Below are 57,671 nucleotides of genomic sequence, written 5' to 3'. Positions count from 1 at the left end.
TTTTTCATACCAGCATCAGTTAAAGGATGTTTTACCATTTGAAGTATAACATTATAAGGAATTGTTGCAATGTGTGATCCTGCCATAGCTGAATCTAAAACATGCATTGGGTTTCTAACACTTGCAGATATTATTTCAGTGTCTATTCCATGTAAAGCAAACATTTCAGCGATTTGAGTTACAATTTCAATTCCTGGATTTCCTATATCATCAAGTCTTCCTAAGAATGGACTTACGAATGATGCACCAGCTCTAGCTGCTAATAAAGCTTGTAATGGTGAGAAGATTAAAGTAACATTGGTTCTTATTCCTTCACTAGCTAATACTTTTACAGCTTTTAAACCTTCTTCACACATAGGTATTTTTATAACTATGTTTTTATGTATTTTAGCTAATTCTCTTCCTTCTCTAACCATTTCGTCGCACTCTAAAGCCATAACTTCAGCACTTATTGGTCCATCTACTATGCTACATATTTCTTCAATTACTTCTTTAATATCTCTGCCTTCTTTTGCTATTAATGAAGGATTAGTTGTTACTCCAGCTAAAACTCCTAATTTACTAGCTTTTCTTATTTCTTCTACATTGGCAGTATCGATAAATATTTTCATTTCATAATCTCCTTTTCATTACTTTAAAAATATTAATTTGAATTCCATACTTTTCTATTAATCGTTTCCACAGATAGATATTAACATTACAAAAAGAATTATTCAATGTTTTTATTTAAAGTTTACATTTTGTTAATTTATTTTTTTCTATATATTATGCTATAATATAATATTTTAGAAATTTAATGTATCATATTCAGTGATTAGAGTATTCCTTATGTAACCTTTATCATTTAAAGTATATACAAATAATACAATTAATCTTCCACTCTTTATTCTGTGTAAAAATCATAAATACTATTTAATATAAGCTAAATTAATCTTCAATTAAAAATCCCCATTCTTAAACCTATTTTCAAAATAACATCTTAAAAATAATATCTTAAAAATAATATCTTATATAATGTTTTAATATTTATCTAAAAATATATTTTAAATGTCCACTTTAAACTAACAAATTCTATTTACCACTCTCATACACCAGCTCCTTTTTGCATAATATTCATTATAAACTGCATAAAATACATGTTTTTATTTATTTTTTAAATAAATATTGCATAAATATACTTTAATATGTATAATTATTAACAAGCAATAAACAATAAATATTAAAGGTGGAATGTATATGAAAAAATTTAATAAAGTAATTTTAGCCTATTCAGGAGGATTAGATACTTCAATAATAATCCCTTGGTTAAAAGAAAATTATGGATGTGAAGTTATTGCAGTGGTAGGAAATGTTGGACAATCTGATGAATTAGTTGGATTAAAAGAAAAAGCTATAAAAACTGGGGCGTCTAAAATATATATTGAGGATCTAACTAAAGAATTTGTAGAAGATTACATCTTTCCTACCATACAAGCTGGGGCAAAATATGAAGGAAAGTATCTACTAGGCACTTCTTTTGCTAGACCTATAATAGCAAAAAGATTAGTAGAAATTGCAAAACTTGAAGGTGCAGATGCTATTTGTCATGGATGTACTGGAAAAGGAAATGACCAAGTTCGTTTTGAATTAGCAATTAAAACTTTTAATCCAGAAATGCAAATTATTGCTCCATGGAGAACTTGGGAAATTAAATCTAGAGAAGAAGAAATACAATATGCTATAGACAATGAAGTTCCTATAAATATTACTTATGAAACAAATTATAGTAAAGATAAAAATCTATGGCATTTAAGCCATGAAGGTTTAGATTTAGAGTTTCCTGAAAATGAACCTAAATATGATAAAATTCTCGAACTATGTAATACCTTAGAAAAGGCTCCTAATGAAGCTGAATATATTACTTTAGGTTTTGAAAAAGGAATTGCAACCTCATTAAATGGTGAAAAACTAGATGGAGTCACTCTTTTACAGGAACTTAATAAAATTGGTGGAAAACATGGTATTGGAGTTATAGATATGGTTGAAAATAGATTAGTTGGTATGAAATCAAGAGGAGTATATGAAACTCCTGGAGGATCTATTTTATATAAAGCTCATAAAGATTTAGAAGAATTATGTTTAGATAAGGAAACCTCCCATTATAAAGAAATAGTTTCCTTAAAATTCGCTGATTTAGTTTATAATGGTCAATGGTTTACCCCATTGAGAGAAGCCTTATCTGCCTTTATATCAAAAACTCAAGAAACTGTAACTGGCGAAATAAAATTAAAATTATATAAAGGAAACATAATAAATGCTGGAATGACATCACCATATTCTTTATACAGCGAAGAATACGCTACTTTTGGTGAAGATGGAATATATGATCAAAAGGACGCTGAAGGCTTTATTAATCTTTTTAGCTTACCATCTATCGTACAAGCTAAAATGGCCCAAAAGTTAAATTAAGGAGATAACTATGTACTTAATACATAGCTAATATTAAAATTAGAGCTAAATATTTTATGCTCTAACATACTATATAAATGAGGTGAATTTATTATGAAATTATGGGGCGGAAGATTCACTCACCAAGTTGATGATCTAGTTAACACTTTTAATTCCTCTATTTCTTTTGATTCAAGAATGTATAAAGAAGATATAATTGGAAGTATAGCTCATGTTACTATGCTTGGTGAAGAAAAAATTATTCCAAAGGAAGATAGCAAAAAAATTGCTTCTGGTTTATATGAAATATTAAATAAATTAAATCAAGGAGTATTAAAAATAGATAACTCTTCAGAAGATATACACAGTTTTATAGAAAGTACTCTTACAGATTACATTGGTGAAGAAGGAAAAAAACTACATACTGGTAGAAGTAGAAATGATCAAGTAACCTTAGACACAAAATTATATTTAAAAGGATATATTAAAATTTTAATATGTGAAATTTTAAACCTTGAAAAAACTCTATTAAATCTTTCTTCAGAAAATAAAGAAACTATTATGCCAGGATATACCCATATGCAAAAGGCTCAACCTATTACATTTGCTCATCATATTTTAGCATATAGTGAAATGTTTAAAAGAGATATATCTAGATTACTAGATTGTTATAAAAGACTTGATGAAATGCCTTTAGGCAGTGGTGCTTTAGCAACTACTACTTACCCTATAAATCGTGAAAAAGTTGCAAATCTACTAGGCTTTTCAAAAGTTACACTAAATAGTTTAGATTCTGTTTCTGATAGGGATTATGCTATTGAAACACTTTCTTGCCTCTCTTTACTTATGATGCATCTTTCTAGATTTTCAGAGGAAATAATCATCTGGTCTACTGATGAATTTAAATTTATTGAATTAGATGATAGTTATAGTACTGGAAGCAGTATTATGCCACAAAAAAAGAATCCTGATGTTGCAGAATTAGTAAGAGGAAAAACTGGACGTGTTTATGGAGATTTAATGACTCTATTAACTGTTATGAAGGGACTTCCTTTAGCTTACAATAAGGATATGCAAGAAGATAAAGAAGCTTTATTTGATGGGTTAGATACTACTCTACTTTCTATAAAAACTTTTAATGGAATGATAAAAACAATGAAAATTAATAAGAGTATTATGAAAACTTCAGCTTCTTCTGGATTTACTAACGCCACTGACGTCGCTGATTATCTAGTAAAAAAAGGTGTAGCTTTTAGAGATGCTCATGAGATTGTAGGAAATTTAATTCTTTATTGTATAGATGAAGGGAAATCTATTGATAACTTATCTTTATCTGAATTTAAAACTTTCTCAAATAAGTTCGAAAATGATATATATAAAGCTATTAATCTTTTAACTTGTATAGAAGAAAGAAAAGTAATAGGTGGACCAAGTATTTCGTCTATAAACATTCAAATTGAACATTTAAATAATTTTATACAAGAAAGTAATGAAAAACTTAATCTTCTAAAATAGCACTAAAATATAATAATTAATTTTTATAAATTATAAGATAAATTTAACAAGTAATGCTAATCTATATTTTTAAATATAGATTAAAGTAAAAAAGATGATTTCTACAAATGTAGAAATCATCTTTTATTTTAATTATTCAAAATATCTTTTTAATAATCCTTCGAAAGCTCTTCCATGTCTAGCTTCATCTTTACACATTTCATGAACTGTATCATGTATTGCATCTAAGTTTAATTGTTTAGCTAAAGTAGCTAAATCTTTTTTACCTTGACAAGCTCCGTGTTCAGCATTTACTCTTGCCATTAAGTTAGCTTTAGTATCAGCTTCTACAACTTCTCCTAACATTTCTGCAAATTTAGCAGCATGTTCTGCTTCTTCGAAAGCTATTCTTTTATAAGCTTCTGCAACTTCTGGGAATCCTTCTCTATCAGCTTGTCTTGACATAGCTAAGTACATTCCTACTTCTGTACATTCACCAGTAAAGTTAGCTTGTAATCCTTCGATTATTCTTTCATCTACACCTTTAGCAACTCCGATTCTATGTTCATCAGCGAAAGCTAAATCTCCACTTTGTTCTACGAATTTATCAGCACCTGCTCCACAGATTGGACATTTTTCTGGTGCTTTTTCTCCTTCATAAACATATCCACAAATTGTACAAACAAATTTTTTCATAATAAAATCCTCCTAATATTATGTCTCCATATTTTTCATCCATAGGTTATTAAGAAAATTATCCTACTAAATCTCTTTCTTTATAATCTATAGATTTAATCTGTTAATTTTTTCTTAACCTTTATTAATATTATATAATAATAATTTTCCATTATCAACATATTTTAAATAATTTATACTTTTAATAAAAAATAATCCTTTATCAGTTTTTTTATATTAAAATTTAAGTTCAAACTATTATTTATTGTAATAAAACTATTCATATTTTATCATTTCAATTTTTCATACAAAAAGAAGGGATTTTTATAAAAATATAATAAGAAAACTTACAAACATATTTAGAAAATTAATAGATTTTGCTTCATAATGTTTGTAAGTTTTATAAAAATTTATTTTGATATAAGCCCTTCTCTTAACAAAATAATGATTAGTCTTAAGAATAAATTTTCTAATAAATTAACAACTTCAAAGTCCTTCACTATATTAATCATTTTAAGGAAATATTTTATAATATATTTCGTTAAAAGGCATATTATCTTACCACTTTACCAAAAGGCATAAGAGATAATTTAGCCAACTTTAGTGACTGTATTGCAAAAGGTATTCCTATTATTGTAATAGCAAACATAGCTGCACTTATTAAATTTCCTAGAGCTAATGTAAATCCACCAAAAACTATCCATAATATATTAAGAATAAGATTTCCTGCTCCATCGTCAACAGTTACTACTTCTTTACCAAAAGGAGCTAATTGTAACCCTGCTAATTTAAAACATTGTAATCCAACAGGTATTCCTACTATTGTTATGCACCATATACATCCCCAAAATAACCATCCTAAAGCATTAAAAAATCCACCAAATATCATCCAAATAAGATTTCCTAAACAACTCACTATTTTTCCTCCTTGTATAATAAATATTTAATTTTTATAATAATATTTACTTTGATTATATAAAAAAAATGTTCTATTCTTTCTTAATCTTTTTAAACAAACTAATTTTATATAAAATAAAAAAATCATCTTAATATAGTAATTATTTAAAATTAACCTACCTCCAAATACCCTTTTGATTTTAAACTCCATTTTATTTATATTTAAATTTTATATAATAAAATCAAAAAGTATTTTAAATAAAATATCATCTTTTTCTTTAGAATTCAACTAATTTTTATATATTTTTTAATGATTTATAATCTTTTTAAATTTATATACTAAATTTTTTAATTTTTTTGTTGACATTTTTCTTTTATGTATATATAATAGTTATTATCAACAGGACATGCCGAAGTGGCGGAACTGGCAGACGCACAGGACTTAAAATCCTGCGGTGCTAACACACCGTACCGGTTCGATTCCGGTCTTCGGCACCAAAACTCTTAAACTTAGTTTAAGAGTTTTTTTATTTTTGACAAAACTAAAAAAGTCCAAACACAAAAGCTCTATTAGAGTATTTTTATTAGATATAGATAAAACAAACTAATTTCACTGCTGTTAGATTGTTTACCTATATCTAATATTTTTTTCTAATAAAGCCTTTTAGTTTCTATCAAATACTTTTTCTTATTAAGGAAATATTAAACCTTCTAAACACATTTTAAAGTAACTCTGTCTAAAGCTCCTTTATACTTATTAAAAAAATATTGAACCATCTAAACTTTAGATAGTTTATATTTAAATACTTAATTTTTATTGTAATTATAGTTATAAATTAAACTGTATTGTTTAAATTCTATCTAAAAATATTAAATACTAAATATATAACTTATGATTATAAATATATTCAAATTTGCTAATTTCTAATGGCTATTTAGCAGTACCTATGTCTTTTCTAAAATACATTCCCTCAAAATTAACTTTTTCTATATTTTTATATGCATTTTCTTTAGCTTCTTCTAAAGTTTTTCCTTTACCTACTACAGAAAGTACTCTTCCTCCACTGGTTACTAAGGTATCTCCTTCTTTTTTTGCTCCAGCTATAAAGTATTCTCCCTTAAGACTTTCATCTATACTTATTTCATAACCTTTTTCATAAGCCTCTGGATATCCCTTTGATGATAAAACAACATTAACGCAATATCCTTCATTCCATTTAATAGTTGTTTCATTTAATTTTTCATCTAGTGCATTTAGTATTATGTCTACTAAATCACTTTCCATTAAAGATAAAACACTTTGTGTTTCTGGATCTCCCATCCTAACATTATATTCTAAAAGTTTAGCCCCTTCTTCTGTTATCATTATTCCAAAGAAAATAACTCCTTTAAAGTCAAAACCTTCTTCTCTTATACCTATTAAAGTTTTCTCTAATATATTTTCATAAAAATCAGCTAAAACCTCTTCAGTAACATATTTATTAGGAGAAATAACTCCCATTCCTCCTGTATTCTTACCCTTATTTCCATCAAATATTTGTTTGTGATCCTTAGCAGATAAAAATGGTAATATTACTTTTCCATCTGTAACTGAAAGTATTGATGCCTCAATCCCTTGCAAAAATTCTTCTACTACTATTTTCTTTCCTGCTCCATTAAATACATCATCTATCATAAATAAATCTAGTGTTTCTATTGCTTGATTTTTATTTTCACATATTACAACACCTTTACCAGCAGCCAATCCATCAGCCTTTATGACCCTTGGATATTTGCAATTTTCTAAATAAATTTTAGCTTCTTCATAATCATAGAAAACTTCGTAATCAGCTGTCTTAACACCATACTTTTTCATAAAATCCTTAGAAAAACTTTTACTACCTTCAAGCATAGCTCCAGCTTTATCAGGCCCAAATATTTTTAATCCTTCCCCTTTAAAAGCATCAACTATACCATTAATAAGTGGCTCTTCTGGTCCTACAATAGTTAAATCAATATTATTATTTTTAGCAAATTTTAATAAATCACAAATCTTAGTAAGCTCTATATTTTCACATTTATTTTCATTAGCTGTTCCTCCATTTCCTGGAGCCACATAAATTTTTTCTACTTTAGAACTTTTTCCTAATTTCCATGCTAAAGCATGCTCTCTTCCACCAGATCCAACTAAAAGTATCTTCATATATAAAAGGTCATATAAATTAAACTTAGTTTAAATAGTTTTAACTTATATAATTAACTATTTAAAATTCAAATTAACTATATGACCTAATTCACCTCCTAAAATCTATTTATTTCTAATGTTTAAAATGTCTAACTCCTGTAAATACCATGCTTATTCCATGTTCATTACAAGCCTCTATAGACTCCTCATCTCTAATAGATCCACCTGGTTGAATTATTGCTTTTATTCCATTTTTAGCCGCTTCGTCAACACAGTCTCTAAATGGGAAGAAAGCATCTGATGCTAATACTGCTCCACCTTTTCCTCTTTCTAAAGCTTCTTTAGTAGCCCAAATTCTATTAACTTGTCCTCCACCAATACCAGTGGCAACTCCATCTTTTACAACTACTATAGCATTAGATTTTACATATTTCACAACCTTCATTCCAAAGATCATATCTCTTAATTCCATTTCTGTTGGCTCTTTTTCAGTTACAACTTTATACTCATTAGCAAGTTTATTATCTTCTCCTTGAACTAATATTCCACCATCTACTGTTACCATGTAATTTTTAGCCTGAGGAGTATTCTTACATTTTATAACTCTTAAATTCTTTTTAGTTCTTAATACTTCTAAAGCATCTTCATCAAAATCCGGTGCTGCTACCACCTCTAAGAAAATTTTAACCATTTCTTCTGCTGTAGCCTTATCTATCTTTCTATTTATAGCAACTATTCCACCAAATATTGAAACTGGATCAGCATCATAAGCCTTTAAATAAACCTCTTTAGAATTTTCTCCTACAGCTACCCCACAAGGTGTATTATGTTTTAATGCACAACAAGCTGTTTCTTCAAATTCACAAGCAACCTTCCATGCTATATCTAAATCCTTTATATTATTGTAAGATAAAGCTTTTCCATTTAAAATTTCAAAGCTATTCATAGCTCCATCAAATTCTGTTGAACTATAATAAGCAGCTCCTTGATGTGGATTTTCTCCATATCTAAGATCTTGAATTTTCTTATATGAAACTGATAGATATTCTGGATATTCCTCTTCTCCCTCTAGTAAGAAGTTAGAAATTGCAGCATCATAAGCACTCATTAAGTTAAATACTTTTCCTGCAAGAGTTTTTCTTAATTTAAATGAAACACAATTATTTTCTTTAATTTCATTCATTACTTTTTCATAATCTTTTTTATCTGAAAGAACTACCACATCTTTAAAATTCTTAGCTGCTGCTCTTAACATTGTTGGTCCACCTATATCAATAAATTCAACCTTTTCTTCAAAGCTTAAATTCTCTCTAACTTTTTCAAAGAAAGGATATAAATTTACAACTACATAATCTATAGTATTTATTTCTCTCTCTTCTAAAGTTTTCATATGCTCTTTATTATCTCTTATTGCTAATATTCCAGCATGAACTAAAGGATGTAGAGTTTTTACTCTTCCATCTAACATTTCTGGGAAGTCAGTTATTTCACTTATCTCTTTAACCTCTATGTTATTTTCTTTTAAATATTTATAAGTTCCACCACTTGATATTATTTCTACATCTCTATCTCTTAAAAATTTTGCAAGTTCTAAAACTCCATCTTTATCAAAAACACTTATTAAAGCTCTCTTTTTCATTAAAAGACCTCCCTAGTTTAATATTTTCACTTTTCCATTATGAATTTCTATTTTTTCTTCGCATAAGTACTTAACAATTCTAGGTAGCAATATATGCTCCTTCTCTAAAACCTTTTTTTGAAGACTTTCTGGAGTATCTTCAAAATTAACTTCAACTATTTCTTGTGCAATAATAGCTCCTCCATCAACCTCATCATTAACAAAGTGAACTGTACACCCAGAAAATTTCACACCCTTTTCTATAGCTGCCTTATGTACATTTATTCCATACATTTTATTTCCACAGAAAGAAGGAATAAGAGATGGATGGATATTAATTATCCTATTTCCATACTCTTCTAAAAGTTTTCCTTTTAATATTGAAAGATAGCCTGCTAGTACAATTAAATCAATATTATTTTCCTTAGCAAGTCTTAAGATTTCATCTGAAGTTTTATCTTCAAACTCTTTTTTAGAAACAACTGATGTTTTTATACCCTGTTTTTCAGCCCTTTCTAAGGCAAAAATACCCTCCTTACTTCCAATAACTAAGGAAACTTCTCCATTTATATTTCCATTGTCTATATTATCTAAAATTGATTGAAGGTTAGATCCACTGCCAGAAGCTAATACAGCTATTTTATACAAACTCCTTCACCTCCAGCATTTATATACCCAATCTCAAAAGCTTTTTCTCCTTGCTTTGAAAGTTCTTTTAAAACTTCCTCAACCTCATCTTCCTCAACACATAAAACAAACCCTATACCCATGTTGAAAGTATTATACATTTCCTCTTCTTTAACTCCAAGTTCCATAAGCTTTTTAAATATTTCTGGAATCTCATAGCTATTTTTATTTATTACTATACTAAGTCCTTCTTTACTTAACATTCTTGGAAGATTTTCATAAAATCCTCCCCCAGTTACATGAGCCATACCCTTAATATTAAATTTTTCTAAAAGACTTAATACAGGTTTAACATAAATCTTTGTAGGAGTTAATAATTCTTCCCAAATAGCTTTTCCATTAAAATCTTCATCTAAGTTTTTAAACACCTTTCTTATAAGAGAATATCCATTTGAATGAACTCCTGAAGAAGCAATTCCTATAAGCTTGTCACCACTCTTTATATCTTTACCATTTATTATTTTATCCTTGTCTACTATTCCTACTGCAAAACCAGCAATATCATAATCTCCTTCTTTATACATACCTGGCATTTCAGCAGTTTCTCCTCCAATTAAAGAGCACTGAGACTCAATACATCCTTCAGCCACTCCCTTTACTAAATCAGAAGAAACCTCAGCTTCAAGTTTTCCACAAGCTATATAATCTAAGAAGAATAATGGTTTAGCACCATGACATAAAATATCATTAACACACATTGCAACGCAGTCAATTCCAACAGTATCAAACTTTCTTTTTTTACAAGCAATATCAAGTTTTGTTCCCACTCCATCTGTTCCAGAAACTAAAACTGGTTTTTTATATCCCTCTGGAAGTTCAACCATGCCAGCAAAAGATCCTAATCCGTTTAATACATATTCACTCATTGTTTTTTTTGCATATTCTTTTATTAATTTTACTGATCTATATCCTTCTTCAATATTTACTCCTGCTTCTTTGTAAGTTAGCATTTAATTCTCCACCCTTTCAAGATTATCCTCTAAAGCTTCCATAGGCGCTGCAACTGGATAAACCCCACTAAAGCATCCTACGCAGAAATTTCTTCTACCTTCAAAACTTTCGTACATTCCTTCTAAACTTAAATATCCTAGAGAATCACAACCTATCATTTCTCTAATCTCTTCTACACTTCTACTTGCTCCAATTAACTGACTTCTGTATGGTGTATCAATGCCAAAATAACATGGATATTTAACCATTGGTGATGCAACTAGAAAATGAACTTCCTTAGCACCAGCTCTTCTTAAAGATTCAATTAAATGTTTGGAAGTTGTTCCTCTAACAATAGAATCGTCTATTAAAATAACTCTCTTTCCATTTACATTAACTTTTAAAGGATTAAGCTTTACAGCTACAGCTCTCTCCCTAATTTCTTGTGATGGTGATATAAATGTTCTTCCTATATATCTATTTTTCACAAATCCAACCTCATAAGGAATTCCTGAAGCCTTAGCATATCCCATAGCAGCTGGTATTCCTGAATCTGGTACAGCTACCACAATATCAGCATCTATTGGATATTCTTTAAATAATATTTCTCCTTGCTTAACTCTTGTCGTTTGAACATCTAAACCATCAATTACTGAATCTGGTCTTGCAAAGTATATATATTCAAAGGCACAGGTTTGACAAACAGTATTTTCTGAATATCTATAACTTTTAATCCCATCATTATCTATAACCACGATTTCTCCTGGTTTTATATCTCTCACAAACTCTGCTCCAATTGTGTCTAAAGCACAACTTTCTGAAGTTAATATATATCCTTCTTCAAATTTTCCTAAGCATAAAGGTCTAATTCCATGCGGATCTCTTATACCTATTAGCTTATCCTTAGTCATTATTACCATAGCGAAAGAACCTTTAACTGCTGATATAGCATCAATTACAGCCCTCTCAATCCCTTTTTTAGCTCCTCTAGCAACTAAGCTTGTAATTACTTCAGAATCAACACTAGTATGGAAAACTTGTCCCCCATCCTCTAAAAGACTTCTTATTACATCTGCATTAACTAAATTACCATTATGAGCAGTAGATATAGGACCAAGTTTAGTATTACTAACTAAAGGTTGTGCATTTTCAACAGTTTTAGCTCCTGCTGTAGAATATCTAACATGTCCTATTGATATATAACCATTAAATTCTCTAAGTCTCTTTAAATCTTCAGCTTCAAAGGCTTCTGTTAAAACACCTAACCCCTTATGAACTTTTATATCTTCTCCATTTGCTACTGCAATGCCAGCACTTTCTTGTCCTCTATGTTGAAGAGCATAAAGTCCATAATAATTTATAGAAGCAACATCTATTGGTTTATTTGCGAAAACTCCAAAAACTCCGCATTCATCTTTGAATTTATCATTTTGTGGATCCATAATATCAAAATTTGGCTTCACCATATTTTCTACTCCTCTTACTACCTAATTTCTTAGTCTATTTAAAACCTCTCTATAGCCATTGATTACATTACCCATATCTCTTCTAAATCTGTCTTTGTCCATTTTTTCTCCTGTTGTAGCATCCCAAAATCTACAAGTATCTGGTGAAATTTCATCAGCTAATAATATCTCTCCATTATATCTTCCAAACTCTAATTTAAAATCTATTAAGTTGATATTTTGTTTTTTGAAAGCTTCTTTTAAAATTTCATTTACTTTAGCAGTTATTTCATAAATTTTATTTAATTCTTCAAAAGTTGTAGCTCCAATTCCTACAGCATGATAGTCATTTATAAGCGGATCTCCTAAAGAATCATCCTTGTATGATAATTCAAAAACTGTAGTTTTTAATTCATATCCTTCTTCAAGACCTAATCTCTTAGCCATACTTCCTGCTGCCACATTTCTAACTATTACTTCTAAAGGAACTATTTCAACTTTCTTACATAATTGATCTCTATCATTTAACTTCTCTACAAAGTGAGTTTTTATTCCTTCTTTATTTAACATCTCAAAAATAAGACTAGTAATTTCGTTGTTTAATACTCCCTTGCTTTCTATTTGAGCTTTTTTTTCTCCATTGAAAGCTGTAGCATCATCCTTATAATGAACAATTACCATATCCTCTTTATCTGTTGCATATATTTTTTTAGCTTTTCCCTCATATAACATTTCTAGTTGATTTACCATTATAATTCCACTCCTTCTCCATTTTCTGCTATAAATTTATGTTTCATGTCGATTCTAAATTGAATTAATTTTTCTCTTAGTTCTGGATATTTTAATGAAAGCATTTGGACTGCTAACATTCCTGCATTATAACTATTATTTATTCCAACAGTGGCTACAGGAATTGATTTTGGCATCTGAACTATTGATAGTAATGCATCCATTCCCTCTACTGCTGCTCTCACTGGAACTCCTATTACAGGAAGTATAGTATGAGAAGCTATAACTCCAGGAAGATGAGCAGCTAATCCTGCTCCTGCTATAATTACTTCACAGCCTTCTTTCTCAATTTTTTCTAAAGTTTCAATAAGTTTTTCTGGAACCCTATGAGCTGATAAAATATAAGCATTATAAGGAATTCCAAACTCTTTAAGAGCATTTCCTGCTCCCTTCATAACATCTATATCTGATTTACTTCCAAAAAATATTGCTACCTTCATTAAAATTTCCTCCCTATATTTTAAAGTTTTAATAATACTTATTTTCTAGATAACCCTAAAGACCTAACTTAATTTTTTAAAGCTATACAGCTATATCATCACATATGAATATAAAGCTTAAAACTCAAGTGAAAATTTAATTTCTTAACTGGTTATACCTGTATTATGAAATATATGCTTTATGAAATTTTTAAGATAGAAATTTATAATCTTCTTAAAAAGTTAGAGATAATATATAATATAAAACCGTAATCTCTTAATTAAGCTAGTCCTTTAGTTCTATCTAAGAAATAATTTAAAACTTATAAACTTATTTTCTAAAATAATCTACACCTGATTTAAATAGTTTTTGATCAAATTCTCCTGGTATGTTTTTATAAAGATTGTCTCCAATTCTCTCTGAATGACCCATCTTACCTAGGATTCTTCCATCTCTACTTATTATTCCTTCTATTGCTAAAGATGAACCATTAGGATTATATGGCATATTCATAGCCATATTTCCTTCTAAGTCTACATACTGAGTAGCTATTTGATCATTTTCTACTAACTCTTTTATTAAAGCTTCTGGTGCAACAAATCTTCCTTCTCCATGTGATATTGGAATACTGTGTACCTCTCCAAGAGAAACCTCATTAAACCAAGGAGATTTCTTAGATGTAATTTTAGTTCTAACTATGGATGACATATGTCTATTTATATTGTTATAAGTTAAGGTTGCCATATCTTCTTCAATATCAATTATTTTTCCGTATGGAAGAAGTCCTAACTTAATTAAGGCTTGGAAGCCATTACAAATTCCAAGTATTAATCCATCTCTCTCATTTAAAAGCTTCATAACTGAATCTTTTATCTTAGGATTTCTAAATATTGTTGCTATAAATTTAGCTGATCCATCTGGCTCATCTCCTGCTGAGAACCCCCCTGGCAACATAATTATTTGAGATTTGTCAATTTCTTTTTTAAGCATATTTATTGAATCAATTAAGGCTTCCTTATTTAAATTTCTAATTATAACTTCACTTACCTCAGCACCTTCTTTTTCAAAGGCCCTTCTACAATCATACTCACAGTTAGTTCCTGGGAATACTGGTATAACTACTCTTGGTTTTTCTACCCTTGTTATCTTTGATTTAAGTTTTTCTTCTATATGCATTTGTCCATTATCTAAAATATTAGCCCCGTCTTTATCATTATTTATTAAGTCTGAAACGCACTCTTCTTTATCTTCAGTTTTAGATTTAAATACATACTCAAGCTTTTCTTCATAAGCTTTTTCTAATTCCTCTAAAGAAACCTCAAAATCATATTCTTCACATTTTATAACCCCATCTTTTATTGTGCTTCCTATAACCTTATAATTAGTTCCCTTAAACTCATCCTCAAGGTTAACCCCTTCTTTAACCTCTAATATTAAACTTCCATAATTAAATCCAAAAAGTTCTTCTTTAGAAATATTATTTAATATTGCCCCAATTCTATTTCCTAGTGACATCTTAGTAATTCCCTCTGATACCCCACCAAACTTAAGAGAGTATGCTGAAACCACCTTTTCTTCTCCTATTAACTCATAAAGTTTTTCTAAGTTATTTTTAAATCCTTCCATTTCTAAAGTTCCATCTTCTAATTTCTCACCTTTCATAAGAACTAAAGTTGATCCTATATTTTTAAACTCAGGTGAAATAATTCTTGAAGCCTTTTCAAGACCTACTGCAAAGGAAACTAAAGTTGGTGGAACATTTAACTCTCCAAAACTTCCTGACATTGAATCTTTTCCACCTATTGCAGGTAATCCTAAATCCATTTGTGCCTTATAAGCTCCTAGTAATGCTGCAAAAGGCTTGCCCCATTTTTCTTCATCTCTTAATAATTTTTCAAAATATTCTTGGAAAGTTAATCTAACTTTTTTATAATCTCCTCCCATAGCAGCTATTTTAGTTACTGATTCAATAACTGAATAAAATGCCATGTGGAATGGACTCCATACTCCTAAATAAGGATTAAATCCATATGTCATTAAAGAAGCATCTTTACTTTCTCCTCCTAAGACAGGAATTTTAGCAGCCATACCCTCTGCTGGTGTTAATTGATACTTCCCTCCTAAAGGCATAAGAACTGTTCCTCCACCTATAGTTGAATCAAATCTCTCAATTAATCCTTTTTGACTACAAACATTTAAATTTCTTAAAGATTTTAGCCATTCCTCTTTAACGTCAAAGTTTTTAACTTCATATGGATAAACACTTGGTGATTTTACTTTTAAAGAAATTTCTTGTTTTGCCCCATTTGTATCTAAGAAACTTCTCTTTATATCAACTATAGTTTTATCCTTCCAATTCATTCTTAACCTATCAGTATCTGTAACTTCAGCCACAATTGTAGCTTCTAAATTCTCTTCTTCTGAAAGTTTTATAAATCTATCTGCATTTTCAGAGGAAATAACAACAGCCATTCTTTCTTGAGATTCTGATATGGCAAGTTCAGTTCCATCTAATCCCTCATATTTTTTAGGAACTTTATTTAAATCTATATCAATTCCTCTGCATAATTCTCCAATTGCTACTGATACTCCACCAGCTCCAAAGTCATTACATCTTTTTATCATTTGAGCTACTTCTTTATTTCTAAAAAGTCTCTGAATTTTTCTCTCTGTTGGAGCATTTCCTTTTTGAACTTCTGCTCCACATTGATTTATTGATTCTTCTGTGTGTTCCTTTGAAGAACCTGTAGCCCCACCAATACCATCTCTTCCAGTTCTTCCTCCAAGAAGTATTACAATATCTCCCTTTGAAGGTTCAAGTCTTATTACATTTTCCTTTGGCGTGGCAGCTATAACTGCACCTACTTCCATTCTCTTAGCCGCATAATTTGGATGATAAATTTCTGATACTTGTCCAGTTGCAAGGCCTATTTGATTTCCATATGAGCTATATCCATGAGCAGCTCCTAAAGTTATTTTTCTTTGAGGTAATTTGCCCTTTAAAGTTTCACAAATTTCAACTGTTGGATCTGCTGATCCTGTAACCCTCATAGCTTGATAAACATAACTTCTTCCTGAAAGGGGATCCCTAATAGCTCCCCCTAAACAAGTGGCTGCTCCTCCAAAAGGCTCTATTTCTGTTGGGTGATTGTGTGTCTCATTTTTAAACATTAAAAGATATTCTTCAGTTCCCTTATCTGTTTCTATTTCTATATTTATAGAACAAGCATTTATTTCTTCTGAAACATCTAAATCATCAAGTTTTCCTCTTTTTCTTAGCTCCTTCATGGCTATTGTGGCTAAATCCATTAACTTAACTTCTTTATTATTTAAGTTCTCCCCATAAACATAGGCTCTTGAATTTTTATAATCTTCATAAGCCTTTTTAATAGGTTCAGAATACTTGCCCTCTTCTATATAAACATCTTTTATTATTGTTTCAAAAGTTGTGTGTCTACAATGATCTGACCAATAAGTATCAATAACCTTAATCTCAGTTATTGTTGGATTTCTATCCTCTGATTTAAAATAATCTCTTATTAGTTTTAAATCTTCTAAACTCATAGCTAAAGATTTTTCTCTATGGAAATTTTTAAGTCCCTCTTCATTTAAACCTAAAAAGCCATTTAAAATCTCAACCTCATTAGGTTCCTCTAAGTTTTCTTCTAAGACTTTTGAAAGTGGACTAACTTCCCTTGAATCAACAGGATTAATGTAATAAGATTTTATTTTATTTATCTCTTCCTGATTTAAATTCCCTTTTAAAATAAGTACTTTTGATGATTTAACAGGAACTTTTTCCTCCTCAGTAAGAAGCATTATACACTCTGAAGCTGAATCAGCTCTTTGATCATACTGTCCTGGTAAATATTCAACACCAAAAGCTATTTCATCTTGTCCTATTTCAAAATTTTCCTCATATACTCTATCTACTGGAGCTTCTGACAAAATAGTATTTACAGTTCTTACATACTGTTCTTCTTCCATATCTCCTAATATGTATTTATTTAAAACTCTTACATCCTCCAAAGCTTCAATCCCTAAATTATCTTTAAAATCCTTAAGTAATATCTGACTTTCTACATTAAAACCAGCTTTTTTTTCTACAAATACCATTCTAATACCAGACATTTTAATCCCCCATTCAAAACACGAACATTATTAATGATTAAAAATTAATCATTCGTTAATTAAACATTACCACCTTAAATACGTATTGTCAATATTTAAAATTATTTAAAAATTCGTTTTTTAGATGATTTTAGACGTATTTATATTGTTTTTATTAATTAAAGTTCGTATTTAAGAATAAAAATAGAGATATATTAAAAGTCTCGAATAATATTTTTTAATATATCTCTAATATTTTTAGTCTTCTCTTAAAAGATTTATATCCTTTCCTTCTAGAATCTTATTCATATTTCTTATAGAGCACATTTTTCCACACATTGTACAACTATCTTTATGTTCAGGAGTAGATTCTTTTCTATATCTAATGGCTTTTTCACTATCTATAGCTAAAGAAAACATCTCGTCCCAATCTAGTCTTTTCCTAGCATCACTCATTTTATTATCTATGTCCCTTGCCCCAGAAATTCCTTTTGCTATGTCAGCTGCATGAGCCGCTATCTTTGTGGCAACTATTCCTTCCCTTACATCCTCTAAATTAGGAAGTCTTAAATGTTCTGCTGGTGTTACATAACAAAGAAAATCTGCTCCATAAGAAGCTGCCATAGCCCCTCCTATAGCACTTGTTATATGATCATATCCTGGTGCAATATCAGTTACTATTGGTCCTAAAACATAAAATGGTGCTCCATGGCATAATTTTTTCTCTAATAAAACATTAGCTTCTATTTCATTCATTGCCATATGCCCTGGACCCTCTATTATTACTTGTACATTTCTTTCCCAAGCTCTTTTTGTTAGCTCTCCAAGAGTAATTAATTCTTTGATTTGTACAGCATCAGTTGCATCAGCTATTGAACCTGGTCTACAAGCATCCCCTAAACTTAAAGTTAAATCATACTTTTCACATATATCTAATAATCTATCAAAATATTCATAGAAAGGATTTTCTCTATTATTTAATTCCATCCATGCAAAAAGAAGAGATCCTCCTCTAGAAACTATATTAGTAAGTCTTTTATTTCTTCTAAAAGTTTCAATTGTTTCTCTATTTAATCCAGCATGTATAGTAACAAAGTCAACTCCATCCTTTGCATGTTTTTCTACAACTTCAAAAAATTCATCAACAGTTATATCTTTAAGCTCTTTATCATAGAAACCTACTACATCATACATTGGTACAGTTCCTATCATAGCCGTAGAAACTTCTACAAGTCTTTTTCTAAAATCATAAGTTTTACCATAATTACTTAAATCCATTATAGATTCTGCATTCATATCTATTGCTTTTTTAACTTTTTCTAACTCTAATTCTATATTGGCACAGTCCTTTGAAATTCCTAGGTTAACATTTATTTTAGTTCTTAACCCTTGTCCAACACCTTCTGCACTTATACTTTTATGATTTTTATTAGCTGGTATTACAATTTTTCCTTCAGCCATTAAATTCATTAAAGTTTCAATATTAATTCCTTCTTTTTCTGAAACTACTTGCATTTCCTTTGTTATTATTCCTTTTTTAGCAGCATCCATTTGAGTTGTATAATTCATATTAGTTCTCCTTATTTTAATTTTTTAACTGCGCAGTTAAATTAATATAGGATCCTATTTTTTTATAAAAAATAAAAGCTTGCCATAAGGCAAGCTTAATAAACACTTATATAGATACATTTATAACTTTTTAAAGTATAAATATAAATAAACAACAGTTTATGCTTCCCTACGGTAGTACTAACTACATCAGGTTTTAAGGGTTAGATAGATATTATCCTCTCAGCATATAAAATGCACCCCTAGCACTTACGATTAAATATTCACTTTTTTTAAATTATACTATCAATTTTTTTCAATTTCAAGTAAATTTATAAAAATAAGTAATAATATACTTAATAATTATTTAAGCTAAATATAAAAAATATACTAAATTAAAACCAAGTAAAATATAAGTAGAAATTAAAAAAGCTTTAGAATAAGTTCCTATCTCATTCTAAAACTTTCCTAACTATTCCGATTTATATATTATAATTTAAGTTTTCTCTACAAAACAATGGAATTTTAAAAGCCTGTATGACCAAATCCACCGCCTCTATTTACACTTTTAAGTTTAGAAACATCATCTGTTTTTATAAAATTAGCTTTATAATATTTTGCTAAAACCATCTGAGCAATTCTATTTCCTTTTTTTATGTATATAGTTCCATATGGATTTCCGTTCTTATCTAAATAAATATATGTTTTTAATAACTTTTTATAAGCTTTTTTTCCTTCATCCTCATAAGAACTTATATCATGTCCTTTAGATTCTAAATAGTCGCTTAATCTTACTTCAGTATAATTATTTTTTAAATCATCTAATATACTTATATCATTAGCTATCTCATAAGGAAGATTGGCTATATTATAATTATTTTCTAAAATTACTGATATATCACTAACTGAATCAGCATCAATAGTTCCTATTGAGTTTGAAATTTTTAAGTTTGTTCTTAAAGAAAGTCCACTTCTAGCCCTAATTTGAAGCTCCATATTATCAGGAATTGCAAACTTTAACCCTAGTGGAATTGCAACCTTTTCAAAAGGTCTTATAACCATATCCTCTGCTGCAAAAAGGTCTGCTCCTGCGGCTAATGGTGTTTCATATTTAGGTGTTTCTCCATTTTTATCATATTGAATATATACATCTCTCACTCTTTGTTCTCCCGCCATAAAATTCACCTCCATCTTTAGTAAAAATTATATTTTAAAATCCCCCTATTAACAAATGTGTAAATCATCCATATTCTTAATTGAAAGTTGTATTATTAACATTTTGTTAATATATTTTCTTTATTCTTACATTTACAACTTATTACTTTTATTAAGAATTTTTTTATAGAAAAACTTAATTTTCTATAAAAAAATAACAGGTTTAATCTCTCTAACCTGTTACTTTTTACTTATTTAAAATTATTTTTAAAAATTATTTCTATTCATGTTATATATACAAATTCCAGCAATAGCACCTGTTATAAATACAGTTGCTAAGTTCCATATCTTAAATATATAAACTCCAAAATAATGAACTAACACAATTAAAATTAAAGCTATAACTATGTGGATAATCCATTCCCACTTAGGCTCTATTTTAAAAGCTCCAAACATTTTATCAGTTAACCTTATTTTTTTATCAATTAATCCATATAAAACAGCAAATAGAATTGTTGATATAACAAACACTAATGCTTCCAATATATTTTGTAATAAAAGCATTCTATCCATAGTTTCTTCCCTTTCAATTCATCCTTAATAGCTATATTATACCATTTTAAAGAATAGTAAGTGAACTTTACAATTAAAATTAATATATCATTTAGACTTTAAATCCACCTAATCTATGGAGATAATACTATTCCTTATTTTTAGTCTAAACCTAAAGAATAAACTAATAAAAATATATCTTTTTACAAATTATTTTTTAAAGGAAGCAATTAAAATTCCAATAAAAATTCCATTTATACTTGAAACTACAAAATTTCCAATCCCATAAGGAATACTTAAGTATTTAAATATTATGTAACTTAAAACTAAAACTATTATTGCAGTTATTATAACTATTAAATCATATATAAACTTATCCTTAAAACTTTTATGTCCCCACAAAATTCTAGTATTACTATCCCTAAGTTTATATAAGAAAAATAACACTATAATTATTCCAATAACAGTACTTGTATGTTGAACTAACTTATATATATAAATTTCTTCTCCACCAAATAGTATAATTTTTTGTCTAAGCCAAGTGATATGACGCACAAAGAATCCAGTTTTATGAGTAAATCCATCCCACAAAACATGGGTAATCATTCCTAATAAAGCCGAATATATGAAAACAATTACTTCTTTCCATGAATGCAAGCCAAATTGTTCTGTTCTTAAGTAACCATACCAGTTATCTAAAGGTCTCGGCAAATGACTTATAAGTGGAGATTTTATAAAGTTATGAAAAATATACGCTAATAAAATACATAAAGGCAAATTTAATATAAAAAAGCCTAATATTTGGTGTCCTAAATTTCCATAAGGTCTAAAATTAAGAAAATATATAAAATCTGGAGCCATACTCCCTAAAATTAAAGCTGTAAAATTAAACTTTTTATTCTTTAAAAAAACCACAGCTGCTGGATGCGCTAGGGTAAAAGGCATACTTACTCCCCCTTATTATATTGAATATTATCCAATTATAACATATAAAAGACTAAGTAAAAACGACTAAAATTTTTCTTTTAACCCATTAACATGAAACCTATTTATTTGAATTATTTTTTTGTACTAAATAAATAAGAATATTATTCAAAAGAAATATTATAAAAAATATTATTTTATTTATTTGAGACTGTACTGAAGTTATTGCAAGAAACAAAATAACATTAATTATTAATAACCATAACTCATGCTTCTTTAAAAATTCCATTTTAATTTAAAACTCCTAATATTTCTTCCCCATATTTATTGACCTTCACCTTAGCCAATCCCTTAACTTTCATAAGCTCTTCTTTATTCTTTGGCATTTTATCTAAAAGATCATTTAGAGTCTCATCATTAAAAATGCAATAAGGAGGAAGTTTTTCTTTTATTGCAAAATTTATTCTTAATTGTTTAAGTTTTCTCCTCAGTTCTTCTTTATTTTTATTACTTAATATTTTACCTTCATAAGATTTATTATCTCTATTAAATAAAACCTCATCATTAAAATTATCATTGTTTGATTTTTCTTCACTGTACACTTCTGACTCTTTTTTTATAAAATCCTCTTCACTTAAGGAGTATTTTTTATAATAATCAAACTCTATAGGTTTATTATTTTCTAATAAAAATTTACCTATTGAATATTCTACTTTATCTAAAACCTTAAAATCTTGCTTTATCTTATGATAGTTTAATTTCTCTTTTATAAAAGATGTTAATTGATCATATTTTATAATTTGTGATTTTATTTCCTTTGGTGCTTTATACTTATTTATTACACTTTTAGAGTTTGCAATTACTACACAAGAATATATAGGGTATTTTTTTATCATTTTATTTTTCTTTAAATAATCAGTTAATACTCTAACATGTCTTTCATTTTGAGCTACTGGACTATATATTCCTTCTTTTCTATAAACTTTTCCTTCTTTATTTTTAAAATATCTTATAAATTCTCCTGACTCATTTACAGTTATATCTCCACTTAAGGCCTTAGTTTCTAAGACTAAAATAAAACTTTTAGTTATTAGAATATAATCCATTTGGGCAACTGATTCCCCATCCTCTATCCTAATATCATGTAAAGCTAACATTGGTATATAGGAATTTTTTATTTCATAACTAACATTTTTTTCTCCCTCAATACCATAAGTTAAGTACATAATATCTCTATCTATTAATTTCTTTTTCTCACTATAAACTTTTCCACTAAGAATTTTTAAATCTTCTAATTGTTTATTATTCTCATTGAATTCTTTAAGCCATGTAGGGCCCTTTATAGAAGAAATTCCGAAAATAATTTCTTTTAACATTTATATACTACCTCCTATTAACATTTCATTCATATTGTAGCATATTTTGTAACTTTTTGTTAACACTGTATTTTTAAGCTAAAATCATAAAATTAAAAAGTGTTAGAAACATTTAAAAATAATTGCTTCTAACACTCTTCCTTAATTATTAAAAATTACTTATTTAATGTTTTTACTGATACTTCACCTGAATTTAAGTATTCTATTTCACCATTTTCATACTTAACAACTAAAGCTCCCTCATCAGTAATATCAATAGCCAATCCTTTATTCAGCTTATTGTTCTTTAAAAAACTTACTTCTTTTCCTAATACTAAAGATAAAATTCTATACTCTGTCATTATGCTTTTATCCTCTAGATTTTCACATAATTCAAAAAGTTCATTTAAAATCTCAGCAACTAACTGATTTCTAGTAATAGTTGGCTTTTCTCCTCCAAATATTGATCCTGCAATATTTTTTATATCTTCAGGGAAATCCTTTGAATCAGTTTTAAAATTTACCCCAATTCCAACAACAACATTCTCAACTCTTCCACTCTCAAAGTTTCCTGTTGCCTCTGTTAATATGCCGCAAATTTTTTTATCATCTAAAAATATATCATTAACCCACTTTATTTTAGGTCTTTTTTTAGTTAATGTTTCTATTGCCCTACAAACAGATATGGCTGCTGAGGTTGTTATATGTATGGCCTTTGAAAGTTCTATGTTAGGTCTTAAAATAACACTCATATATATCCCTTTGTTAGAAGGTGAAAAGAACTTTCTTTGAAATCTCCCCCTACCTGCTGTTTGTTCCTCTGCAATTAATATGGTTCCATGTGGTATATCATTATCCATTAAAAGCTTCTTAGCTTCTTGATTAGTTGAATCTATAGTTTTATACACCCTTATATAGTTTTCACGGTATTTAGGATTTAAAAATATTTTTATTCCCTCTGCTGATATTAAGTCATTATCCTTTGTTAATTGATATCCTCTATTGGTAACAGCAGAAATATTGTAGCCCTCTCCCCTTAAGGATTTTATAGCCTTCCATATAGCTGCCCTAGAAACTGATAAATGTTTAGCCAATTCTTCTCCTGATATACTTCTCTCCCTATTTTCTTCTAGAATCTTAAGTACTGACTCTTTAACCGACATTTAACTAGCCCCCTAATTTATTTCTATTATTCATATTAAAATTACTTTTCTTTAATTAATACTCTCCTTGATTATATTTTTTATGCCTATTATTGACAACCTTTTTTAATATTTAAGTCTACAATATAAATCTCAAAATAATTTTCTATATAAAAAAAGGCTAGCAACTTTTAATGTTACTAACCTTTCCATAAAAATTATTTAAATTCTATTGCTCTAATTTCTTTTAATGATTTTAAAACATCCTCATTAATATTTCCTTGTGCTTCTTCTAAGATAGCATAAATATTTCTAGCCTTTTCTAAGATGTTTTTTATGTTTTCATTTACTTCGTATTTTTTATAAACTGCAACAAAATCAAAAATTATTGCCAATGCTCTCTTTAAATTATCTCTTAAATTGTCTTTAAACCCTGGTGTTCCTAAAACATATTCATTTGAAAACACTTTAGGTTCCTCTAAGTATATATTTAATTTTTCTTTTACTAAAGACACAGCATTTAAATAATCATCATTACAAGTTGAAATTAAACCCTCATTAATTTTTATGTCTTTTTCCATTTAAATCATCTCCTTAACTCTTTCATTAGTTCTTTAAAGATAATTAATTATAGTGTTTGTGTGGTTTTTTTATTTATATAAAAAATTTTGGATTCTAATTGATAAAGTACTAAAAATAATAAATATTTATTCTCAGTAATATGATTATATCCTACAAAAAGAAAAAAGAAAATAATTTTCCAATTTTCATTTAAATTTTTCTTAACAATAAGAAATTTACTCTTTATTATTTAAGCTTATTTTTTTATTTTCATGTATAATTTAAATAAAAAAACTTAGGTGGTGTTTAAGGTGAATTATATTGAAGATATAAAAAATTATATTCCTTTTAACGAACAGGAAGAAAGGGATAAAGAACTATTTTTAAGATGCTTAAATGATTTTCATGATATTTTAACAAGAGATAATACAATTGCTCATTTAACTAGCTCAGCCTTTGCTGTAAATAAAGAAAGAAATAAATTTTTAATGATTCATCATAACATATATAATTCTTGGGCATGGACTGGTGGTCATTCAGATAATGAAAAAGATCAACTAAAAGTTGCAATAAAAGAATTAAAAGAAGAAACTGGAGTTAAAAATCCTACTCCTCTTTTAGATAAAGCTTTTGCATTAGATGTGTTAACAGTAAATGGCCACATAAAAAGAGGAAAATATGTTTCATCCCATCTTCATTTAAATCTTACTTATTTAATAGAATGCTCAGAAGATGAAACTCTTATGCTTAAAGAGGATGAAAATAGTGGTGTTATGTGGATTCCTTTTAATGAAATAAGTAAATATTGCAGTGAACCTCATATGATTCCAATATATGAAAAGCTAATAAATAAGCTAAAAACTCAAAGTAAATTTTAAAGAAATAAAAAAATTTAAGCTATGTTTTAATTAAAACATAGCCTTTAAATTTAATATTTATTATAAAATTTAGATAACTTTTTTAACACTCTCTTCTTTATTTCCTCTTGAATCCCATCTTTTTAAGACATAAGCTGATAAAAATGCAGCTATTAACATAATCCATATTAAGGAGCTTGGGAAAAATAAAACTAATAAAAGTAAAGTAACTACAGCATTCCTTAAAACTGAACTTGTAAATGCGGTTGTAACTATAGTAACTGTGACAACTGGATCAATTGAGAATATTGCTGAAAGAGCATATCCCATTGAAACTCCTGAAAATACTACTGGGAATATATGTCCACCTCTCCATCCAGTAGATAGGCACACCTCTGTTAAGAATAATTTCACCAAACTAATTAATATAAGAATTCCTATTGATAAACTACTCCATTCTTTAACTAACACTTTTACTTCATGCTCTCCTGAAAATAGTGTATATGGTAACCATGTTCCCACTATTCCCAAAATTATGCCTCCAATTAATGCCCTTATTATTTTATAATTTTTTAAAGGTAAAAAAATCTTATGTAGAATTTTCCCATACCCACCATATAGTAATGCCATTAAAATTCCACAAATTATTAGTGGAATTATTGATATTATTTCACTCATTCCGAGATTAAAACTTCCAAAATGAACTATAAAAGATGGTCTATTGTCAATTTGTGATAATAATATTAAAACACCAAATCCAGCAGCCGTTGTTATTGAATAAACTATTGTTTTAATATTCTTTCTTACACTTGAATCATCATCTTCTATCAATGGAGTTAATCCTATTAATGGTGCATGAAATATAAGTCCTATCGTAGCTTCCATACTAAATTCTGTTACTAAACTATCATACTTTTCTAACTCTTTATCCTTAACAATCCACTTTAAAAAATCTCCAACTAAAGTAGAAAGTCCGCCTATAATATTAACAAGAGCAGCTTCAGGTCCTAAACTAGCTCCAAAAAATAGTGTAATTAAAGCAGATACACAAGCCTTTGGAACATTTTTGTAATCTACTCTCTTAGTTTCTTTAAATTCTGCCATAACTTCTGGCATAAGTTTTGGATATTCCCCTAAATATTTTTGACATAATCCTACTAAAATTCCACCAATACTACATACTAATATTGTCCAGTATGGTAAATTAAACTTTCCTGGTAGTTCATTCCACATAAAATGTATTCCTGAACTAACAACATACAAAAAGAGCCAACTAACAGCTCCTACTATCCCACCTAGAACTATTCCATAAAGAATTAAAATTCCTAAACTAAAATATTTTTTCATTCCTAAAGTTTCTCCTTAACTAATCCTTTGTTTTGTAATATTTAAGTATCCTTATTTATAATACCATATATTAATCCCAATAATGCAAATACCACATAATCCACATCAGTTGATATTTTTAATCTCAAAAGTTCATATACCGCATTTATAAACATATAATTAAAATTAAATATACTTAATATCCAAGCAATTAATAGACCCCATAATAATCCACCTAACACTTAATCCCTCCCATATCTCACCAATGTAAAAATATCAATATTTTAAAAGATAACTTATTAATCCTATTAAAGCAAAAATAACATAATAAAAATCTTTTGATGTTTCTATATCACAAACTTCATATATAGAATTTATAACCATCTTGTCAAAGTTAAATAAACTCAAAATTCATGCAACAAATAGTCCTCCTAATAATCTACTTAGCATCCCCTACCCCTGTAAAAATCCTAATTTAATTTTTCCTTTTAAATTTTAATTACTTATTAAAAGTTAATTTTTAATCATTGTATTAATAAAATATGGACTTAATTTAGAAAAATAATTTTCTAAACTAAGCCCATATTTTTACTATTTCATTGGATTTTTAGAAGTTGATGTCCATTGATTATCTCCTGCAGTTTTAGGCTGTCTGTCTTTTGCAGGAACCATGTTAGGATCTACAGTTGTTGATACCCATTGATTATTTGTTGCTGATTTTAATTTTTTTCCCATGACTAATTACCTCTTTCTATTTTTTATTGAAACTTGTTCAACCTTATTTTTTGTAATTATATTTTTTTCATCCTAGGTATTTATTAGAAACTTTAATTGACTTATTTTAAACTTTTGATATATAATATATAAAAACTGAATCATTAAAAGCTTTGATTAGGAGTAGTAATATTACCTCATAGCCTAAAGAGAGTTGTGGTTTGCTGTGACACAATGGTATGAAAATATGAACTTGCCTATGAGCATATGTGTGAAAAAAAGCACATACGGGAAAAACCCGTTATAAAATCGAGTGAGGAAAAGAAATTTTCCTAATAAGAGTGGTACCGCGAATATCCTTTCGTCTCTTAAATTTTAAGAGATGGAAGGTTTTTTTATTTGTTTTTATTTGATTCTAGCAAATAATATTAATTATATAGACTTAGAGGAGGATTAGTTAATGGGTAACTATAGTACTGCCATAGATAAGAAATGGCAAGAAAAATGGGCTGAATCAGGCCTTTATAAATTTGATCCAAATAAAGAAGGAGAGAAACTTTACGTTTTAGAAATGTTTTCATACCCTTCAGGTAGCCAATTACATGCAGGTCACTGGTTTAACTATGGACCAGTTGATTCATGGGCTAGATTTAAAAGAATGCAAGGATATAATGTATTCCAACCAATGGGATTTGATGCTTTCGGTTTACCTGCTGAAAACTTTGCTATAAAAACAGGAATACATCCTCAAGATTCTACAATAAAAAATATAGCTAAAATGGAAGAACAATTAAAAGCTATGGGAGCTATGTTTAACTGGGAAAACGAAGTTGTAACTTGCTCACCTGAATATTATAAATGGACTCAATGGCTATTCCTAAAATTATACGAAAAAGGATTAGCTTATAGAAAAAAAGCTCCTGTAAACTGGTGTCCATCATGTCAAACAGTTCTTGCTAATGAGCAAGTAGTTGATGGAGCTTGTGAAAGATGTTCAACAGAAGTTACTAAAAAAGATCTTACTCAATGGTTCTTTAAAATAACTGATTATGCTGATGAATTATTAGATAAATTAGATGATTTAGATTGGCCAGAAAAAACAGTTTCTATGCAAAAACACTGGATAGGAAGATCAACTGGTTCTCAAGTTAACTTTAAAGTTAAAGATAGCGATTTAAACTTTGATGTATTCACAACAAGAGTTGATACTTTATGCGGAGTTAGCTATGTTGTTTTAGCTCCTGAAAATCCATTAGTAGACGAAATAGTTTCAGCTGAACAAAAAGAAGCTGTTGAAAATTATAAAGAAGAAGCTAAAAAACAATCTGATATAGAAAGACAATCTATTTCAAGAGAAAAAACGGGTGTATTCACTGGTGCATATGCTATTCATCCATTAACAGGTAAAGAAGTTCCTATATGGGTTGGAGACTACGTTCTAGCAACTTACGGAACTGGAGCTGTTATGGCTGTTCCTGCTCATGATGAAAGAGATTTTGCTTTTGCTGAAAAATTCAACCTTCCAATAAATAGAGTTATAGAAGCTAAAGATGGTAGTGAAACTAACCTTCCATTCTGCGAGCACGGTATATTAGTTAACTCAGGTGAATTTGATGGATTAACTACAGATGAAGCTAAAGAAAAAATAGTTGAAAAACTAGCTTCAATGGGTCTTGGAGAAAAGAAAGTTAACTTTAGATTAAGAGACTGGTTAGTTTCAAGACAAAGATACTGGGGAGCTCCAATTCCTGTAGTTTACTGTGAAGAATGTGGTATAGTTCCTGTACCTGAAAGTCAATTACCAGTTGAATTACCATATGATGTTGAATTTGCTCCAGATGGAAAATCTCCACTAGCTAAGAGCGAAGCATTTGTTAATACAACTTGCCCTCACTGTGGAAAACCAGCTAAGAGAGAAACTGATACTTTAGATACTTTCGTATGTTCATCATGGTATTACTTAAGATATCCTGATAATAAAAATACTGAGGCTCCATTTAATCCTGAATTAATCAACAAAATGTTACCAGTTGATAAATACGTTGGTGGACCTGAACATGCTTGTATGCATCTTCTTTACGCAAGATTCATAACTAAAGCCCTAAGAGATATGGGATACCTAAACTTTGATGAACCATTTACTTCATTAACTCACCAAGGATTAATCTTAGGACCAGACGGATTAAAAATGAGTAAATCAAAAGGAAATACAATATCTCCTGATGATTATATAAAAGAATATGGTGCAGATGTATTTAGAATGTACCTAATGTTTGGTTTTGCTTACACTGAAGGTGGAGCTTGGAGTGATGATGGAATCAAATCTGTAAATAGATTCGTTGAAAGAATTGAAAGAATTATAGATACTGCTAGAGAAGCAATCTCAAAAGGTGAAAATAATAAAACTACAATGGATAAGGCTGAAAAAGAGCTTAACTATTGGAGACACAATACTATAAAATCTGTTACAGATGATACAGATAAACTTCAATTTAATACAGCAATAGCTAGAATGATGGAATTCATAAATGCTTTATCTAAATATACTCAAGAGAAAGAAATGAATCTTGATTTCTTAAAAGATGTAGTTTCTGATTATTTAAGATTATTAGCACCATTTGCACCTCACTTCAGTGAAGAACAATGGAGCTTACTTGGAAATTCATACTCAATCTTCAATGAAGCATGGCCAAAATTTGACCCTAAAGCTTTAGTTAAAGACGAAGTTGAAATAGCTATACAAGTTAACGGAAAAATCAAAAACAAAATAATGGTTTCTTCTGATTTAGATGAAGAAGGAATAAAAGCCGCTGCTTTAGCTGATGAGAAAATCATAGCTTCAACAGAAGGAAAAACAGTTGTAAAAGTAATAGTTATAAAAGGTAGACTTGTAAATATAGTTGTTAAGTAATATAATATTAACGTTGCAAATTTTTTAATTGATTAAAAGTTAATACTAATCTTAATAATTAACACTTTTAAATAACAAATTATATATTATACTATAAAAGGTATCTAAACGCTGAGATTTGACTCCGTTTAGATACCTTTAAACTTTACATTGTTATATGATAATTATTTTTATCAACCTTTATTTCTTTTTCAAAAACTTTATAATATTCTGATTCATGTCCTCTTAAATCAATATTGTCCATTAATTTTATATTTTTAACTATATTATTATCTATTGCTTCTAAAAACTCATCTTTATTTCTAACTAACTCTGTTTCCTTTGCAACATTATAATAAGTATATCCAAAGACTCTTTTTTCGTGGATTAACTGATTATTATCACAATTTAAAATTCCACCATCTCTAAATTGCCCCCTTATTTCAATTGGAGAATTTATTTTTATATCTCCTTTTAAATAAACCTTTGAATCTTTTCCTAAAATGTCAAGTCCAACTCCAGATTTATTTTGTAAATCAAGATTATTTAAGGTTACTACTCCATTTTCAACCTTTAATCCATTACCCTTTTCTTGATTATTTACTATTTTACAATCATTAATATGAATATTATTTCCCTCTAAAATGTTTACTGCTCTATTAAAGTTAGACTCTATGAAAACATTTTCTAAAGTTATGTCATCTCCTGATACAGTAATAAGGTTATTCTTATTATTTAAAGTTTCATCATCATCCTTACATACTATATTTAAATTTTTTAGCACAATTCCATCTCCCTGTAGTGTAAAAAAATCTCTATTAAGATTTTCAGCTAATTTAGGAACATAGATACTATATCCTTGACCATCTATTACAACATTTGAACTCTTAATATCTACTCCACTAGAAATTAAATTGCTAAGGTCAATGTCCCTTGATAATTTTATCTCTTCTAAGTTCCCATCATTTATTATTTTTAAGAATTCTTCTGTATCCCCTACTGTTTTTTCTATTCTAAAAATATTATTATATCTTTTACTATGACTTATACTTTGATTTATAACTGAATTATCTTTGTTTTTCTCTATTAAATTTACTTCTTTGCCTAAAACTACGCTACTGGAGAGGTTATTTACTACTATAGCAGTTGCTATTATTTTTGCCACCTTTTTATGTGCCATACTAAACTCACCTCTTCTTATTATTTTTCTTATATTTCTATTATGAACTAATTATATCATTTTTTGTATAGGTTTTCAAAAAATAAATTATAGATTTTTTTGACATATCATAGATTTTTTTTAACTCTACTAAAATCTTATAATTTATTAATGTATATTATATGTTTTTAAAACCCTATACCTTTAAGGACGCCTTGCCAAATCATGGAAAACAAAGCATTATTCTTTCCTTAATTAAATAAAATAACTACTATAAGCTAAAATTTCTATATTAGTCTAAATTATATATTCTATTATAATTGAGAAAGTTAAAATTTAAATACAAAAAGGTTATAACATGTTTCATAAATTAAAATCCTTATTACAATTAATATAAGATAATAATTTAATAATAAATCATATTATAACCTAAGTTTAAAGTTAAGAATTTAAAATTTCTACCTAATTAGTAAATCAATTAATAAATAAAATAAATTTAAAATATCTATTTTTACGAATTAGTAATAAAGTTTAAAGAACTTTCCCAAATTCTTTAAGTACCTCTAACACCTTATTCTCCTCCATAGGTGAAAAATATTCAATATACTCACTGTGATTAAATCTTGTAAATAAGTCCTTTGACATATCCATCCACTCTTCTAATATATAAACCCATATTATTTCACTAGTTGGACAACTTAATATAAATGATTCCACTCCAAAAAAGCTATACTCTACAATATCATGAAGTTTTGTTAATTTAACATAATCTTCAACAACTTTAGTAGTTAATTTATATTCATATATATCCACATAGAAAAAGTCAAAGTTTTCTCTCTTAGCTTTAAACCCATCTCCTTTTACTATTCTTATCTTAGGATTTTCTCCAAAGTTTTCTAAGTATAAGTCAATTATTTCTTCACTCATTTCATAGACAACTATTTCTCTTACTTGATCCCTTTTTACTATTTCCTGAACAAAGTATCCTAATCCTAAGCCTAGAACCCCTACCTTACCCTTTGCTCTCTTTATACTTTCAAAAGCTCCTTGAATCTCCTGTGGTGAAATTCTCATCCAAAGCTTTTCTCCTTCATATAGTTCTATAGGACTTTCTTTTAATATCTGCTTATGCTCATATAAATAGCCATCAAATTCTTTTCCTTCACTATACTTAATAGTAAAGTTACCCTTTTTGCTCTCTTTTATTTTTTCTTTATATTCTTTTATTTTTTCCTCACAATAATCTATGTTATATGGTATCATACTTTTTCCTTTCTAACCTTCTCAGAAAACAATTTATTTTATTAATATATATTTTAACACAATATCACTTTATATATATAAATATAGTTTTATGATTTAAATCATTAATAATATAAAACAAATTTAACTCTTTTATTTTAATTTGATGTAAGAAACTTCTCAACAAATTTTTTATAAAAAATTTTATATTATTACAAAAATATCATAATTATTTTCTACTTTTTACTATTTATATATAAAATAGAAATTTCCATTTTAAATTCCTACTAAAATAGTCTTGATTTATTTTGTTTAAAATTATATAATTTAATCAATTAATATTAATTATTAATTAATTGAAATTAAGTAGGTGATCAAATGAAAAAGGTAGCAATGAGCGATGATGCTTATATTGAATTTAAAGAGTTCCTAAAATCAAATGATATAGATAGTGATGTTATTAGAATAAACTTTGGTGGGAACGGACCTATGGGCCCTATGTTTTATGTAACTGCAGGAGAAAAAAATGAAGGTGATGAGGTTGAAGTAATAAAAGACTTAACTTTTGTTATTGATTCTTCTTTAATCGATGTATTTTTAGGTTTCTCAATACTTTCTGATGAAGAAAACTTTGGAGAAGGATTAACTCTTGATCCATTAATGAGCGACTATGAAGGTGGCGGTTGTAGTGGAAACTGTGGTAGCTGTGGTAGCTGTCACTAATTATAATATTTCTATTTTAGTGTGATATTATTTTAAAATATATTAATAATAAACTATATAAGGCAATTTTGCTTTAAATTAAAATTTAGGAGGAAATAGATATGTCAGTTGTTAAAATGAGCAATGAAGCTTATACTGAGTTCAAATCTTTTCTACAAGAAAACGGCGTAGAAAAATTTGACATAAGAATAAATCTAGCAGGAGTTGGCTGAGGCGGCCCAGTATTTAATATTGTTCTGGATGAACAATCAGATAATGATGAAGTTGTTAAAATTGAAGATATAACATTCTTCGTTGATAAAGAACTTGTTAAAGATTTTGAAGGATTCACTCTGCTTTCTTCAGATGAAAATGGTGGTAGAGGATTATCATTAAAACCAGTTAAAGAAAGCGAAGGCGGATGCTCTTCTTGCTCAAGCTGTCATTAATTTTTACATATAGAGATGGATTTTATTCCATCTCTATTTTTTTATCTTCTCTTAAATTAACCTTCTAATAAAAAATAAATTTAACTTATATAAATATAAATTTTATTTAAGTATTTTAAAATTAATTTATACTACTTAAAATACTAAGGAAATTTAATTCACTCTTCTTCACTTTATTCTTTAAAAATTTTTAAACTAAATTAAATTTCAATATTTTTACTAATATGGTTGTTTATGTTTAATTTTAGTATTATAATTTAATAAACGCTTTATTTTTAAGGAGGAGAGATAATGAATACAACTCTAGCAAACCTAACTCCAACTAAAGAACAAAGAAAATACCAAGAAGATGAACTAATAGCTTTTTTAGACCTTCAATTGAATACATTTACAGCTAATTCTGAAAATAATGATGAAGCTCCTTCTTTATTAAAACAAGAGACTTCATTTAACACAGATATATGGATAGAAAATTTATTTAAATTTGGATTTAAGAAAGTTATTTTAACTGCTAAGCTTAATAATGGTGTTTGTTTATGGCAAAGCAATTGTTCAAAAGTTAATATAAATACTTTTTCTTTAGAGAATAATTATGATGATTTAGTAAAAAAAGTTAGTAAATCTTGTAAAAAGTTTGGACTTAAATTTGGTATTCATCTTACTTTAAAAGATTATCTCACTTTAAACTTAACTCCTGAAGAATATGATAATTACTACGCGTCTCAATTAAAAGAACTTATGACTAATTATTCACAAATAAGTGAAGTTATTATGGATATGACCTCTTTAGATGAATATTATGACTCCCTTGATTTTGAAAGATACTTTAAAGTAGTTAAAGAAATAAATCCTAAATGTATCATATCTAGCCCTATTGGACCAGATGTACGTTGGACATATTATTCTGATATAGAGTCATCTAAAAACTATTTCTACTCTTCTATAAATTTAAATCTTTTAAAAGAAGATTTTAACAATGAAGAAATTAGAAAAGGAAATATTTATGGAGACACTTGGATTGTTGGAGAAAGTATTTACTCCCTATCTGACTGCTTAAACCATAATAAAGATTCATTATCAAATTTAAAACATGTGTATAATAATTCATTAGGAAGAAATACAAACTTGGTATTAGTTTTATCTCCTAATACAGATGGATTATTAAATCATAAGGAATTAAGCTTACTTTCTGATTTTTCTAAATATATAAAAGAAACTTTTTCTAATAACCTTATTAAGGGTTCTTCTATATTAGCTACAAATTCATCTTCTAGCGATAGCTATAATTTAATTGATGACTACAAAAAATCTTATTGGATAGCTAATGAAAATGCTGTTAACCCTTATATAGAGATAGATTTTAAAACTATCACTGAATTTAATATTTTAGAAATTAGAGAGTGGATTGCTGAAGGTCAAAATGTAGAAGAATTTAAAGTTTATGCATATAACAATGGTTGGTTTGAACTTTATAATGGTACTTCTATTGGATATAGACATATAGCAAAACTTAATAATATCAAAACTGATAAAATTAAAATTTCATTTACTAAATATAAAAACCCACCTATGATTAATCATATTGGTGCATATTTAGGATAATTTTAATAAATAATGTTTTATAAAATACAAAAATAAATATAGAAAGTTAAAGCAAAAAACTATCCTTAATAGAGTTTTTTGCTTTTTAAAGAAAAAAGGTTGTATCAAAACTTATATTTAAAACTTATAAATATATTTTCTTTATATTTTTCATAAGTTTTATTGATTTTTGTTTTGGTACAACCCTCTTTTATTTTACTGTTAAATTAAAATAATTTTTTTGTAAATATAATTAAGTAAAGTTGTATTAAGAATAAAATTCCATTAAAATTATTCTTATAATATAATTGCAATATTTTATATTTACTGGAGGCGTAAAAAATGAATATAGCTTATGACTTTATAATTGCTTTAATATTAGCATTTGTATTAGTAATGATGAAGCAATATGTTTTTGCACTAATTGTTGTAGTAATCTATGCTTTATACAAATATAATAAGAAAAAGCCTTATATTTTAGCTTACAAAGGTAATGTTTCCTTTAGAAATGGTGAAAGAGAAAAAGCTCTAGAACTTTATAAAAAAGCTTGTACATATAAAAATGCTAGTGATAGCATAAGACTTCAATATGCATACCTTACTCTTTACTTAGGAAATTTAGAAGAAGCCACTAAGCTTCTAAGTGCTATTGATTATGATAAACTACCAGAGAGATTAAGAGCTTCTTATACAATGACAGATTCTCTTATAACTTGGAAAAATGGTGATTTAAAAAAGGCTATTGAAAACTTAAAAAATCTTCATACACAATATGAACATACAACTGTTTATGAGACTTTAGGTTATTTCTTAATATTAGATAAAAGATATGAAGAAGCTTTAGAATATAACCTTTTAGCTTATGAATATGATAAAGATAACAAGGTTATAATGGATAACTTAGCTCAATCTTATTATTTCACTGGAAATATAGAAAAAGCTAAGGAAGTATATACTAAACTTTTAGATGAGGACCCTGGAATACCAGAACCATATTATTATTATGGCTTAATCCTAAGAGATGAAGGAGATACTAAAGGAGCTTTAGAATCTTTCGATAAAGCCTTAACTAAAAGAGAATCTTATCTTTCAGCCCTTAATAAGGATAAAATTAGAGCTGCTATACAAGAATTAAACATATAGTAAAAGCGGGCTATATAAAAATATAATAATAAAACTTACAAACATATTCTGAAAATTACTAGATTTCCCTTCATAATGTTTGTAAGTTTTATAAAAAGTTATTTTTATAAAAGCCCCTTTAATTTTACTTTTCTAAGGCTTTATTAAATTTTTCCTCTATAAATTTTCTTGAATTCTTTATTTCAACTCTATAGTCACCAGTACCTGTGTACCAGAACTCAGTAACAAATCTTCTTACTCCCATATTATATGATTCTTTTATTATACTTTCAAAATCAACATGTCCAGTTCCAAATGGAATCTCTCTAAACTTACCTGGTTTTGTTTCCTTAAGATGAACAGCCATTATATGACCTTTACCACTTCTTAAATCTTCAATAACATTTTTATTATATTTAGTAGCGGCATTAGTTATATTTCCACAGTCAGGATAAACCCCTAAGTATGGTGAATCAATCTTTTTAACATAATTCATGGTTTTTTCAACTGTGTTCATAAACTCAGTTTCCATAGTTTCAAAAGCTAAAATTATTCCTGATCTAGCAGCCATTTCAACAGATTTTTTTAGATTTTCATAAAATAATTTTCTTGTTTCTTCACTACCCTCTTCATAGTAAACATCATACCCTGCTAATTGAATTATCCTAATTCCTAAATCATCAGCTAGCTCTATGGCCTTCTCCATTATTCTCATACCACGATTTCTAGTTGTTTCATCTGCACTTCCTATAGGATATTTTCTATGTCCACTAAGACACATAGTTCTTATTGGAAGCCCAACTTCATACATAAGGTCTACTAAAACCTGTCTTTCTTCTTTTGTCATATCAAGTCTTTTTAATTTTTCATCAGTTTCATCTATGCTAACCTCTAAAAAATCAAAATTATTCTCTTTTGCACATTGAAGCTTTTCCCTCCAAGTAAGTGTATTAGGCATAGCTTTCTCATATAATCCAATAAAATATTCCTTCATTTTAATCCGCTCCTTTTCTTAAGCTCCTGTTTGTCCATAGTAAGCATTTGGACCATGCTTTCTTGAAAAGTGTTTATTTAATAAGTCATCAGACATACTATCTACATTTTTATTTGCTAATATTTCTGTGTTATATGCCATCATTGCCACTTCTTCTAGAACAACAGCATTATGAACAGCATCTTTAGCATCCTTTCCCCAAGTAAATGGACCATGATTTTTAACAAGTACTGCTGGAATATTCTCTGGATTCATGTCTTTGAATCTTTCAACAATTACAACCCCTGTATTATATTCATAATTTCCTTCAATCTCTTCTCTAGTCATGTCTCTTGTACAAGGGATTTCATCTGCAAAATAATCTGCCTGAGTTGTTCCATATGGCTTTATTCCTCTTCCTGCTTGAGCAAATATTGTTGCCCATCTAGAATGTGTATGAACTATTCCTCCTATATTCTTAAACTCCTTGTAAAGTTTTAAATGAGTATCTGTATCTGATGAAGGTTTATATTTCCCTTCAACAATATTTCCCTCTAAATCAACCACAACCATATCTTCTGGTTTCATTGTGTCATACTCAACTCCTGATGGTTTAATTACAACAAGTCCTTTTTCTCTATCTATGGCAGAAACATTCCCCCATGTAAAAGTTACTAAATTATATTTTGGAAGAAGCATATTAGCTTCGTAAACTTCTTTTTTTAAGTTCTCTAACATATAAAAGATCCTCCTTAGACTCTTAATAACCCTTATAACAAAATTTATTCTTAAGTATTTAATATTAATTCACTTAATAAAATTTAAAATAAAGCTCTCTTATTAGTTAACAAAGTAAGACAAACTTATTATCTTCTATTAATCAGTAACAATATATAAGGCAGCTTGTCCTAACTCTCTATTTGCAGATATTATTATATCTCTATCATCTTCATTTAAAACAGCAACATTACTTGGTCCAACCCCAGACTCAATAACTACAGTTTCAAACTCTAATTTTTCTTTATCAGTCCATTGAATATAAAATAAATCTTTATCGCATCTTCTATAACCACCTATTATAGTTGGAACGCCTCTTAGCTTGCCACCCCAAACAACATGTCCAAAATCCATTTCTTTTGGATACTCATAAATAATTTTATATTCATCTCCATACTTTTTATTTATTCTAAAATGTTTACCATGAAATTCTTCAATAGTAACTAATTCATCTTCACCATCTTCATCTATATCTACAACAGCTACATCACTTGTAGGTCTATCCATTATTTTTTCAACAGTCCATTCCTCATCATCACTTTGAGGTGGTGTTACTCTAAATACTCCTTCTTGAGATGTTACTAAACCAACCATTTTTCCATTATGATATGCTCTACAATATCCATGATTTTTAGTTAATCCTTCTTTTATAACCTTAAGCTCAATAGGTTTATTTAAATCTTCTGGAATTTCTCCTACATATATCTTACCTGGATCGCTCCAATCATCTTTAAATTGCTTACTATTACATAAAACTGCTCCTAAGAAATATAACTTTCCATTAGCTTCTAAAATATCGAAACGATGTAAATATGGTAACTTAAATAATGTTTTTATTTCCCACTTTCCATTTTCATATCTTCCCCATACTATCTCAGCATCTTCTGATTGAAATGTAGGGAAAAATCTTTGAACTGCTAGAAAATCTCCATTTTTTCCTGGTATAGGAATTATAGACATTGTTCCTCCTGGGCCATCCCAAACAGTTGATTGTTTAAAATCATCTCCTTCATACATGAAGCAAGGACCTTCTCCTTCAGTTGCTATAAGTATTTTTCTATCTCCATCAATAACAGTACTGCTTGTTGCATAACATCTATGTAAGTCAGTTAAAAACTTCTTTTCTATTTTCATCTTATATTCCTCCTAGATTATAAATAATTAAAATAAAGTCTTATTTATAACATAGTACCTATCTCTTAACACTCTAAGAAATAAGTACTATATCATAACTTTTATATTTATTTGTTTACTATATTTTCTACAATCTTTTCTTCAATTTCTTTTTCTGATAAAAGGTTTTTAAGTCCTATAACTATAGTTCCTGAAGCCTTTGCTTTATCGAAATTTCCTTTTAATGCATCTGAACAGAATACTACATCATAACTTGAAGCTTCTGTTTTTGCTGCTCCTATACTTGTATGATGAATTGATACAGGAATATTTAACTTTTTAAATATCTTCTCTATTTTCATTTTTATAATTTGACTTGATCCCATTCCATTTCCACATGCTGCTATTACTTTTAACATAAATATCTCCTCCTAATTAACACCAATTATTTTTATCTATTTTATTTTGATAGTTAGTACTTAACAAAGTGGTACTAACTATCAATTGATTTAAATCTAATTTTGTACTCTTTCCTTTTCTTTGTCTTCTAAATATCCTTCATAATCTTCAACTAACTTGAAGTAACCCTTTTTATTTTTAAAATATTGAATTTGTGGTATTAAAAGCATTCCTACTACTGCTATTCCAACCCCTACATAAGCAAACTTGTCCATAAGAACTCCAACTACTGGCCATAATGTATCCCAGTCAAAGTTTCCATGCCATCCTCCAAATTGAGCTAATCCAAAATAGTAAGCGGCAAATGCTCCACCTAAAACTTGTATAACTCCTGAAACGAATGGAATTATCATGGCAGCCTTCAATCCACCTTTTCTGTTAGCGAACACTGCAAATGTAGCATTATCAAAGAATAATGGTACGAATCCACTTATTATAAGTACTGGACTTTGGAAAACTACAAGTCCTATTATTGCTATAAATTGACCTACTGCTCCAAATAAGAATCCAATAGTAACTGCATTTGGATGTCCAAATCCATAAGTTGCTGCACAGTCTACAGCTGGTACTGATCCTGGAAGTATTTTATTTGAAATACCTTGGAATGATTCAGTAAGTTCTGAAACGAACATTCTAACACCCATTTGTAATATACTTAAATAAACTGCAAAGTTAAGTGATTTTTCTAGTATGTAAAATAAGAAATTTGTATTTTGATCAAATCCCTTATCGATTGTATGCATTAAATCTGGTCCTAGTATTCCCATAATTATTCCGAAGAAAACAGTCATTAATATACCAGTTGCTACAACGTTATCACTAAATATAGATAAGAATCCTGGAAGTTCTAAATCCTCAATACTCTTTTTACTATTTCCTATTTTTCCAGCTATTTTATCAGTTATCCAAACTCCTAACATTTGTTGGTGACCTATTGCAAATCCACCACCTTCAGTAAGGTCTTGGCATGGTTCAACTGTAAGATTAGAAAATACTGCCCAGTATGTTCCAAGAAGTAATCCTAACATTACTACTACTCCCATATTACTTAAGTTTGGGAAACAGAAAAATACTAACCATAAAGCTGTAGCTGATTGTTGTACCATTACATGTCCTGTAATAAATACTGTACGAACCTTTGTAAATTTTCTAAGTAATACAAGCACTAAGTTAAATAAGAATGCTATAAGTAAAACTACCATCATCATGGAAAAAGATTTTCCTATATTCCCTATAGCCTCTTGAGCCGCCGTTTGTCCAAAATAAGGATCTATAACTGCCGCCTGTAAATTAAATCTATCTTTAAGGCCTGCAAGAATTGGACGGAAGTTACTAACAAGTCCACCTGCTGCAACATTTAAAATTAAATAACCGACTGTTGCCTTTATAAATCCTGCCAAAGCATCATAAAAAGGTCTCTTAAGTAACAAGTAACCAATAAGAACTATAAATCCAATGAAAAATGCAGGTTTTGTCAGAATGTTATTTTGGAAAAACTCCCAAATGTAGATTATAAAATCCATAATACTTCTCCTCCCATATCCCTTTTCTTAACTTATTCCAATATTATGTAAACTGTTTTAATTTATAACTTAACTGAAAAACTAAATAAGATTAGTCTTAAATATTTACTATAATTTCTACAGTACTTTAGTTTAAAACCTACCTAAAGCACTGTAGAAACTTTAAAACTTTTTTAAAAATCTCTTATACTAATTTTTTAAGATCCTCAACTGATTGAGCTTCTAAAAGCTTTTCTACAGTTTCTTCATCTGAAATTAACTCAACCATTTTAGTTAAATTCTTTAAATGTACTTCATTATCTACTGAAGCTAAAACAAAGAACAATTGAGCATCATACTCTTCCCCTTCACCAAAACTCACAGGAGTATTCGTTTTCATAAAACATATGGCTGTTTCATTAACTCCATGTCCTTCTTGTGCATGTGGTATAGCAATCTTTGGAGCAATTACTATATATGGTCCATGTTTTTTAATACTATTTATTATTAAATCTGCATACTCTTTTTCAATAACTTTTTCTTTTTCTAAGGGAGCACATGCAGCCTTAACTGCATCCTCCCAATTATCAAAGCCATCATGAAAAGAATATCTACCTTTTTCTATTAATTCTTTTAACATGATAATTTCCTCCACTCTTAAATCTTATAGGAATGAGTTATATGGTAAGTTTATATCTACAGAGAAACAATCATCGAATCCTCTTGGATAATGATATTCTCTCTTATCCTTATCTTCTGGGAATGTAAACTTTCCACCTACTTGCCATATAAATGGTGTAAATTTATATTGTAATCTATATTTTTTCATGTCATATAATGCTAAGATTTCATTTGTATCAGCTTGGAAGTTTGACCATATATCATGATGGAATGGTATTACTACTTGAGTGTTTAATGCCTCAGCCATTCTTAAAATATCTACTGATGTCATTTTATCTGTAATACCTCTTGGGTTTTCTCCATATGATCCAAGAGCAACATCTATTTTATAATCATTTCCATGCTTAGCATAATAATTTGAATAATGTGAATCTCCACTATGATAAAGATTTCCTCCTGGAGTTTCTATTAAATAGTTAACAGCCTTATAATCCATATCTACTGGCATTTTCCCTCTTAAGTCTCCTTCTGGAGGAGCTGTTATTAAAGCTGTTCTATCAAAAGATTCTAAAGCATGTAATTGAATATCTTTTATTTTTATTACATCTCCTGGTTTAACAACTATACATCTTTCCTTTGGTACTCCCCATCCTATCCATTTATCAACACATGCTTGTGGTCCTATAAATGGAACATCTTCTGAACAATTTTTTAAAACTGCAGCTGCAACATTTATATCTATATGATCGTTATGATCATGTGTTGATATTATTGCATCAACATTCTTTATTGCAAATGGATCTAATACAAAAGGTGCAACTCTTAAATTAGGTTGTAGTTTCTTACCTCCACACATTCTTGCCATTTGATGCTCTGGATTTATGTAAGGATTTTTCTTTGTTCTTTTTCCGCTTCCGCACCAAAAATCTATACATATGTTTGTATTTCCTTGAGTTTTAAGCCATATACCTGTACATCCAAGCCACCACATAGAAAATGTTCCTGGTTTAACCACTTCATTTTCTATCTCTTCATTTAACCAAGTTCCCCATTCTGGAAATGTATTTAAAATCCATGATTCTCTTGTTATTTCATTTACTTTACTCATAATTATACCTCCACCCATTTTGATTGTTTTGAACATTATTAAGTTCGTTCAATCATTTTATGATTAAATTATATACTGTAATTGTTTTCTTTGCAAATCTTTTTTGATTGTTTTTTGTTTATTCTTTATTTTTTTGTGCTATTAATCAAATTATTTTCTATTTTATGTTCTTTTTGATTATTTTTGTTCTATTTGCGTTGATTTATACTGTTCTTTTATGTAAAATTATTATAAATAGTAATAAGAAATTTAATGTTATCTATAATAAGCTTCTGTTTTTAATTATTAAAGTTAAATACAACTTCATATTTTTTTAAAATTACTATATACAAGTTTTAGTAACTTTTTCAAATTATCTATATATAACTTAATTTTAGATTTATAATATTCGGAGAGATATTTATAGAAAATAATACCAAACAATATCGATTAGGAGGCATTTATAATGAAAAACGCAAAAGGCTTTGTTTTTAAAAGACAACAGGCAATATTGAAATATTTAAAAGAAAATAAATTTGCTAAAACAGAAGAATTAGCTACTTTATTAAAAACATCTAATATAACAATAAGAAGAGATTTTCAAAATCTAGAAAAAGAAGGAGTTATAAGAAGAAAATACGGTGGTGCTGAACTTATTGAAGGAGCTTTGAGTGAAGACCCATATTTTAATCATACCAACATTGAGAGAGAAAAAATTAAAGATTCTATAGCTAAAAAAGCTGCTGAATTTATAGAAGATGGAGATAGTATATTTATAAACTCTAGTTCAACTGCAATAAAACTCTTAGAATATATAGAAGATAAAAGAGTTATGGTAATTACAAACAATGGCAAAATCTTAGGTATGAATTTATCACCTAATGTAGAGATAATACTTACAGGCGGTGAAGTATATGGAAGAAAGCAATCTATGGTTGGTGATATAGCCACTCAGATAATTTCTAAAATAACTGCAACTAAATGTTTTATAGGAGTTAGTGGTATAAATGCTAATACAGGAATCAGTACATCTGTTCTCCAGGAAACCACAGTAAATATGAAGATGCTTGAAAATTGTAATGGCCCAACTTTTGTCTTAGCAGATAACTCAAAAATAGGAATACATCATAATTTTTCTAGTGGAGATATTTCTAAAGTTAATTATGTAATCACAAATGAAATTGAAGATGATAAGTCTGAACTTGAAAAATTAAAAGAAAAAGGAGTAAAAATAATATTCTCGTAAAATACTATTTCAATATTTTTATTAAAATTTATAAAGCTTAACTAAAAAAGATAAAAGCAAATTAATTGCTTTTATCTTTTTACTTATATAGCTATATATTTTTTAAAGCTTTCATATTCTTTTCTATTCTCTAATACTTAAATATTTTTTTGTATTAAATAATCCTCTAATTCTAATAAATAAATATTAAGTTATTATTGTATCAACACATCCATTAGCTATAGATCTTTCTTTCAATTCATTCATATAACTATCTTCTGGACTTATAGTTCCATGAACCTTTATACCCTCTTCTCTAACTCCAAAGGGTCTATATTTTATAAGTTTATATCTACATTTATCGCCAATGATTTTAGAAACTTCATCCACTGTTTTTTCGCTATTTATTCCTTTAGCTATAACAGTTCTAACTTCATACATCTTGTCTAACTCTAATATTCTTTTTAAATTTTCTAAAACTAATTTGTTTGATGATTTAGTTAGCCAAATATTTTCTTTTTCATCAATTGACTTAACATCAAGCATAAACTTATCTGTAAGATTTATAAGCTCATCATCTAATTTAGTATTACCATTAGTATCAACAAAGCAAGTCAATCCAAGTTTTTTAACTTCTCTAAAAAGCTTTATTAAAAATTCAGAGTTTAAAGTACATTCTCCACCACTAACAGTTATTCCTCTTATAAAAAAGCTGTCTTTTTCTATCTTTTTTACAAGCTCTTCTACTGAATATTCCTTAAGTTTAGGAGAAGACATATGCTCGCATAGCTTTATACATTTATCACAAGAAATACATTCTTCCTCATCCCAAATAACTTTTCCATCACTAATTGATAAGGCACCTACTTCACAATTTTCAACGCATTTTCCACAAGATATACATTTATTTATAGTTTCAGGATTGTGGCAATACAAACACTTAAAATTACATCCTTGAAAAAATATAACCATTCTATTTCCTGGTCCATCAACACAAGAAAATGGAATTATCTTATTTATTAAAGCCATAATATCACTTACTTTCTAATTTTTCTTTCAAAGGCATGACAATTATTCTTTGCTCCCATGGCAAATAGGTCTGTATTATTAAGAACAGCCTCTCCCCTTTCAAGCTTTTCTACCTCTGAACGCTTAGCTAAATATCCAGTTACCCTTACTACATCTGCTCCACTTCCATAGACAGACATATATCTTATTCCTGAATTAAAGGCACCCTTTATAATATCAACTAAGGCTTCTGGATGATCATTATATGTATATTCAAATACAAATATATCTCCTATTCCATTATAAAAATATTTATGGAATGGTGCTGATTGAATTATATGGTTAAATAATTCTGGTTCTTCTCCAACTGGTATTCTACATCCTGGTGATACATTTTGGTCTAAATCAATTCCTACTTGTGCATGAAGAACATAGTGTCCTCCAAAGCAATTTACATGTTTAGCTTCATGCTCTGATACTATTTTATTTAATTTCTCTATTATCCTTAATCCAAGTTTATTAGCTTTTTCTGAATACCCAAATCTATCACCTTGTTTCTCTGCTCCTAATAAAGTATTTACAGCCTCTGCTAGACCTACTACTCCAAACATTCCTGTAAATAATTTTTTCTGAATAAATACTTCTTTTACTAAGAAATTAGAAGTAAAGAACTGAGTTTCCTCAACTAAAAATCTTATTCTTTCATCAATATACTGAATCATTTTAGTGCTTACATAAGGTAATACATTCTCTAAAAAGTCCTCTACTGAAGTAGCCTTCTTAGCTACCTCATTTAATTTTATTCTTACAAGGGTATATCCACCCCCACCAATATGAAATCCATTATAACAACTTGCTATAGCATATCTATCTGTTCCAAAGCTTTTCACATCCATTTTATGATTTGCAAAACTAGGTTTAGCTGTACTTAAAGCAACCTTTGCACATAAATTTATAAAACTCTCTGGAGTATTTTCTAAATCATACTTAATACTTAAATTTGGAACTGCACATTGAAGTTCATCCATAGACTCTAATATTAATCTTCCTGCTACAGTCTCTCTTGGCCCTATATTAGCATGTACAAAAGAATCAGTTAATGTTCTATCTATGTGCTTTAAAAATAATTTAATTGCTCTTTTCGCTTCCCTTTCATCTTCTATAAATGGCTCTAAAAGCTCATCTATATTTCCAAGGTAAACTGGAAATGTAGTTATTGAAGGCACATGCTTATAGAAAATTAATAGGTTATTAGTTGCTTCCCATATATCCTCTGGAACTGAAAGATTTAAAAATTCACATCCCTTTTCCATAAGTAAAGAATAATCTGGAATTATGTATCTAGGCCTAAATGGTGCATTCCCCTCAAAAAGAGTACATATACACCCTTCATCTATTAGTTTTTTTGTTTCATCATCAATATTTAACACTTCAATTGTGCTTTCTGCATAAGCAGCTAAATCTTTAATTTGCTGATGATATGTTAATGATTTATCCTTTAGTATCTCTAATACTCTATTCATACTTTTCATCCCCCTTAAAACATACAAGTATATTAATTTAGTATTTTTAAATAAATTGTAAGAAAATCAAACTTATTATAATTTAATAGATTTGAATATAAATTAATTATATATCTTTTATGTAACCGTGTACACACAATGTACACTAAAATAAACTCAAAATAACCATTTAGAAATTTCTTGACATACTAAAAACTTCTTAATTTTATTATTCTTACATAATAAAATTCTACAAAAATACTAAGCTAGAATTAATATACATTATTAAGCATTCGGTTTTGCCATTCAGTAGCAGTTCCGAAAACTTTATCCGTTATGTAAGAAATAGTTGATGGAGACAGTTCAATTCTATATAATTCTTCTATTTCTGATAATTTCTTTTTTTGTTACTTTTCCTTGAGCTTTTAATTGCTCTTGGTAATTTTTTTACCTCTAATATTTTCTCTTCTCTTCTATTCTTTTTTAGAAATTATTATTGTCATATCTTTTTGCTCTTCTTCAGTAATTTCTAATAGCTCTATAAGAGTTTCATTCTTATACTTATATTGCTTATTTTTATCTAAATAACATCTTTCAGCACTCCTAGTTGCTCTTATAACTTCTCTTTCACTTAAAGCTTGTCTAAACATACTATTAAGTTCTAAAGCATCATTTAACGCCTTCTCAATGTCTTCTGTAAAGCTACAAAGGTAATATCTATATAAAAATAATATAAGCTCCCTATGCCCTTTTAAATCATATTCTCTTAGTTCACAAAGTTTTATTATGTCTTGTATCCTTCCATAATATAAACTTCTTTCTCTATAAATATAATTTATTTTACTTGGTCTACCCTTTTTCTTTTCATATGGCTTTAATTCAGGTAAAAATCCATTTTGTATTTCTCTTAAATCATAAACATATTCGTACTCATCTAATATATTTACTACTGTTTTTGATTTAGAATTTATACTTCCTGGTACTCTTAATATCCTAGTTGCATCTAATGCTTGTCTATCTGCTCCAAAACACTTTAATTGCTTATATAAATAATCTTGTACTGCTTTCCATAATGGTAATGCTTGACTAGGTACTGCATTTATTAACCAAATTAAATACATTCCTCTCCCACTATCTATTACATAATTAGGAATAGGAATACTTTGATTAAAATAGTTCTTTTCTAAGTCCATTAATACCTGATCTTTAGTTTTATAAGTTTTATAATAATCTAAGTCTATAAATAATGTATTTAACTCTTTTATGTTTTCTAACCGCCTACAAGGTTTATAAAAGGTATTTAGAGTTATATAGATATTTTCATCACTCATATCTAAATCTTTTAATTCAGCGTATTTATAGTGCCATTGGCTATATCCTTTTTTATCTATAACGCTCCTGGTTATCCACCCTTTACTTCTACTATGAATATTATCTATATAGTTTTTTTTATATTTTCATTTATTATTTTTATTAACTCATTTTTTTCTCTTTCATCTCTAAATGAATTACTAGGAATAACAATTGCATTTAAATTAGAAATATATATAAATATGTGCGTACCTATATCTTTTACTTCTTCTACTTTATCCCAACAATATGTTACATTTCCATTTTGACTTTCTTCTCTAATTCCACTTTTGTCTATAGTAACTATTAAATCAAAATCATTTTTTATATTATTTTTAAGTCTTTTTATTAACATTTTTCTATATTGAAATTCTGCCAACTTAGGATAAAACAAAATCCATGGTATAATTATAAATAAACAAAAAGCTAAAAATAAATATGAAAGTTTGTTCATAATAAAATTATTAAACCAACTAACTACTAAAAAATCAAGTATAATAAAAATTGGAAGTATAACATGTTTTATTTTTATTCTTTTTTGAATAATTGGATCTTTTTTAAATATATCCATATTCAATTTTACTAAATCATCTATACTATTTTTATATTTTATTTTCATAACGACTTCCTCAAATTAAAATATTTTATAATCTAAATTTAAGTATTAATTTTAATACAGCTATTAATGTATGTTTACTTTTAAATTACTAACATCAGTAAAAGATATTAAAACATTAACATCAATTATTCATTTAAATCTCATTTCTTTTAAAATACATATTATAATATTAAGAACTTCTAGTATAAGTTTTCAAGTTGCTTTATTAAAAATTACTATAAAGTTACTCTTAATTATTTAAAATATTACTATTTAATTTTAAATAACATAACCATCATTTAATATTTCTTCTCTATCTAAACCTTCATTTAAGTTAGAGTATTGTCCCTTCTTAAATATTAAATATTCTGAATAAAGTTTACTTCTTTTAGTATAATATTTTGATATTTTATGTTCTTTATTTATATAATTATTAAAGTCATTTATATTATATATTTCTTTTATTAAGTATTTGTTATTTTCATTTATAATCAAAGCATTATACTCTTCTTCTAATTTAATTATATTTGGATTATCCTTATAATTAAATTCTTTTTCAACAATAAACCTTACATCATAATTATCATCACTTACCTTGTAAATATTTTCTATTTTTATATTTGTTTTTATATTTTCTTTGTTCTTATTTTCTTCTAGATTATAAAAAAAATTACAAAAAATCAAACGAAATACATACTCTCTATTTTCACTATTATAATCAATTAAGAAATAATCATCAATTTTTTGACTATATTTACCTATAAATTCTTGTTGTTCTAATTTAATATCTCCAATTTAAAAAGATTTGTTAACATTTCTTTAATAGATTTATTTATATTTTTATCATTTAATTCTACTTTTTCACTATTTATCTCACTTTCTTTTTTTACTTGCATATATCCATCTAAAATAAGTGAACATTTTATTACACCAAATATACATAATATTACCAAAATAACTACCACACTTCTTTTTTTCATAAATCACCTCAATCTAATTAAAAAATAAAGACTTTCTTTAATGTTTAGAAAGTCTTTATCCTAATTATAATATATTCTATTTTAAAAATCTATTCTGTAAGGTTTCTATTTTCATCAGATTCATTTAAATTTGATACATAATAATCTAAGTCTATAAACAATGTGTTTAACTCTTTTATATTTTCTAACCATCTACAAGGTTTATAGAACATATTTAAAGTTATATAGATATTTTTCTCCAATCACTAATATCTAAATCTTTTAATTCAGCGTATTTATAGTGCCATTTACTATATTCATTTTTATCTATACACTCATAGTTATGCACCCTTTCCTTCTACTATGAATATTATCTATATAGTTCTTTTTATTCAGCTTTAATGCGTTTCTCACTTATTCAACTCCCCCTTTGTAAAACTAAGAAAATTATATCATACTTTCAATACTGTTAACTATTGTTAAATTTTTTATATTTTCATTTATTATTTTTATTAACTTTTCTATATTGAAATTATGCAAAATTATGATAAAACAAAATCCATGATATAATTGTAAATAAACTCAAAGCTAAAAATAAATATTAAAGTTTATTCATAATAAAATTTTTAATCATCATATTAATATTAAAGAGGAGGCTACAAACTATGATTAATGATAAAAAACTTAAAGATTTAATATTTTCAATTTTAATAATCCTTTTTGTTGTACTGAGTTTAAACATAATAGTATTTTTTTCATACAATAAGATTGCAGAAATTGATCACTCAATTTTTATTATTATATTATTATTAAATTTAATTTTTATACTAATATCATTAATTTATTTAATATTTTCAAAAAAATTAATAGCAATTCCTAATTTATTAAACTTATTTTTAGGAATTTTATTTTCATTATCTTCTTTACAAAATTTAATTATATCACTAAATATATTTTATCAAAAGTTAAATACTTTTGAATTTATATTAATTTTTATTATATTCTTTATTATCTATATTTTATTTTTGAGTTTCTTTTTGATAGCAATTAAAAATAAACTCAAAAATAAATATAGAAATTCTAAACAAATAAATAAATCAATTTTTATATTAGCTGCTTTAATAGGACTTATTTTTAGTAAAATTAATTTTCATATCTCACAATGTTATATTCTAAGCTTATTAATATATGTTCTTTCTTGTATTTTTACATTTGGTTTTTATCATGTATATATTTTTATTAATTCTAAAAAAATAATTAAATAATAAAAAAGGATTCTTTAAAAAGAATCCTTCAAGCTGTCGACAAAATAGGTTTTGATTATTATAAAATCTATTTTGTCTTTTTATATTTAAGTTTTTAAAAGTTTGAAATAAAAAAATACTTATTAAATTTTATAAGTAAAATTTAATAGGCAATTTTCCTATACAAACAACTCTACTTTTTTTATTAAAATTAATTACTGTTATTTAATTCCATATACCTCATTATTAATTGCTATAAATAATTGAATAATTTTAATTACTTATATATAATTTAAATTATTGTTAACATTAATTCAAAACTTTTATTTGGAGGTTCTTTTGTTTAAAAAATTTAAAATTTTAAAAATTATAATTACTGCATTTATGTTTAGTTTGTTATTAATTTCATGTTCAAATCAAGATACTGTTACAGTTAATCTTCCATTTAATACAGATTACAATAAAGCTAATGTAAATGTTGAATACACTAAATATCTTCCTAACTTCTTAATTACAAAATATTATGTTAAATACCCTGAAAATATTTCTATTGACAATAATAACTTAGTTTACTTATCTACTTCTCCTAATAAATATGATGGTTTTGGGCTTGGAACTTTTACGGTGTTATCAAAAAAAATATCATCAAATAAACTTGAAGTTATTGATCGTTTTATATTGCCTGAAAATGTTCCATCGAATTCAATAAATATTCAATATTCAATTTCTCAAAATACTTTACCTACTAAAACTTTTAATCTTAATACTCCTTTATCATTAAATAATGATAATTATGTTTCTTTAAATAAAAAAATTAAAATAGACAATATTGATATAAACTTAGTAAGTTTATATTATTTTGAATATGTATGTATTTTAGATTTTTATACCGAAAATATTAACGATTTAAACTCTTATAATATAGATAAAACTTTTGAAATTAAATTAACTTCACCTAATTTTACAAATAATTATGATATAAAATCATTATTTGCATTAAAAAATGATTATTTAAAAAATTTATCTAGAAATAAAAATTTCAATCCTAAATCTAAATATACAGAATTTTTAAGTTGCAATGTTAATTATGATATTAATACTATTAAGCAATTTAACCTTTATTTAGTAAACAAGCAGACTGGTACTGAATATTTAATATATTCTAACTAAAAAATAAAAAGTAGACTTTGTTAATTATGCAAAGTCTACTTTTTTCAATTAAACTCCCAAAAATTCATTTACTTTTTTATTTAATTCTACTACATTTGTAGATGAAATAAAGACTAAAAAACTAGCAACTAGAGCTTCTAATTTTAAATTACCATTAATAAAATTTTTGCTCTTATTATATAGCATGACAAACATAGTTATAAGAGAAAAGGATATTATCTCATCTCTAATCGATGTATTATCAATTTTTTCTATAACATTCTCAATACATCTTTTTATATCATCTATAACTTTATTAATATAACTTTTTACATCATCTATTATTTGGTTTTTAATATTATCACTTAATGAAAAACCTATTTTAAAATATACCTTAGCTCCTAAATCACTTTCTGAATTGCCTTTTATATATGAACTATATTTAATTTCTAGGTTAAGTTTTGAAATATCATAAGATAATTCTATATCACCATTTTCAAATGCTATTGTACTTTTAGTAATAAACTCCTTATAATATTAATTGTATTTTTATTTTCTCATTGCTATTTATTATCAAAACTTACATCGCTAAATATTTCCTTCAAATTTTCTTCATAAACTACATTACTATTAAGGAATAATTTATGCCACCTTTTTCTGTGTTATAAAGAACATAATTATTATCATCAATACTAATTATAATTTTAGTTTCAAATTGAGACTTACTTTATTTTTTATTAAAATTTTAATTGAAAATTTCTTCATAAACTACATTACCATTAAGAAATAATTTGTCTTTATCATCTTTATCTGTATTATAAAGAATATACTCATTCTCATTGACAATAATTATAATTTTAGTTTCATGATAAATATTATATGGTATACGTCCATCAAAAAGTGTATTTGCTATTGCACTGTTACACCTTATTTTTAATTCAAACATATCTTCTAATTTAGTTTTATTATCTAATTTTTCAAACTCTTCATCTCCATTAATTGTTACTACACAATAATCAGTACCTGATAATTTAAAATCTTTGATATACTTACTCATACTTGAATGTTCAACTATATTTTTTAAATTATAATAGTTATAAACATTAAAAATTGTAAAAAACAAAAATATTAAATATCCACCAATTATAATGCTTATAATCTTTAATATTGATTTTCTTCCTATCTTTTTTCTTAACTTAAGCTTAAATATTAGATTAGATAACATATATATGAATATTATTCCAGTTAAAATAGATACTATCCAAAATATTTTTATCTTTATATCCACAACTTCTCCTATAAATAATATTAATATTTAAAAGATTGTCTTAAAAATTCAGTTTTAAAATATTAACAGTATTTTCAAGACAATCATTTATATAAATTATACTATAGATTTAATGTAAATATATTAATTTTACTTAATTCATAGGATAATGTATCCAACCAGCACTTTTCCTAAGTTATGGATAATATACAGATCCATTTTCATTATATACATATTTATCTGCTTCACTTAAATACATAATAAAACTTTTACTACGTAATTTGATTGTTTAATTCATTAACAGTTATGGTTTTGCATCCTCTTTCTTTTAAGGCAGATATTATCTTTAATATAGGAGAATTTTCATTAAACTCATATATTTCCTCATTATTTGTGCTATTATTTTTATTCTCTATACTTCCTAAAAAAATATATGGATGTATGAAAAATGCCGTTAAAATTTCATTGCTATAATTTCTAATTCTTCTAGCTACAGTCTCTCCATTATCCTTAACATATCCTAAAGGAGCAGGTACATATAATGTTGACTTATTACTAAAACTTATTAATGGATTTAAGTTCCAATATCCAGCATAGGGTTCAAACATAACTGGGAAGTATTGTTCTATTATTTTTTGTTGATTTCTATCTGCTTTATAATGTGGACTTTCAAAGAAACCTATAGGTATATTTAAGGTCTTAGCTGTCTTTAATGAGGATTCAACAACCTTTAAAACTTTATTTTTATTGCTATTAACATTCCATTTTAACTCTACCCCAAGTCCACTTATTTGATTATTATGTTGGTGAGTGTATCCATGAAGACCAATTACAGCCCCTCTGTTTATTAAATGATCTAGCATATTTATAAAATGAACATTTTCAAAATTATTATTTTTAAGCAAATCATTATCTATGTTTTTTTCAGGATTTATGTATCTCGGTATCCAAGCTATGTGAAATACTATATTATTAGCTTTAAAATAATCACTTAAATATTTCATTTTTTCCATATTATTATCTTCAGAAAAAACTCCCCCAGCACTAACATCCTCTATTCTTATTAAAGCAGCTTTTCCTTCATTAACTTTATAATTGCAGTTTATATTATTAGTTTTACCCTGAAACATATAAATTGAGTTTTTATTTTCGTACCAATCATCCCTAGCTTCAATAAGCTCTTTAAAATCATTTATAGAAATATATTTTTTATGATCTAAATCTAAAAGTTCTCCTCTTAAATCTAATTTATCCTTTTCTTTTAAAATCTCTTTTTTCTCTAAATCTATGTAATTTTTATTTATCTTGCTTAAAATCTTATTTCCATCAATTGATACTTGTCCATTTTTTTCTAAATCTTCTACAGAAATATAATATCTTAAACTCTTTTCATAAATTTTATCACTTAAATTAACTTTACTATTATTTATAAATAAATTTAACCCTTCAACCTTATTTACTGGTCTATCCTTCTCTCCATCCACTTTTAAATATTCTATTTCTTCTCTTTTAACCTTAGAATTAAAAGTTATTTTATTTCCACAAGCTTTTATATCTGTCACTGTATTTTTTCTAAATTTAATTATTTTAAATGTTATAACAATTAAAGCCACCACAAAAATTATTAACAATACTAAAGCTATGTTCTTAATATTTTTCTTCACCGAATTCCCCCTTTATGATTTTTAAAATATACCTTATGAATTTAATTAAGGATTTACTATTTAATTAAGTTATATTTTTTATAGTTAATAAACCATATAAAAACAATATAGCACATATTGATTTTCAATTAAATCAACATGTGCTATATTATTACTTTATCTGGCCCAATCATGAAGATTATCCTTCATATCTTGTAAGCCATCCATAAGGGTATATCCATCCCCTTTTTCTTTTTCTAAATGTTTAACAGTTCCAAAAGATTTATTTAAACTTAATTGTTCCTTGCCTGTTAAAACCCAAAGAGTTCTATAATTTATAGGCTTAACTTCTAAATCTTTTTCTCCAACTCCATCTGTAAAATATACAAGAATATGATTTCTCATATTATTTTCTTTTATATATCTAAATACTGGAGAAAATCTTGTTGAGCCATTTTTCTTACTTCTTGGCTTTATATCTTTTATTCCTTTTAAATCATACACTCTTCTTATTTCATCATCACATTCAATAACTTTTATTTCAGCATTTTTATTTCTTACTATACCTAAAACTTCTATTATTATATTTTCAAACTCTTTATCAGAGATGGATGCTGAAACATCTATTGCTATTAATATTTTTGGAATAGAATTTGGCAATTTACCCCTAAGGTCTAATCTTTCTGGAAGACGTCTATCTTTTCTTGTTATAGTTTTTCTATAACTTCCTCTTGTTGTAGGAATTATATCCTTTAAAAATTCACTCCACTTTATCTCTGGTTTTTCTTTCATTAGTAAGATTATTTTTTCTAAATCCTTAGGAGCCTTGCCCTTATATGCGTTTATGGCTGTTTTCTTAGTTGTTCCCTCTAAACTATCTAAACTTATAGAAACCTCTTCCCATACTTCATGGGATTTTTCTTGGCTTACTAAATCACCAGCATTTTTATCATCACCAGTAATACCATATTTTTTTCTTCTTTCAATTGCCTTTTGAATTTCTTCTGCATATTTTTCCATAGGCATATCTGGTTTTAATTCTAGATTATATTCTAAATTCACATAATCTAGTCTTTTACTATATGGAGGTAAATTCTTTATATACTGATTTATGGCTATATCCATAGCTATACTAACAGCAAGTTTTGAATATTTTCTACTTAAAGCCTTTTCTCTAGCATAATGAGACATCATTATATGATATACTTCATGCTTTAAAAGAGCCTGAACCTCTTTTAAATCACATTCCAATATTATTCTTGGATTAAATACCATTGTGAAATATCCCATTTCTGGTTTAGTGGCTATAGGCCATTTAATATCAGTTCTTATTTCTCTCTTTACATGAATTAAAAACTGACCAAAAAATGAATTTTCTTTATCATAAAGAGAGATTATTACCTTCTCTATTAAACTCCAAAATTCTCTCTTAAAATCATCTGTTAAAGGCTTATTCTCCTCTTCAGCTTCCATTGCTATATTAAGAAGTTTCCTCCTAGTTCTTTCAAAATCCATAAGATTTCACCACCTAGCTATATATCTCAAAGAATGCTTCTAAGAACTTATCCTCATTTAATAAATTTCTATATAATTCTTCTGAGTGATCGCTTTTTATTTCCTTCATTATTCCTAATCTTAAATCCTTTGGATAACAAGATAACAAATCTGAAAATACTTCTAATTCTTTATTATAATCCTTTAATCCTTCAAGATAATATAAAGCACTCTTAGCTATTATATACATTCTTGAATGATTTTCACTCATTATTCTCTCTCTAATGTTAAATCCTAAAACATCACTTTCAAAAATTTCTTCATTAGAAATAATAGGCTTATTAAGATTACTTATATATGCTATAAATTCTTGTGCTATTGTTGAGCCTACATTTCCCTTTAAAGCATTATATAATATTTCCTTAGAAAAGTTCTTTTTATTTGATAAATACACTCTATAAGCCTTAGAAACCCTCTCCCAGCTTCTTGGAGTAGCTTTTATTGTTTCTAGTGAATTAGGAGTGTGGAAATATTCAGGGAATGTTGATAAAAATTCTATTATATGTTCATGGATATTTCCTTCTCCCATTGCCCAACTCATCCACTCTTTAAGATTTGAACTAATATCTATCCAAACAAATCTATCTTCTTGGGCTGGATCCATTTCAATAACCTGATAATCACTATCTTCATAGTTATCATATTTATTTGATGGATTCATAGCTGCTAATATATATACATCCTCATTTAACTTATATCCATTTA

At 27.3% G+C, this 57,671-nt stretch carries 51 protein-coding genes, 1 tRNA gene, 1 pseudogene, 1 riboswitch and 1 other annotated feature (2 of these 55 only partly in view); of the genes and pseudogenes, 11 read left to right on the top strand and 42 right to left on the bottom strand.

Going from position 1 to position 57,671, the window contains the following annotated elements; genetic code table 11:
- Nucleotides 1–611, bottom strand: partial view of a fructose-6-phosphate aldolase gene (fsa, locus tag GOM42_RS03750; protein WP_003453088.1) — the 5' portion only. 37 nt of this gene lie to the left of the window's left edge; only the first 611 of its 648 coding nucleotides appear in the window; it begins with the start codon at nt 609–611; its stop codon lies beyond the left edge, outside the window.
- Between the two features lie 625 nt (nt 612–1,236).
- On the opposite strand from fsa, the gene GOM42_RS03745 reads away from it, so the two are divergent.
- Both GOM42_RS03745 and argH read left to right on the top strand, forming a co-directional pair.
- A complete protein-coding gene (locus GOM42_RS03745; protein WP_011590305.1) occupies nt 1,237–2,448 on the top strand; it encodes an argininosuccinate synthase in 1,212 nt (403 codons plus the stop codon).
- Nucleotides 2,449–2,541: 93 nt separating this feature from the next.
- The gene (gene argH, locus GOM42_RS03740; protein ID WP_011590304.1) at nt 2,542–3,942 is read left to right on the top strand and encodes an argininosuccinate lyase; all 1,401 of its coding nucleotides are present in this window, start codon (nt 2,542–2,544) and stop codon (nt 3,940–3,942) included.
- Between the two features lie 132 nt (nt 3,943–4,074).
- Here the strand turns inward: argH and GOM42_RS03735 are convergent, their stop codons facing one another.
- Together GOM42_RS03735 and GOM42_RS03730 are read right to left on the bottom strand one after the other, a co-directional pair.
- Nucleotides 4,075–4,617 (bottom strand): NADH peroxidase, encoded by a 543-nt coding sequence (locus GOM42_RS03735; protein WP_003453016.1) that lies wholly within the window; start codon nt 4,615–4,617, stop codon nt 4,075–4,077.
- A 532-nt stretch (nt 4,618–5,149) separates the two neighbouring features.
- Nucleotides 5,150–5,512, bottom strand: coding sequence for a YccF domain-containing protein (locus tag GOM42_RS03730; RefSeq protein ID WP_003476972.1), 363 nt, complete (start codon nt 5,510–5,512; stop codon nt 5,150–5,152).
- A gap of 390 nt (nt 5,513–5,902) precedes the next feature.
- On the opposite strand from GOM42_RS03730, the gene GOM42_RS03725 reads away from it, so the two are divergent.
- Nucleotides 5,903–5,991, top strand: a tRNA-Leu gene (locus GOM42_RS03725).
- A 433-nt stretch (nt 5,992–6,424) separates the two neighbouring features.
- On the opposite strand, the gene purD is transcribed toward GOM42_RS03725, so the two are convergent.
- The 15 genes from purD to GOM42_RS03650 all read right to left on the bottom strand — a co-directional run bounded on the left by purD (nt 6,425) and on the right by GOM42_RS03650 (nt 24,913).
- Nucleotides 6,425–7,675 carry a phosphoribosylamine--glycine ligase gene (gene purD / locus GOM42_RS03720; protein ID WP_011590303.1) on the bottom strand — a complete coding sequence of 417 codons (1,251 nt, stop codon included), beginning with the start codon at nt 7,673–7,675 and terminating at the stop codon, nt 6,425–6,427.
- Between the two features lie 115 nt (nt 7,676–7,790).
- Complete coding sequence (purH, locus tag GOM42_RS03715; RefSeq protein WP_011590302.1) at nt 7,791–9,296, bottom strand: bifunctional phosphoribosylaminoimidazolecarboxamide formyltransferase/IMP cyclohydrolase; 1,506 nt, start codon at nt 9,294–9,296, stop codon at nt 7,791–7,793.
- A gap of 12 nt (nt 9,297–9,308) precedes the next feature.
- Entirely contained in the window at nt 9,309–9,923 is a 615-nt protein-coding gene (gene purN, locus GOM42_RS03710) for a phosphoribosylglycinamide formyltransferase (RefSeq protein WP_003468450.1), read from the bottom strand.
- Nucleotides 9,911–10,912: a phosphoribosylformylglycinamidine cyclo-ligase gene (purM, locus tag GOM42_RS03705; protein ID WP_003468449.1), complete on the bottom strand. Its 1,002-nt coding sequence runs from the start codon at nt 10,910–10,912 to the stop codon at nt 9,911–9,913. The genes purN and purM overlap by 13 nt, the downstream gene beginning before the upstream one ends.
- Nucleotides 10,913–12,358 (bottom strand): amidophosphoribosyltransferase, encoded by a 1,446-nt coding sequence (purF, locus tag GOM42_RS03700; protein ID WP_011009969.1) that lies wholly within the window; start codon nt 12,356–12,358, stop codon nt 10,913–10,915.
- Nucleotides 12,359–12,379: 21 nt separating this feature from the next.
- Nucleotides 12,380–13,087, bottom strand: a complete 708-nt coding sequence (gene purC / locus GOM42_RS03695; protein WP_003456948.1) for a phosphoribosylaminoimidazolesuccinocarboxamide synthase — start codon at nt 13,085–13,087, stop codon at nt 12,380–12,382.
- Entirely contained in the window at nt 13,087–13,566 is a 480-nt protein-coding gene (gene purE, locus GOM42_RS03690; RefSeq protein ID WP_003453078.1) for a 5-(carboxyamino)imidazole ribonucleotide mutase, read from the bottom strand. Before purE ends, purC begins: the two co-directional genes overlap by 1 nt.
- Nucleotides 13,567–13,876: 310 nt before the next feature.
- A complete protein-coding gene (locus GOM42_RS03685) occupies nt 13,877–17,677 on the bottom strand; it encodes a phosphoribosylformylglycinamidine synthase (protein WP_003457110.1) in 3,801 nt (1,266 codons plus the stop codon).
- A gap of 237 nt (nt 17,678–17,914) precedes the next feature.
- Complete coding sequence (gene thiC, locus GOM42_RS03680) at nt 17,915–19,225, bottom strand: phosphomethylpyrimidine synthase ThiC (protein WP_003456962.1); 1,311 nt, start codon at nt 19,223–19,225, stop codon at nt 17,915–17,917.
- A 149-nt stretch (nt 19,226–19,374) separates the two neighbouring features.
- A riboswitch (TPP riboswitch) is annotated at nt 19,375–19,479 on the bottom strand.
- 250 nt (nt 19,480–19,729) lie between these two features.
- Nucleotides 19,730–20,380 (bottom strand): aminotransferase, encoded by a 651-nt coding sequence (locus GOM42_RS03675; RefSeq protein ID WP_003457021.1) that lies wholly within the window; start codon nt 20,378–20,380, stop codon nt 19,730–19,732.
- Between the two features lie 246 nt (nt 20,381–20,626).
- Nucleotides 20,627–20,932 carry a hypothetical protein gene (locus tag GOM42_RS03670; protein WP_003457108.1) on the bottom strand — a complete coding sequence of 102 codons (306 nt, stop codon included), beginning with the start codon at nt 20,930–20,932 and terminating at the stop codon, nt 20,627–20,629.
- 189 nt (nt 20,933–21,121) lie between these two features.
- Nucleotides 21,122–21,856: a DUF4184 family protein gene (locus GOM42_RS03665; protein WP_003456936.1), complete on the bottom strand. Its 735-nt coding sequence runs from the start codon at nt 21,854–21,856 to the stop codon at nt 21,122–21,124.
- A 269-nt stretch (nt 21,857–22,125) separates the two neighbouring features.
- Nucleotides 22,126–23,211: an NERD domain-containing protein gene (locus GOM42_RS03660; RefSeq protein ID WP_078233405.1), complete on the bottom strand. Its 1,086-nt coding sequence runs from the start codon at nt 23,209–23,211 to the stop codon at nt 22,126–22,128.
- 155 nt (nt 23,212–23,366) lie between these two features.
- On the bottom strand, nt 23,367–24,353 hold the full coding sequence (locus GOM42_RS03655; protein ID WP_003468427.1) for a biotin--[acetyl-CoA-carboxylase] ligase: 987 nt from the start codon (nt 24,351–24,353) through the stop codon (nt 23,367–23,369).
- 197 nt (nt 24,354–24,550) lie between these two features.
- On the bottom strand, nt 24,551–24,913 hold the full coding sequence (locus GOM42_RS03650) for a hypothetical protein (protein WP_003456924.1): 363 nt from the start codon (nt 24,911–24,913) through the stop codon (nt 24,551–24,553).
- Between the two features lie 291 nt (nt 24,914–25,204).
- Here GOM42_RS03650 and GOM42_RS03645 point away from each other — a divergent pair, with 291 nt between their 5' ends.
- Complete coding sequence (locus tag GOM42_RS03645; RefSeq protein WP_003456967.1) at nt 25,205–25,771, top strand: NUDIX hydrolase; 567 nt, start codon at nt 25,205–25,207, stop codon at nt 25,769–25,771.
- Between the two features lie 69 nt (nt 25,772–25,840).
- On the opposite strand, the gene GOM42_RS03640 is transcribed toward GOM42_RS03645, so the two are convergent.
- From GOM42_RS03640 to GOM42_RS03630, 3 genes are all read right to left on the bottom strand, one after another.
- Nucleotides 25,841–27,097 (bottom strand): chloride channel protein, encoded by a 1,257-nt coding sequence (locus GOM42_RS03640; protein ID WP_078233404.1) that lies wholly within the window; start codon nt 27,095–27,097, stop codon nt 25,841–25,843.
- A 41-nt stretch (nt 27,098–27,138) separates the two neighbouring features.
- Complete coding sequence (locus GOM42_RS03635; protein WP_003457032.1) at nt 27,139–27,318, bottom strand: hypothetical protein; 180 nt, start codon at nt 27,316–27,318, stop codon at nt 27,139–27,141.
- A 349-nt stretch (nt 27,319–27,667) separates the two neighbouring features.
- The gene (locus GOM42_RS03630; protein WP_003453032.1) at nt 27,668–27,811 is read right to left on the bottom strand and encodes a hypothetical protein; all 144 of its coding nucleotides are present in this window, start codon (nt 27,809–27,811) and stop codon (nt 27,668–27,670) included.
- Between the two features lie 143 nt (nt 27,812–27,954).
- Nucleotides 27,955–28,162, top strand: a binding site (T-box leader).
- An 88-nt stretch (nt 28,163–28,250) separates the two neighbouring features.
- Here GOM42_RS03630 and leuS point away from each other — a divergent pair.
- Nucleotides 28,251–30,701 (top strand): leucine--tRNA ligase, encoded by a 2,451-nt coding sequence (leuS, locus tag GOM42_RS03625; protein ID WP_003457020.1) that lies wholly within the window; start codon nt 28,251–28,253, stop codon nt 30,699–30,701.
- Between the two features lie 145 nt (nt 30,702–30,846).
- Here leuS and GOM42_RS03620 read toward each other — a convergent pair whose 3' ends face one another.
- Complete coding sequence (locus GOM42_RS03620; protein ID WP_078233403.1) at nt 30,847–31,860, bottom strand: pectate lyase-like adhesive domain-containing protein; 1,014 nt, start codon at nt 31,858–31,860, stop codon at nt 30,847–30,849.
- A 510-nt stretch (nt 31,861–32,370) separates the two neighbouring features.
- A complete protein-coding gene (locus GOM42_RS03615; RefSeq protein WP_078233402.1) occupies nt 32,371–33,102 on the bottom strand; it encodes a hypothetical protein in 732 nt (243 codons plus the stop codon).
- A gap of 357 nt (nt 33,103–33,459) precedes the next feature.
- On the opposite strand from GOM42_RS03615, the gene GOM42_RS03610 reads away from it, so the two are divergent.
- From GOM42_RS03610 to GOM42_RS03595, 4 genes are all read left to right on the top strand, one after another.
- Nucleotides 33,460–33,804 carry a HesB-like protein gene (locus GOM42_RS03610; RefSeq protein WP_003453095.1) on the top strand — a complete coding sequence of 115 codons (345 nt, stop codon included), beginning with the start codon at nt 33,460–33,462 and terminating at the stop codon, nt 33,802–33,804.
- A gap of 101 nt (nt 33,805–33,905) precedes the next feature.
- A complete protein-coding gene (locus GOM42_RS03605; RefSeq protein WP_011590297.1) occupies nt 33,906–34,232 on the top strand; it encodes a HesB-like protein in 327 nt (108 codons plus the stop codon).
- A gap of 291 nt (nt 34,233–34,523) precedes the next feature.
- Nucleotides 34,524–35,834 (top strand): alpha-L-fucosidase, encoded by a 1,311-nt coding sequence (locus tag GOM42_RS03600; RefSeq protein WP_096071634.1) that lies wholly within the window; start codon nt 34,524–34,526, stop codon nt 35,832–35,834.
- Nucleotides 35,835–36,155: 321 nt separating this feature from the next.
- The gene (locus GOM42_RS03595) at nt 36,156–36,956 is read left to right on the top strand and encodes a tetratricopeptide repeat protein (RefSeq protein ID WP_049039990.1); all 801 of its coding nucleotides are present in this window, start codon (nt 36,156–36,158) and stop codon (nt 36,954–36,956) included.
- Between the two features lie 124 nt (nt 36,957–37,080).
- Here GOM42_RS03595 and GOM42_RS03590 read toward each other — a convergent pair whose 3' ends face one another.
- The 7 genes from GOM42_RS03590 to ulaG form a co-directional block, all read right to left on the bottom strand.
- Nucleotides 37,081–37,929 carry an L-ribulose-5-phosphate 3-epimerase gene (locus tag GOM42_RS03590; protein WP_078233401.1) on the bottom strand — a complete coding sequence of 283 codons (849 nt, stop codon included), beginning with the start codon at nt 37,927–37,929 and terminating at the stop codon, nt 37,081–37,083.
- Between the two features lie 18 nt (nt 37,930–37,947).
- A complete protein-coding gene (araD, locus tag GOM42_RS03585; protein WP_003456978.1) occupies nt 37,948–38,646 on the bottom strand; it encodes an L-ribulose-5-phosphate 4-epimerase in 699 nt (232 codons plus the stop codon).
- Nucleotides 38,647–38,784: 138 nt separating this feature from the next.
- On the bottom strand, nt 38,785–39,819 hold the full coding sequence (locus tag GOM42_RS03580; RefSeq protein WP_252597698.1) for a hypothetical protein: 1,035 nt from the start codon (nt 39,817–39,819) through the stop codon (nt 38,785–38,787).
- A gap of 107 nt (nt 39,820–39,926) precedes the next feature.
- Entirely contained in the window at nt 39,927–40,217 is a 291-nt protein-coding gene (locus tag GOM42_RS03575; protein ID WP_003457096.1) for a PTS sugar transporter subunit IIB, read from the bottom strand.
- 96 nt (nt 40,218–40,313) lie between these two features.
- On the bottom strand, nt 40,314–41,780 hold the full coding sequence (locus GOM42_RS03570) for a PTS ascorbate transporter subunit IIC (protein WP_003456976.1): 1,467 nt from the start codon (nt 41,778–41,780) through the stop codon (nt 40,314–40,316).
- 184 nt (nt 41,781–41,964) lie between these two features.
- Nucleotides 41,965–42,399, bottom strand: a complete 435-nt coding sequence (locus tag GOM42_RS03565; RefSeq protein ID WP_003457079.1) for a PTS sugar transporter subunit IIA — start codon at nt 42,397–42,399, stop codon at nt 41,965–41,967.
- 24 nt (nt 42,400–42,423) lie between these two features.
- Complete coding sequence (gene ulaG, locus GOM42_RS03560; protein ID WP_003457064.1) at nt 42,424–43,488, bottom strand: L-ascorbate 6-phosphate lactonase; 1,065 nt, start codon at nt 43,486–43,488, stop codon at nt 42,424–42,426.
- Between the two features lie 445 nt (nt 43,489–43,933).
- On the opposite strand from ulaG, the gene GOM42_RS03555 reads away from it, so the two are divergent.
- Complete coding sequence (locus GOM42_RS03555; protein WP_003456934.1) at nt 43,934–44,713, top strand: DeoR/GlpR family DNA-binding transcription regulator; 780 nt, start codon at nt 43,934–43,936, stop codon at nt 44,711–44,713.
- Between the two features lie 186 nt (nt 44,714–44,899).
- Here GOM42_RS03555 and GOM42_RS03550 read toward each other — a convergent pair whose 3' ends face one another.
- The 8 genes and pseudogenes from GOM42_RS03550 to GOM42_RS03515 all read right to left on the bottom strand — a co-directional run bounded on the left by GOM42_RS03550 (nt 44,900) and on the right by GOM42_RS03515 (nt 50,372).
- Entirely contained in the window at nt 44,900–45,721 is an 822-nt protein-coding gene (locus tag GOM42_RS03550) for a YjjW family glycine radical enzyme activase (RefSeq protein WP_003456956.1), read from the bottom strand.
- 8 nt (nt 45,722–45,729) lie between these two features.
- Nucleotides 45,730–47,223, bottom strand: coding sequence for a YjjI family glycine radical enzyme (locus GOM42_RS03545; RefSeq protein WP_078233399.1), 1,494 nt, complete (start codon nt 47,221–47,223; stop codon nt 45,730–45,732).
- Nucleotides 47,224–47,477: 254 nt separating this feature from the next.
- Nucleotides 47,478–47,594 (bottom strand): annotated as a pseudogene (locus GOM42_RS03540) (transposase); the annotation flags it as partial.
- An 81-nt stretch (nt 47,595–47,675) separates the two neighbouring features.
- Entirely contained in the window at nt 47,676–48,533 is an 858-nt protein-coding gene (locus tag GOM42_RS03535; protein WP_223932428.1) for a DNA-binding response regulator, read from the bottom strand.
- Between the two features lie 104 nt (nt 48,534–48,637).
- Complete coding sequence (locus GOM42_RS03530) at nt 48,638–49,171, bottom strand: YcxB family protein (protein WP_003456950.1); 534 nt, start codon at nt 49,169–49,171, stop codon at nt 48,638–48,640.
- A 258-nt stretch (nt 49,172–49,429) separates the two neighbouring features.
- The gene (locus GOM42_RS03525) at nt 49,430–49,834 is read right to left on the bottom strand and encodes a hypothetical protein (protein ID WP_236906568.1); all 405 of its coding nucleotides are present in this window, start codon (nt 49,832–49,834) and stop codon (nt 49,430–49,432) included.
- Between the two features lie 92 nt (nt 49,835–49,926).
- Nucleotides 49,927–50,130 (bottom strand): hypothetical protein, encoded by a 204-nt coding sequence (locus GOM42_RS03520; protein WP_236906567.1) that lies wholly within the window; start codon nt 50,128–50,130, stop codon nt 49,927–49,929.
- An 89-nt stretch (nt 50,131–50,219) separates the two neighbouring features.
- Entirely contained in the window at nt 50,220–50,372 is a 153-nt protein-coding gene (locus tag GOM42_RS03515; RefSeq protein ID WP_227783764.1) for a hypothetical protein, read from the bottom strand.
- A 1,320-nt stretch (nt 50,373–51,692) separates the two neighbouring features.
- Here GOM42_RS03515 and GOM42_RS03510 point away from each other — a divergent pair.
- The gene (locus GOM42_RS03510; protein ID WP_003457098.1) at nt 51,693–52,523 is read left to right on the top strand and encodes a hypothetical protein; all 831 of its coding nucleotides are present in this window, start codon (nt 51,693–51,695) and stop codon (nt 52,521–52,523) included.
- A 724-nt stretch (nt 52,524–53,247) separates the two neighbouring features.
- On the opposite strand, the gene GOM42_RS03505 is transcribed toward GOM42_RS03510, so the two are convergent.
- The 4 genes from GOM42_RS03505 to GOM42_RS03490 all read right to left on the bottom strand — a co-directional run.
- Nucleotides 53,248–53,790, bottom strand: coding sequence for a hypothetical protein (locus GOM42_RS03505; protein ID WP_003457062.1), 543 nt, complete (start codon nt 53,788–53,790; stop codon nt 53,248–53,250).
- Between the two features lie 251 nt (nt 53,791–54,041).
- Complete coding sequence (locus GOM42_RS03500; RefSeq protein ID WP_003457068.1) at nt 54,042–55,433, bottom strand: polysaccharide deacetylase family protein; 1,392 nt, start codon at nt 55,431–55,433, stop codon at nt 54,042–54,044.
- 156 nt (nt 55,434–55,589) lie between these two features.
- Nucleotides 55,590–56,927 (bottom strand): VWA-like domain-containing protein, encoded by a 1,338-nt coding sequence (locus GOM42_RS03495; protein ID WP_060669738.1) that lies wholly within the window; start codon nt 56,925–56,927, stop codon nt 55,590–55,592.
- Between the two features lie 13 nt (nt 56,928–56,940).
- Nucleotides 56,941–57,671: the 3' portion of an AAA family ATPase gene (locus GOM42_RS03490; RefSeq protein WP_078233391.1), read on the bottom strand. It continues 385 nt past the right edge of the window; only the last 731 of its 1,116 coding nucleotides appear in the window; the start codon falls outside the window, past its right edge — the gene reads right to left on this strand; it ends in the stop codon at nt 56,941–56,943.

The organism is Clostridium sp. 16K-1-R1 (assembly GCF_023921145.1).
Lineage (GTDB): Bacteria > Bacillota > Clostridia > Clostridiales > Clostridiaceae > Sarcina > Sarcina perfringens.
Note: the sequence above shows the minus strand (reverse complement) of the source record. Positions and strands in the feature narration are given on the sequence as shown.

Bases quoted from the DNA above. Each gene is read 5' to 3' on its own strand.
- GOM42_RS03580 (WP_252597698.1), bottom strand. From the start codon at position 39,819: ATGAAAATAGAAAAGAAGTTTTTAACTGACTTACATAGATGTTATGCA.
- GOM42_RS03520 (WP_236906567.1), bottom strand. From the start codon at position 50,130: ATGAAAAAAAGAAGTGTGGTAGTTATTTTGGTAATATTATGTATATTT.
- argH (WP_011590304.1), top strand. From the start codon at position 2,542: ATGAAATTATGGGGCGGAAGATTCACTCACCAAGTTGATGATCTAGTT.
- leuS (WP_003457020.1), top strand. From the start codon at position 28,251: ATGGGTAACTATAGTACTGCCATAGATAAGAAATGGCAAGAAAAATGG.
- GOM42_RS03595 (WP_049039990.1), top strand. From the start codon at position 36,156: ATGAATATAGCTTATGACTTTATAATTGCTTTAATATTAGCATTTGTA.
- GOM42_RS03745 (WP_011590305.1), top strand. From the start codon at position 1,237: ATGAAAAAATTTAATAAAGTAATTTTAGCCTATTCAGGAGGATTAGAT.
- purF (WP_011009969.1), bottom strand. From the start codon at position 12,358: ATGGTGAAGCCAAATTTTGATATTATGGATCCACAAAATGATAAATTC.
- GOM42_RS03575 (WP_003457096.1), bottom strand. From the start codon at position 40,217: ATGTTAAAAGTAATAGCAGCATGTGGAAATGGAATGGGATCAAGTCAA.
- GOM42_RS03675 (WP_003457021.1), bottom strand. From the start codon at position 20,380: ATGGCGGGAGAACAAAGAGTGAGAGATGTATATATTCAATATGATAAA.
- purD (WP_011590303.1), bottom strand. From the start codon at position 7,675: ATGAAGATACTTTTAGTTGGATCTGGTGGAAGAGAGCATGCTTTAGCA.
- GOM42_RS03630 (WP_003453032.1), bottom strand. From the start codon at position 27,811: ATGGGAAAAAAATTAAAATCAGCAACAAATAATCAATGGGTATCAACA.
- GOM42_RS03535 (WP_223932428.1), bottom strand. From the start codon at position 48,533: ATGAGTGATGAAAATATCTATATAACTCTAAATACCTTTTATAAACCT.
- GOM42_RS03685 (WP_003457110.1), bottom strand. From the start codon at position 17,677: ATGTCTGGTATTAGAATGGTATTTGTAGAAAAAAAAGCTGGTTTTAAT.
- GOM42_RS03615 (WP_078233402.1), bottom strand. From the start codon at position 33,102: ATGATACCATATAACATAGATTATTGTGAGGAAAAAATAAAAGAATAT.
- GOM42_RS03570 (WP_003456976.1), bottom strand. From the start codon at position 41,780: ATGGATTTTATAATCTACATTTGGGAGTTTTTCCAAAATAACATTCTG.
- purC (WP_003456948.1), bottom strand. From the start codon at position 13,087: ATGGTAAATCAACTAGAAATGTTATATGAGGGAAAAGCTAAAAAAATA.
- GOM42_RS03550 (WP_003456956.1), bottom strand. From the start codon at position 45,721: ATGGCTTTAATAAATAAGATAATTCCATTTTCTTGTGTTGATGGACCA.
- GOM42_RS03650 (WP_003456924.1), bottom strand. From the start codon at position 24,913: ATGGAAAAAGACATAAAAATTAATGAGGGTTTAATTTCAACTTGTAAT.
- purH (WP_011590302.1), bottom strand. From the start codon at position 9,296: ATGAAAAAGAGAGCTTTAATAAGTGTTTTTGATAAAGATGGAGTTTTA.
- GOM42_RS03495 (WP_060669738.1), bottom strand. From the start codon at position 56,927: ATGGATTTTGAAAGAACTAGGAGGAAACTTCTTAATATAGCAATGGAA.
- GOM42_RS03545 (WP_078233399.1), bottom strand. From the start codon at position 47,223: ATGAATAGAGTATTAGAGATACTAAAGGATAAATCATTAACATATCAT.
- purM (WP_003468449.1), bottom strand. From the start codon at position 10,912: ATGCTAACTTACAAAGAAGCAGGAGTAAATATTGAAGAAGGATATAGA.
- GOM42_RS03665 (WP_003456936.1), bottom strand. From the start codon at position 21,856: ATGCCTTTTACCCTAGCGCATCCAGCAGCTGTGGTTTTTTTAAAGAAT.
- GOM42_RS03670 (WP_003457108.1), bottom strand. From the start codon at position 20,932: ATGGATAGAATGCTTTTATTACAAAATATATTGGAAGCATTAGTGTTT.
- GOM42_RS03530 (WP_003456950.1), bottom strand. From the start codon at position 49,171: ATGAAAATAAAATATAAAAATAGTATAGATGATTTAGTAAAATTGAAT.
- GOM42_RS03565 (WP_003457079.1), bottom strand. From the start codon at position 42,399: ATGTTAAAAGAATTAATAGAAAAAGGTAGATATTCTTTTCATGATGGC.
- purE (WP_003453078.1), bottom strand. From the start codon at position 13,566: ATGAAGGTAGCAATATTTTTTGGAAGTAAATCAGATATAGATGTTATG.
- GOM42_RS03600 (WP_096071634.1), top strand. From the start codon at position 34,524: ATGAATACAACTCTAGCAAACCTAACTCCAACTAAAGAACAAAGAAAA.
- GOM42_RS03655 (WP_003468427.1), bottom strand. From the start codon at position 24,353: ATGTCGGTTAAAGAGTCAGTACTTAAGATTCTAGAAGAAAATAGGGAG.
- GOM42_RS03555 (WP_003456934.1), top strand. From the start codon at position 43,934: ATGAAAAACGCAAAAGGCTTTGTTTTTAAAAGACAACAGGCAATATTG.
- ulaG (WP_003457064.1), bottom strand. From the start codon at position 43,488: ATGAGTAAAGTAAATGAAATAACAAGAGAATCATGGATTTTAAATACA.
- GOM42_RS03735 (WP_003453016.1), bottom strand. From the start codon at position 4,617: ATGAAAAAATTTGTTTGTACAATTTGTGGATATGTTTATGAAGGAGAA.
- araD (WP_003456978.1), bottom strand. From the start codon at position 38,646: ATGTTAGAGAACTTAAAAAAAGAAGTTTACGAAGCTAATATGCTTCTT.
- GOM42_RS03640 (WP_078233404.1), bottom strand. From the start codon at position 27,097: ATGAAAAAATATTTTAGTTTAGGAATTTTAATTCTTTATGGAATAGTT.
- GOM42_RS03590 (WP_078233401.1), bottom strand. From the start codon at position 37,929: ATGAAGGAATATTTTATTGGATTATATGAGAAAGCTATGCCTAATACA.
- GOM42_RS03610 (WP_003453095.1), top strand. From the start codon at position 33,460: ATGAAAAAGGTAGCAATGAGCGATGATGCTTATATTGAATTTAAAGAG.
- GOM42_RS03620 (WP_078233403.1), bottom strand. From the start codon at position 31,860: ATGGCACATAAAAAGGTGGCAAAAATAATAGCAACTGCTATAGTAGTA.
- GOM42_RS03660 (WP_078233405.1), bottom strand. From the start codon at position 23,211: ATGTTAAAAGAAATTATTTTCGGAATTTCTTCTATAAAGGGCCCTACA.
- thiC (WP_003456962.1), bottom strand. From the start codon at position 19,225: ATGAATTATACAACTCAAATGGATGCTGCTAAAAAAGGAATAATAACA.